The organism is Paenibacillus spiritus, from assembly GCF_008710135.1.
GTDB classification, from domain to species: Bacteria; Bacillota; Bacilli; order Paenibacillales; family Paenibacillaceae; genus Paenibacillus_AQ; species Paenibacillus_AQ glufosinatiresistens.
This window is the reverse complement of the sequence record NZ_VYKK01000022.1, coordinates 57,672-115,342: the sequence shown is the minus strand read 5'-3', so window position 1 is coordinate 115,342 and position 57,671 is coordinate 57,672. Positions and strand designations below refer to the sequence as shown.

Below are 57,671 nucleotides of genomic sequence, written 5' to 3'. Positions count from 1 at the left end.
TGCTGATTCCGAGCTGGCCGGGAATCAGCTTCGCCGCCTTGTCGACTTCGCCGTACGGCATATTCAGCGCTCGTCCGACGTCGCGAACGGCGGCGCGGGCGGCCATGGTGCCGAAGGTGATAATCTGGGCGACATGCGATTCGCCGTATTTAGCGGCAACGTAGGCAATCACCTCATCGCGCCGCTCGTCGCTGAAGTCGATGTCGATATCGGGCATAGTTACCCGTTCGGGGTTCAGGAAGCGCTCGAACAGCAGATTGTACTTCAGCGGATCGACATCCGTAATCCGCAGACAATACGCCGTCAGACTGCCCGCCGACGAGCCGCGCCCCGGTCCGGTCGCAATGCCTTGGCGGTGACAGTAGGCAATGAAGTCCCAGACAATCAGAAAATAATCGCTGAAGCCCATGCTCTCGATGACGCCAAGCTCATACTCCAGCCTATCCTGCGCTTCCTGCCGGGAACTCGGCTCTTCCCAGCGCGCCGTGCCCGCGTACCGTTCCTCCAGCCCGGCCAGGCAGAGCCGGCGAAGATAAGCCGGGGCGTCCAGCCCTTCCGGAATCGGGTCGTACGCCGGGAGAATATGTCTGCCGAATTCCAGCTCCAGATTGCATTTGTCCGCGATGGCCGCCGTGTTGGCGATCGCCTCCGGCACATGCGGGAACAGCGCCGCCATCTCGGCGTCGTTCTTCAGATAGAGCTGGTCGGTGCCGATCTTCAGCCGGTCTTCGTCATCCACCGTCTTGCCGGTCCCGATGCAGATCAGCACATCCTGCATGGCGGCGTCTTCCCGGGACAGGTAGTGGACATCATTGGTGGCTGCAAGCCCGATGCCGAGTTCCCCGGCAAGCGTGATCAGCTTCGGATTGACCCGTTTCTGCTCCACTAGGCCGTGGTCCTGCAGCTCCAGATAGAAGTCTTCTCCGAAAATCTCCCGGTACCGCAGGGCGGCGCGCCGGGCCTCTTCCTCCCGGCCGTGCAGCAGATGCTGCGGCACCTCGCCGCCCAGACATGCGCTGAGGCAGACGAGCCCCTCTGCGTACGCCGCCAGCAGCTCCATATCAATGCGCGGTTTATAATGGTAGCCTTCGAGATGGCCGGCCGAAACCAGCTTCATGAGGTTCCGGTAACCCGTCTCCGACTTGGCGAGCAGAATGAGGTGATAAATCGGCTGATCCTTGCGGCTCCCCCGTTCCTTCCGGGAGCCTGCCGTCAAATAAACCTCGCAGCCGATGATCGGCTTGATGCCGTGTTCGCGGCATGCTTTATAGAAGGGAATGGCCCCGTACATGACGCCGTGATCGGTCAGCGCCAGCGAGGTCATGCCGTAATCGGCGGCGCGGCGCGCGAGTTCCGAGATGCGCGCGGCCCCGTCCAGTAAACTGTATTCGCTGTGCACATGCAGATGCACGAAAGGGGTCATGCTCCCACTTCCTTCCGGCCTTCGCCTGACTTGAATTCCTTCCCTACATTTTATCATATTGCCGGGGGAGCCGCCCATACAATGGGAAGAGAGCGGGGACAGGCCGCAAGCGGCTGCTGGCGGCAGCCCCGCTTCCGGCGAAAGGAGGATTCGGATGGGCACTTTTCTGAGCAAGGCCATCCTTGATTTTTTCATTGCCTTCGGCATTGTGCTGGGCGGGGCCATGCTTGGGGGCATAGGCGCGGTCTTCTCGCTGCAGCCGCCGACGGTCACCATGCTTGACGTGGCGGACCGCATCAAGATCTGGGCGCTTGCGGCTGCTGTCGGGGGGACGATTGACCCGATGCGGGTAATCGAGAGCAACATGCTGGGGGGGAACCTCTCGCCGGCCATCAAGCAGATCCTTTACCTGGTGTTCGCGTTCCTTGGAGCGCATATGGGCAGCGAGCTGGTCAAATGGGTTGCAGGCAGGGGGTAGGCCATGCGGATTCCTCCTTTCGGCCGGTTCCGCCGGTTCTCGCAGCTGGCCGCTTCCTGCGTGCTCGGCATGGTGCTCGGCAGCGTATTCTATAATTCCGTCTTTCACGCCGGGTACAATGCGCTCTGGCTCGACAATCAGGACCTGCGGGTCCGGCTCTCCCAATACGAGAAAGACATCGTTACGCTGAAGAAATACAAGAACAGCAGCTCCGTCATCAAGGAGATCAAAATCCGCGCCGAGGACGCCTCCGCGCGCGGCGAGACATCCGTCCCGGATGCGGTTACCGTCAAGGATATCGTCAGCCGGCTGGGGGCCGATCTCGCCCCGATGCGGGGACGGAGCGTGTTCGATATCGACACCGACGCCAAGATGGCCCGCCTGCTGCTCGGCGGCAAGGTCTATATCGTCCGGGACAAGGAGTATGCTGTCACAATCCGGACGATGCTTGTCATGGAAGGCGTGCTGCAGATTTGGGTGGAGATCGGGCCGGCGCGCCGCCCGTAGCGGCCTCCGGGACGGCTATCCGTCCAAGAAGATCCAGCCTTGGACTCCAAAGAAAGTTCAGCCGTCAACAAGAGACCTTCAACAGAAAGAAACATCCGTCTGAAATAAACATCCATTGCCAAGAAGCCGCCGGGACGCTAGCCCCGGCGGCTTCTGCTTCTGTTGCTATGAAGAGGCCTGCTTCGGCCTGCACGGCCCGCCTTCAGCGCCGCACCAGCATCCGCACCAGCGGCACCTGGAGGATCTGCTTCTTGATCCGCTTGCGGCCGAATTCCCGCTTCACTTGGCCGTATACCCCCGGGCAGTGGTCCCGGGTCCAGCGGAACATGTAGCTGTAATCCTCCGAGGTCTTCGCGGAATTTCTAAGATAGTAGACGATCGTATCATAGGAAGTGTTCTCGAACCAGGGGGTCAGCTCTTGGTTCCGGTAGCCGTAGCGATCCAGGGCAAGCTGGCGGATGCTCCGCTTCTCTTCCAGATTGCGCACCAGGAAGTCGCGGCTGAGGCTGAAGGTGATATTGCTGCCGTGAATCCGGTAGACTCCGGCGACGCAGTCGATGAACCCGGCGTCTCCAACCAGCAGCGAGCGGAGATAAATGGACGAGTCATTCACCATGTTCATCTGCGAGATGTTCATGTCGATCAGGGCCTGACGCCGGAAGACCGTCGTCAGCGTCGAGGCGGGCTTGCCGTAGCCCGGCCGCTCGAAGTTCAGGAAGAAATCCCGCCGCCCGGTAATCTCCGCCAGTCCCAGCTCCTGCAGATCCAGCCGCCGCTCCGCGGTGTACTCCAGAAAGACATTGGCGGCGACGAACGACAGACCCGGGTGTTCCCGGTGAAAAGCGACCGCCCGGCTGAAATAGCCGGGGTCGATCAGATAATCGTCATCGTCCAGGAACAGGACGAATTCTCCGTCGCCGTGCGCCTCGAAGGCGGCCAGCCGGTTGACGCCGGGGCCCCGGTTGGCCTCGTTCCGCATATAGAATACCCGTTCCTCGCCGCCGAATGCCCCGCGCATGAGCGTGTCCGTTCCATCCGTGGAGGCGTCGTCGATGACGGTCACTTCCTTGTTCGGATAATCCTGCGCCAGAATGCTCTCGACCGCCTGCTTCAGAAAGTCCCGGCGGTTGTAAGTCGTAATGATGACGCTGACTTTGGGCGCCGCCTCCTTACCGGCGGCCTGCGAACCGGCGGATTCCCGGAAGGCAGAGCCGCCCGTGCGAAGCTTGGCCAGAACCCCGGCCAGACGCTCCGCCTCGGGCGTACCGTCCAGTTCCGGCCGGCTCCGCAGATACAGGGCCAGCGCACCGGGCGCATCCCTGCCGTCCGCCTGCCGAATCGCCAGCCGGGCAAGCGTATCCAGCGATTCCCGGAATTCCGTCTCTTCCCTGTCCGCAAGAGCGCGGATTTCTCCGCTCAGCGCCCCGCTCTGCAGCCGTCCCCCGCCTGCGGACAGTTCATCCGCCAGGGCATCCATCAGCCGCCTTTCGGCTCCGGCGGCCCCTTGTTCCTGCTGTATCATATGCGCATCCCTCCATGTACAGGTAATAAATCTCGGGCTTGCTCAGTGGCGGACAGCAGCGGCTTAGCGGCAGCCGAGCTCCGCTGCCGCGCCGCCTCAGGACGCATCGGCCGAAGGCTTGCCCGGCATCAGCTTCGCTCTCAGCTTCAGCCCGATTCCGCGGAACATGCCGAGGCTGTAGCGGAAGACCTCCCGCTCCAGAAGCGATGCGACCCCGGCGTACACCGGCAGCACCACACAGCCGAGAAGCACGGCTCCGACGATAATCGAGAGATAGGAATCGAAGGCAAAGTCAAGGCGGTCGGCGGCGAAGACTATGGCCGCGAACAGCGCGATATTGACCAGCCAGCGGCGGAAAGTAATCCAGGGACTGCGGTCCAGCAGACGCCGGTTGGCATAGATGACGATGTCCGCCGAGCGGTAGACGAGGGCCAGAATCGTGCCGAGCAGCACGCCGTAGATGCCCATGAAATGCACGAGAACGAGCGAAGCGCCCAGGTTGATGCCGGACTCCAGCAGGGAGCGGCTCAGGGTGTTTTTGAAATGACCCGCAATGTTGATGACATTGTTCGCCGAAGACCGGGCGTTGACCAGCAGTTTCTGGGCCACAAAAAGGACCGGCAGCCAGTACAGCACATATTGCGTATCGTTGACGCCCGCCGTGTACAGCGTGATGAACGGAAGCATAACCACGTACGTTACCGTCAGCACCGAGAAGACGAAGGACATAAAATACAGCTCATACGCATCGTACAGCTTCAGGAACCGGCTCCGCTCCTCATGGAAGCTCTGTCCGAGGGCGAATTTGACGCTTCCGTTCACCGTGTTCACGATGTTGTCCACGATGTTGAAGACCATGTTGTACATGACATAGACGCTGACCACCTTCAGATTGGTGAAGAACGTCAGAATCAGCACATCCGTATTGCGGAAAATCATGTAGGAGAGCTCATGCAGCAGCACGAAATTCTTCTGGCCGATGGCCGCCAGATCGGGCGTGCGGTCGAACTCCATCCAGCCGTAATGGCGCTTCTTGTAGAGATGGAAGACCACCATCTGCAGCAGCGTGACCGCGAAGAATACGGCCTGTACCAGCACTATATCCGCCGTCTGCATCAGGAGAACAATCCGCAGCAGACTGTTCAGAATGTTGCCCACCGTAACGACCGAGGTATCGATGTAGCTCTTGCCCTCAGCCATGAGATAGATCCGGAATTTGCCCTGATAGTAATAGTTGATGGCGCCGCCCAGGCCGTTGAAGAGGACGATGCCCATGACTTGCCAGGCGGCAAAACCGGACTCCACGGCAAGCGGATAGACGAGAGCGATGCCGATAACGGCCAGCATGTAATAGAATCCCGTCTTGCGGTAATAAAGGGCGGTTGCCGACAGAATGCCGTTGATCGAGGAACGGTCTCCCTGGGCAATCGGCTTGTAGAGGGCCTGCAGCGACGCGGAACCGACTCCCGCCTCAAGCAGGGAGAGATAGGCGATGATCTGGATCACCGAGGAGACGAGCCCGTTCGCCTCCGATCCGTAATTGACCATCAGCAGACGGGGAATGAAGAAGCTGAGTACGATGGTGACAAGCTGGCTGCCGAGGCCGAGCGCGAGATTGAGAAGGCTCCGTCTAGTTCTCATGGTTCCTCCCTGCCAGAACCCGGCGGCCCGCGTTCTCCGCAGATTCCTCTTCTCCCGGACTGCGCCCGAGATAATGATCCAGCCGTTCAAAATGATATTCGGCCCGCCGCGCCAGTCCCGACACATTCAGCCGTCCGGTCTCCGCGCTGCGCACGACGTCCATCGGAACCATATCCTCCAGATGTCTCAGATCGCCGTAGCCGCCGCTGAAGCGGGCATCATCCATCACATGCAGCGTCTTGTCGCTGTAGGCGACAGGATAGACCGGCTTGCCGAAGCGCCATCCGAGAATCATGGCATGGAACCGGGTGGCGACGATCAAATCCGCTCCGGCCAGGCAGGCGATAGCCTCGTCGAGATTCGTCCGGTACTTGAAGCAGGACACCCGGTCGGCATACCCGACGGGAATTCGGGCGCTGATCGCTTCCGCAGCCTCTTCGTCGCCTTCATGCTCGCAGAACGACATCAGAACAACCCGGTATCCCGCTTCGATCAGAGCAACGGAGAGATCGCGAAATTTGTCGTAGTAGCGTTCGTCAAGCGATTTCAGACTCTCCCGGTCGGAGGGACGGATTACGGACAGGACCGCTGTCCTGCCGGCTGAGGAAGAAAGTTCCGGCCGGGACGGAACGGTCTGAACGGGATAGCCGAAGATGATATCCGGCGCCACCCGCACGTTCCCGAGATCGCGGAACAGCTCGAAGGAGTGCCGGTCTCTGAAGCAGATATCCGTGCAGCCGGCGAACCCTTCGCGGTGCCGCTCCAGAAAGGCCGGGTCTTTCCAGGGGCCGAAGTTCGCTCCCAGTATGAAGTACGGCTTCCGCCGGCCGTAGACCTCCCTTTTCCATTCCAGATGCTCTTCCCATCCCGGCGTCTCCATGAACACCGATCCGCCAATCTGCACAACGCCGTCGCAGCGGAAAGCCAGCCACTTGATATACAGCTTCTCCACTTCAAGGCTTCGGAAGCGCTTGAGCACCTTCTTGAAGGCGCGCAGCCAAATGGCTTCCACCGATCGCACGCTGAGATTGGCCTGGTTCCGGAAACATTCTTTGTACGCCTTCTCGGCAGGAAGAACGAACCTCGTCTCCGGATATCGTTCGCAGAGCATCTTGATGAACAGATCATCGCCCAGGTTCAGCTTGGCATAAGCGTGGATCATCATTTTCCTCAAAATTGCATCCTTCCTTTCTCTGAGCGTTATCTCCCGGAAAAGAAAAAAACGGGGTCTTTTCAGAAAACCCCTTTACTTAATTGCAATTTTAAAGAAACGATTTTTCAATAGCAATGAAAATGGATCAAATGTAAACTAAGGAACCACATATATAACGCAAAAGTACCATTCCGTTTCCAGGGCGGCTTCCGGCTTCAACCGTGATCCAGGGACTGAAGCAGCATAACGGCTTTACACACCAGATTGTCGAGATGCAGCACCTCGATCTCCAGCTTGCAGGTGCGCCGGCTGCTCTCCAGAAGCCGCGGACGGATCAGAATCGGATCCTCGATCTGGACCGGACGAACGAAGTAAGTCGAGAGACTGTCGAGCACATAGTCGCCTCCCGTTCTGTCCTTGGCCGCCCGAAAAGCGGCTTGGGTCATCAGTGTGGACAGGACACCCTCCGAAATCGTCCCGAGGTCGGTCGCCATCTGCGGAGTAATCAGGCCGTGAAAAAACAAGCGTCCCTCTTCGTCCCGGTCCTCCGCAAATCCGTTCCAGATGAGATGGTCGAATGTCTCCCCAAGCTGCGGCTGCCCTTGGGCATCCCGGAGGCTCTGCATCACTTCCCGGCGCGTGACGACGCCGACCAGCTTGCGGCTGCGGTCTACAATCGGGAGAAAGTCGATGCCTTCCCACATCATGATCTGGGCGGCCGAAGCCAGCGAGGTAGAAAGTCCGGCCGTCACCGGCCCGCGGACCATCGCCTTCTCGATCGAAGCCGAGTCCTCCAGCTCCTCCACATCCCGGCGGCCGACGATTCCGATAACCCGGTTCCATTCGTCCGTCACCGCGAACCGGGTGTCTCCGCTCTCCCGGGAGAGGCGCCGGACCTCCGCGGCCGTGCTGGTGATCTTCAGCAGCTCAGGGCGCGGCTTGCGGCCCACGATATCCTCGACCAGCATGATCTTCTTCTTGATCAGCCGGTCGAAGATCGCCCGGTTGATCATCGAGGCGACGGTGAAGGTATCGTGCCGGGAAGAAATGACAGGAAGCGACAGCTCGTCCGCGAATGCCTTGACCTCCCGGCTTGTGCCGAACCCGCCCGTTACCAGGACTCCGGCCCCCTGTTCCAGGGCCATTGAGTGCACATCGTCCCGGTTGCCGACGATCAGCAGGCTGTCCGCGTCGATATAACGGATCATGGCGTCCACCTTCATCGCACCGATTACATATTTGTGCAAGTGCTTGTCCAGGCCGGCCGCTCCTCCCAGCACATGGCCTTCCACAATCTCCACAACATCGGCGAACGTAAGCTGTTCTGAAATGTTGCGGGGTTTCTTCTCGATCCGAACGGTGCCGATTCGCTCCTTGGTAATTACGATTCCCAAATTCTCCGCTTCCTTGACGGCCCGGTACGCCGTCCCTTCACTCACGTTCAGCTCCCGGGCAAGCTTGCGGACGGAGATCTTCGTGCCGACCTTCAGCGTCTCGATATGCTGAAGCAGCTGTTCGTGCTTGGTAACGGCATCGCCTTGTCCCTCCATCTGTTACACCTCCACTATCCGATCTGTACTACTCTGTATTCATTATACACAGGTGCAGACGCCCGATACAAGCGCAGACGGTCTCCTTCAGCTGCCGTCCGGCCGCGCTTCATCGGAAATAGAAACGACCCGCAGACCCGGCCCCTAAAGGGTGCCGATCTGCGGGTCGTATGATGTGTCGGCGGCAGGTCTACAGCTTGCCCGCCACGCTTCTCTCTCTCCGCCAATCGTCCTCCCAGCGCGAGAGCTTCGCGCGGCGGACGGCTTCCAGGCGCTTCGCCCGTTCGGCATCGACACCGATCAGAAAGTGCAGATGGGCGGCAATAACCATCAGGGCGAATACCGCCCAGGCGATACCGAAGGCAAAGACGGGGCCGGACTGCCGGACCGACAGCTGGGGGATGGCAAAGAGCAGCATTCCAAGGGCAACGGTCAGGCTGAGCGCGTGTTTGATTTTGCTGCGTTTCTTCATTGTACTTAAGCATCTCCTTCATATCGGAAGTCTATGCTCTAGTCTATGAGAGCGTGCAGCGTAATATGAGACAAGTCTTACGCCTGTTCCGGTCCGTACAGATGCTGCAGGCTCTCTGCAATAATCTTGTTCACATCCTCGATGACACCGCTCAGGCGGCGCTCGGCTTCAAAGAGACGGCGGATGCCCAGATTGAGGTTCAACACCTCGAACAGCTTCTCCATCTTCTCCATTTCTTCCGGCGCCGGCATATCGCCTTCCATCATCCGCTGCTGAAGCTCCAGCTGGCTGGTGCGGAAGTTGTCCAGCATCTCCCGGCTCGCGGGATCCGCTTCTACCAGCTTCATCGCCGCCATGATGTCGGCCACCTCTGTGCTCTCCTTGATGGCTTGCGCCAGTTCATGCGCTTTGTCGTAAATATTCATTGCTTCGTTCCTCCGTTTCTCTATGGAGGCCGCCAAGGCCAATCACCAAGGGGCAAACGACTCCATATGATGAATGATATGAACCCCCTGACAGCAGGCAACCGGCATCATGCTGCTCACCGGAAGGAGATTCAAGATGTCAAAGCTCAAAATCCCGGTTCACACCGTACACTCCGGCATTCTTCAGGAGAACGCCATCATGCTGGGCGACAAGTACGTCCGAAAGCTCCGGATTCCGGTTCACGGTCCGCTTCAGCTCGCCTTCGGTTCATTCCGTCAGGATGTCACCGTCATACCGGTTCCAAAGTCCGACAATCTGCGCGTCAGCGAGGGATTGGCCCGCCGGGCCGGCTGGGATTCCCGAAATCTGCTGAATATGTCCTATGTTCCCGGCACCCGCACGATCCGGCTCGGGCCGCTGATCGGCGTTCTGGTCAGCCGGGAGTATCCCGACCATCCGGATCGCCTGTTCGGTCCGATCACCCTCTTCTGCCGCGAGCTGACGAACGCCTGTCACGCCCAGGGCGCTTTCGTCTGCTTCTTCACGCCCGAAGCGCTCGAGACGTCCGGCTCCGGCATCGTCGGCTGGATCTACGAGGGAGGCTGGAAGCGCCGCAAGCTCCCCGTGCCCGACGTCATCAATAACCGTGTTACCTCGCGCAAAGCAGAGAATAAGCCTAGCGTACAGCAATTCCTTGCGGAAGTAAAATCCCGGTACGGTACCCACTTCTTCAATGAAAAGTTCCTCGACAAAACCGAAGTGTTCGAGGCGCTGAGACAGGACCCTGCCCTGCAGCGCTACCTTCCCGAGTCGCACGCGCTCAGCGGCTTCCCGCTGATCAAACGGATGTGCGCCCACTATCCGGTCGTCTTTCTGAAGCCGGTGCGCGGCAGTCTCGGCAAGGGCATTCTGCGGATCTCCCGCGAGGAGGGCGGCAGCTACCGTCTCCAGACCACCACGCCGCTCGGGACCCGCACCATCAGCTATCCCAGTCTCGCCAAGCTTTTCCGGGCGGTCGCTCCCAAGATGCGCACTACACGGTACCAGATCCAGCAGGGGTTGTCCCTGATCGAAGTCGGCAGGCGGCCGGTCGATTTCCGGGCACTGGTGCAGAAGAACGGAACGGGCAAGTGGGGCGTGACTTCCATCGTCGCCAGGACCGCAGGCAATAACCATTTTGTCTCCAACCTGGCCCGGGGGGGCAGTCTCAGCACGGTCAAAGAAGCGGTAAGCAAGAGCAACCTCCCGGCGGGAACGCGGGACAACGCCACTCTCCAGCTTACGAAAGCGTCGCTCGCCATCGCCCGCGGCATCGAAGCCTATATCCCCGCCCATTTCGGGGAGCTTGGCATTGACCTCGCCATGGACCAGTCCGGCCGGGTCTGGCTGCTGGAAGTGAATTCGAAGCCGTCCAAGAACGACAACACGCCGCTCAATGCCGATCAGAAGATCCGTCCCTCCGTCAAGCAAATGATCCAATACTGCCGCTATCTGGCCAATTTATAGGTGGCGTCATGAGCGATACGATGATCGGAAGGCTTGGCGTCCTCACCGGACGCGGCCAGGGACCCGCACCCGTCACCGAGCCCGAGTTCGCCTCCCGGCTCAGCCAGCTTGCCCCCCGGTTCGGCCTCGAGCTGATCCTCTTCCCGCCGGAGGGCGTCGCCCCGGACGGTTCCATCCCGCACGGCTACGTCCGGACGCCGTCGGGCTGGAAGGAATGCGCCTCTCCGGCTCCCGGCGTGCTCTACAACCGCTTCTTCCCCGCCGACGCCAGGGAGCGCCGCGCCGCAGGCGCCGCGCTGAACGCCCTGCGGGGAGCCGTTCCCCTGTCCCGCGGCCTTCCGGACAAGTGGCGCGTCCACCGGCATCTCACCGCATCGCCGGCGGCGGAACTGCTCCCGGAGACGCACCTCTACAGCGGGCGCGGCTTCGCGCTGATACTGGCCGAGCGCGAGGACGGCGTCTTCCTGAAGCCGGCGGCCGGCTCCCAGGGCCGGGGCGTGCTTCGCGCCGTCCGGCTCCCGGGCGGCGGGCTCCGCCTCGCCGGCCGGGACGCCGGCAACCGCTCCTTCGTCCGCGATTATGCAGACGAAGCGGAGGGCGGAGATGCGGTCCGCCGGTTCACCGCCGGCAGACCGTATCTCCTGCAGCCCTGCCTGCCGCTGTGCGACTCGGCGGGAAGGCCGTTCGATCTGCGCGTGCTGGCGCAGAAGGACGGCCGGGCCCGCTGGACGGTCAGCGGCATGGCGGTCCGGCTGGGCCGCCCCGGCACGGCGGCCTCGAACCTGCACGGCGGCGGAACCGCCGTGCCGCCGGAGCCTTTCCTCGCGGCCGAGTTCGGGCCCGGGGCGGCCGCCGCCGTCCTGCGCGATGTCCGCGAAGCGGCGGCCGGACTGCCGCCGCTGCTGGAAGCCGGATTCGGCAGGCTGGGTGAGCTTGGCCTGGATTTTGGCATCGATCCGGGCGGCCGCATTTGGCTGCTCGAAGCCAATTCCAAGCCGGGGCGGACGGTCTTCCGGCTGACGGGCGACACCGAAGCCGAACGCCGGGCGGCCGAGAATCCGCTGCGGTACGCGCGCTGCCTGCTGCAATCCAGGCGGCCGGCGGCTTTTCCTAGACAATGATCCTAAGGAGGATTCATAAATGGGTCTTACATTTGGCAACATCCATTTCACCAAGAAGCCTGAACGGGTCGTCTACATCTCGGGCTCGCTGATGAAGAGTCTGAAGCTGTCCGGCAAACGCAGCATCCGGGTCCGGCTCGGCAAGGATACGATCCCGGCGGTGATCAAGCCGATCAAACGCGCCGGGAAGCATCTGTTCCTCGCCTCCGGCGTCCAGCATGCCATCAAGGTGCCCAAGACCGGGGGCGTCTACCTGCGCAACCTGCAGAACGATGAGGTTCAGCTCGGGCCGCTGGTCGGAATTCTCTCCGACGGTCCGCTCTCTTCCGCCAACCCGTTCGGCTCGCGCACCGGGTTCATCAAGCAGCTTCTGCGGGAAGGCGGGCGCATGTGCTACATCTTCGCCTTCACCCCGCGCGACATCGACTGGCAGCAGGAACGGGTGAACGGGTATTTCCTGAATGCCGCCGGACGGTTCGAGCGCAAGCTCGTTCCCCTGCCCGATGTCGTCTATAACCGGCTTCCGAGCAGGCGGGCCGAGACGTCCCAGGCGATCAGCCAGCTCCGCGAACGGTTCATCCGCAGGAGAATCCCGTTCTTCAACTGGAGCTTCTTCAATAAATCCGACATCTACCGGCTGATGGAGAATGATCCCGCCGCCGTCCGCTATGTGCCGGAGACCCACAGCAATCCTGCTCCCGAGCTCATCAAGGAGATGCTGGAGCGGCACCATTTTGTCTACTACAAGCCGTCGGCCGGGAGCCTGGGCATGGGCATCTACCGGCTGACCTATCTGCCCAAGCGGGGCTACTTCGCCCGCTACCGCCGGGGCGGCAAGAATGTGCTGCTGCGCTTCGGCAGCTTCGAGAGCCTCATGCGGATGCTGGAGTCCCGCCACGGACGCAGCCTGCAGAATTATGTGGTGCAGCAGGGCATCCGTCTGATCGAAATCGACGGCTGCCCGATCGACTTCCGCTTCCATATGCACAAGAACGGGAACAACCAGTGGGTCGTTGTCGGCATCGGCGCCAAGAAGGCCGGGCGGGGCAGCGTGACGACGCACCTGAAGAACGGGGGCTCGCTGATGACGCCGCAGCAGGCGCTTGGCCGGGTCTTCGGCGCACGGGCCGACGAGGTGCTCCAGCAGGCCAAGGCGACCGCGATCCGTCTGGCGGAAGCGCTGGAAGCCCAGCACCGCCATCTGATCGGGGAAATCGGGTTCGATCTCGGCATCGATCAGGAAGAGAACATCTGGATGTTCGAAGCGAACGCCAAGCCCGGGCGCTCCATCTTCCGCCACCCCTCCCTGCGCGCTGAAGGCAAAGCTTCCGTTGAGCATATCCTGGAACACTGCCTGTACCTCAGCAAGTTCCGCAGGAGGGATGATCTGTGATCCATTCGACTTCAGCCGAGGGACGGCCGGTTGTCGCCATTCTGACGACAAGCCATCCGGTGAAGCAGTTCCGGGGCAACCGGCGCAATTTCAGGGATCTGATCCGGGCGGGAGGCGAGCTCGGCTGCCTCGTGTATGTGGTAACCGTCCGCGATCTGCGGCTGGAGGAGACGGACATCATCGGCTATGTGCCGGGCCCGGGGCGCCGGAACTGGAATACCGAGATTATGCCGCTGCCGCAGGTCGTCTATAACCGGATTCCAAGCCGGGAACAGGAGAGCAAGCCGGCGGTGCTCCGCAAAATCGGCGAGCTGCTGGAGCATCCCTCCATCCGTCTGTTCAATCCGCGTTTCTTCAATAAATGGGATCTGTTCGAGTGGCTGAAGGGCTCCCGGGCGACCGCCCGGCATGTCCCCGAGACCCGCAAGCTCCGGAGCGCAGCTACGCTGAAGGCTCTGCTGAAGAATCATTCCTCCCTCTATCTCAAGCCTGAAGCGGGCAAAGCCGGAAAAGGGATCATGCGGCTGAAATATGTTCCCGACCACCCTCTGCCCTACCGGCTTCAGGTACAGTCCGGGCAGCGGCATCTAACGTACAAGGCCGCATCGATGGAGCGGCTCTGGAACCGGATCAGCCGGGAGAGAGGCCAGGAACGCTATATTGTCCAGCAGGCGATTGACCTCTCCTCCTACCGGGGCCGTCCGTTCGATCTGCGCGTGCTTGTGCAGAAGAACGGACGCGGGGTCTGGGGCGTGACCGGCATCGGCGCCCGGCTGGCTGGCGCGCGCAGCATTACTACCCATGTGCCGCGCGGAGGCAGCATCGAGGAGCCCGGGAAGCTGCTGGACAACGTCTTCGGAGCCGAGAAGAGCGCCGCCATCCTCCGAAGCGTGCCTGCGGCCGCGCTGCTCATTGCCCGGCAGATCGAGCGGGCCAGCGCTTCCGCACTGGGTGAAATGTCGATGGACCTGGGCGTGGACCGAGAAGGGGGCCTCTGGTTCTTCGAAGCCAATTCCCGGCCCATGAAATTCGACGAACCGCCGATCCGCAGGCTCTCGCTGGAACGGATCATCCAGTATTCCCGCCATCTGGCCGGCCATCCTATAGAAGCAAGAAGGTGAATTGCGATGCCGCAACCTGTATTGGGCATTCTGACCCTCTATTTGAACCAAGCCAGACAACTTGAGGAGAAACCCGTCTACCGCAAAATGATTGCCGAGGGACGCAGACTGGGGCTCGACGTCTATGTCTTCACGCCGATGGATGTAAACCCCGGCGGCGACAAGATTCATGCCCTGACCGTAGACCCGGCCACGGGCCAGTGGACCCGGCGGTGGCGGGCTTTTCCCGATATGATCTACGACCGCTGCCGCATCCAGCGCTCCGAGCGCTTCCAGCAGCTGCTAAGATTCCGCTCCCGCTACGGTCATCTCACCTTCCTGAATCGTCCTCTGCGGAACAAGTGGACCATTCATCAGACGTTCTGGAACAAGAGCCGTTTCCGGCCCCATCTGCCGGAGACGGTGCTGTACCATTCCTCCGCAGACCTGAAGCGTATGCTCGGAAAAGCGCGGGTGCTCTATCTCAAGCCGATCAACGGGACGGGGGGACGGGGCATTCTGCGCATCGAGCGCCTCTCCGGAGGAGGGCAGTACGACATCCAAGGACGCCGGCAGAACCGGCGGATGATTCCCCCGCGGAAGGTTACCCTGTCCCGGCTGGAATCGGTAGTCCGGCAATGGTGTCTCGGCGGGCGCTTTCTGATTCAGGAGGGCATTCCGCTGCGCCTTCCGAACGGACGCGTCCATGATTACCGGATGCTCGTGCAGAAGAACAGCCAGGGTGCCTGGGAGCTGACCGGCATGGCCGGACGGGTCGGGCCGGCGGGCAGCGTCACTTCCAATCTGCACGGCGGGGGGCGCGCAGTCCGCGCTTCCCGGCTGCTGCGCGAGTGGCTGGGCAGCGCGGAAGCGGCCGAACGGACGATGAAGACGGCGGAACGGCTCGGTCTGGATGCGGCCGCTTATCTGGAGGGGACCTTCGGGGCGCTCTGCGAACTGGCGCTGGATCTGGCCATCGACCGCAGCGGGAATATTTATATCCTGGAGGTCAACCCGAAGCCGGCACGGGAAGTATTCGCCCGCTCGGGCGACCGCGAGACCTACCGCAAGGCGCTGGTCCGCCCGCTTGAATACGCCTTGTGGCTGCACAAGAACCGAACGGGAGCCGCAGCGCCCAAGAGCGCGGAAGAATAGAATCCTTCTTCTGATGGATGACCGCCTTTCCGGGAACCCCGGAAACGGCGGTTCAGCCTGCGCAGGAATAGAATATCGCCCGGCTGCGCACCTTAGCCATTCGGAGGTGGGACTATGAGCGATCCTTCACAGGCCGTCTGGCCTGGTGGCAGCTCTCTCTGCTTGGCGTGGGCTGTACCATCGGAACAGGGTATTTTCTGGGGTCAGGCATCGGTATCCGCAATGCCGGGCCTTTTATGGTTCTCTCGTTTCTTCTGGCGGCCGGAACCTATGCGGCCTATCCGGTATTTTTCCGTCTGAAGAAATCTTTATCTCCACAACGCTTTAACGGCCTGAATACCGAAGTAGATGCCGAAGCCGATGAGCGAAGCGCCGGAGAGCACGGAAATAACGGTCAGCATTCTCCGGCTCAAAAACCGGCGGAGCCCTGTCGTCAACGAAGCGACCGCCACATCCCACAGCGCCAGCCCCAGAAAGATCATGCTGCTGTAAATCAACAGATGCGTGGTGCCGTAGGAATGGGCCGTCCGGGCGAGAATCGACCCGTAAATCCCGAGCCAGAACAGAATGGACAGCGGACTCGAAATGGACACCATGAATCCTACCAGGAAACTTCGGAACAGCGGCTCCTGCCTCCTATCCGAATGCCGGAAGTCCACCTCCTGAGCCGAACCGATGCCTTGTATGCCGGAATAGACCAGCACCAGTGCTCCGAACAGCCACAGAAAAACCTGGACCTCGGGAATGTTGAGAAAGCTGACCAGCCCCCAAAAAATGAGCAGCATAAAAATGCCGTCAGCCGTCATTGACCCCACTCCCACGATCCAGGCGTTCCAGAATCCGTGCTTGATTCCCTTATCCAGTCTTGCCGAATTCACCGGCCCGATCGGCGCGGCCAGCGTCAATCCCAAAATCATGTAGCTGAACAGCATTTGGACGCTCAAGCTTCCTCACTCCCATGCCAAAGGGTACAGACTTGTACACTTTATGAGAAAGCGGGACAAGAAATGATTCGGGCGACCGGAAATTTCGTCTCCCTACTCCTGACGACTGCGGTCTGCCAGCTCCAGCAGCTCGGCGAACGAATGAATAATGACATCGGAGCCCTTCAGCTCGTCATTCTTGCCAAAGCCCGCATATGCGCAGCCGATGACGGTCTGGCCGTTCTCTTGGCCTGCCTGCACATCGGAGGACCGGTCGCCGACCATCCAGGCCCGCGTGATGCCGTTCTCTTCAAGCAGCATGCGAACGAGCTCCACCTTCGTCTCGGTTCCCTGCTTCCCGGCGCTGTAGAGCCCGTCGAACAGGTCTTCCATCCGGTTCACCACCACAATGCTGTGGATATAATTCTCCAGCCCGTTGCTGGCGACAAACAGGCGGAAGCCTTTGTCCTTCAACGCGCGGAGTGTAGACTCCACTTCCGGATAGAGCTTCCCGGCGCCGGATTCGATCCCTTCAATCTCCAGCTTCAGGAGCACTTCGTCCGCCCGGCGGTGAACGGATTCGTCCGCTTCAGGTATGACCTTCATCCAGATGTCTTTGAGCAGCATCCCGAGTCCGCTAAGAATTCGCTCATCGGGAGGCGTTGGCCCCTGATACAAGCCTTCTTCCCGCAGAATGTCGAACATCTTGTGATACGCCGGCAGCAGCAGACTCTCCGTCTGGAACAGCGTGCCGTCCATGTCGAAGATGATCGCTTCCGGTCTCTGCAGCCCGGAGGCGCCGGTGCCCGCTTCGGGGCAATTCTCTTGATTGAGGTTCAATATGATCTCCTCCTTCTCTCTATTCCTGACCCTTCCATCTTATCGAATGGGACCGCGGCCTGCCAGCCCTGTCTTCCAAAAAAGCGCGGCGCCAAGGCCAAGGCCGGGCAATCCGCGCTTACGCAGGCTTTATTTACGGTCGAGCAGCAGGCGGAAGCCGTACGGCCCGAGCTTCAGAGGAGCATCTCCGTCGACGGTCTCTCCCGTCATTAAATCGGTCAGGCTGCGGCCTTTCCAGTCCTCGGGAACGTCAGCCGACTGCGGCTCCGCCGAGTGGTGGATCAGGACATACAGCGTCTCGGAAGGCGCGTTCTTGCGGTAGATCAAGGTCCGCTTGTCATCGTCGGCCTGCAGCCATTCGATGTCCACTTCCCGGAAAGACGGATGCTCCTGCCGCAGCGCAATCAGCCGGCGCACAGTCTCGTAGAGCTTCCGGTTCTGCTGCTCCGGCTTCCAGGGCATACAGCGCCGGTTGTGGCGCTCGTCTCCCCCGAGACCGATTTCGCCGCCGTAATAAATGCTCGGGCTGCCTGCATAGGTCAGCTGGAACACATAGGCCAGAGCCGCGATATCCGGATTGTCCCCGCACAGGGTCAGGATGCGCGCCGTATCGTGGCTGTCCAGCAGATTGAACAGACTCGATGCAACCGGCTTGGGATAGGCGATCAGCAGCTCGTTGATCGCATGCATGAACTCGGTCGGAGCATAAGGCTCCTGATTGCGCAGGTTCGTCCCGAAGAAGCGCACCGCAGGAGTTGTGAATTCATAGTTCATAACGGCGTCGAACTGGTCGCCCAGCAGCCAAGGGTTGGAGTTCAGCCAGTTCTCTCCCAGGATATAGATATCCGGGTTGAGGACCTTGACCCGCTTGCGGAATTCTCTCCAGAATTCATGCGACACCTCGTTGGCAACGTCAAGGCGCCAGCCGTCGATGCCGTACTCCTTCACCCAGAATTCAGCGACGCTCAGCAGATATTCCCGCGCTTCCGGGTTGGCGGTATTCCATTTCGGCATAAATTCCGTGAAACCGAAGGTCCGGTAGTTCAAATGCTCGCCATAGAACTTGCCTTCCTGCGATTCCGGGGCAATCGGTCGCTCGGGATCGACAATATAGAAGTAATCGTAGTACTTGGAGTCCCGTCCGTTCTTGAGCACATCCTGCCAGAACGGGTGCTCGTAGCCGCAGTGGTTGAACACCGCATCCAGCATGACCCGGATGCCCCGTTTGTGGGCTTCTTTTACCAGGGTGCCAAAGATCTCGTTGGTGCCAAAGAGCGGATCAATCTGGAAGTAGTCCTTGGTATCGTATTTATGCGCGCTCGGGGAGACGAAGAGCGGCGTAAAATAAATTCCGGAAGCGCCGAGCTCCTTGATATAATCCAGCCGCGTAACGATCCCTTCCAGGTTGCCGCCGTAGATGCGGTCGTAGCTGTCGGCATCCTCGCTTCCCCACTCCGGCAGCCCGGCCTCGTCTTCCCGGCCTCCCCGGCTGAAGCGATCCGGAAAAATCTGATACCAGACCGTATCCTTGACCCAGGCCGGTGCCTTGTACAGATCCTCTTCCAGGATGTAAGGATACATATAGTAGTTGGAATGATCGGCAGGCGGCTCTCCGTTCTCTCCCATCGGCGTGAAATCATGACAGCCTGCAAAGCAGGAAGTCTCGCCGTCATGCAGCACAAATCCGTACTTCACGCGGCCCCAAGGAATATCCGTTACTTCGGCGAACCAGCAGTCATGCAGCCGGGTTACGTATTCCTTCTTCATTTCGACCCGCTGCATCGTCTCGGTCGCATACTCATAAATCCCCGTCTCCGGCGAAGGACGCCAGTTGAACGGATCGGCGGCAAGCAGCGTAACCCCCGAGACATCTCCCTTGCGGGTCTTGAGACGAATATGAAGCGTGCGGGCATCGACGGCATAGCAGAGTGGGCCTTTCGGTTCATGAATAACAGAGGCCAGTTCCAACTCTCTCATTCCTTTCACTATTCGGGTTGGCGCATGAACTTATGCGCTTAAGTCAGCTCAAATCGTAAGCTTTTGAAGCGACGGTGTCAAGAGGGAACGAACGCTCGCACCGCCAATTTCCGCCGTTTTCCGAGCTTTCTCTCCTCGGCGTTAAGTGACTGCCGGCGAGGCCGCAAGCCTCTCCTGTCAAGCCCGTTCAGACCTTCTCCGGCAGACGGTTAAGCGGAAGCTTCTGTCGGGCGTACAAGGCTCGACATTTTTGTGACCGGTCAATCGAGCGGAACCGGAGAGACCCGCATAATCGCCGGCGGAAACGGCCGGTCGGTGTGCATTTGCGAAATCTCCGCCAGAAGATCGGCAGCCATTTCGGCTTTGACGACGCTGTCGATCAGAATCCGGCGGGTTCCCGGGGCCAGCAGTCCGCCTTCTGCGCTGCCGACTACGACCGTCAGACCGGCACTTCCAAGCTGCCGCTCGGCCCGTACGCCTAGCGCTTCGCCCAGCACGATGCCTCTCATACCCCGTCTTTCGCCGAGGAACGCTTCCATGGAACGGGTGCCGTCCTCCACGTAGAGATGCTCCCGTCCGCATACGCGCTCGGCCTGCCGGTAGACGTAACTTTCCGGGCCGTCTTCCATCACCACGAAGAACGGCTCTTCCTCCCGTGCTGCGGCGCGAAAGATTGTCTCGTAATCCCCGAGAACCTCGTGAAAAAGCGGGTCGCCCAGATGGCTGTCGATAAATACAAGCGGAATAACGAACTGCTGTACCCGCTGCTTCAGCGTCTCCGTATCGACATCGATCAGGAAAGCCCCGTCGAGCGAACGGCTGCGGCTGATCCGAATCTGTTCAGCGGGATCTCCGGCCGAGAGCAGCAGCGTATCGTAGCCTCTGCGGCCCATCTCCTTTTGCAGCGCATCGACCAGATCATACTGTTCCAGCCTTCGGCCCCGGGAGCGGTTGCCGCCTGCAATCAGTCCGATCATCCGGCTCTGACGGTTCGCCAGCGTCTTGGCGGTCATATCGGGCACATAGTTCAGCTTGCGGGCCGCTTCAAATACCCGGAGCCTAGTTTCGTGGCTGATCTTCTCCTTCTCGGAGTAGTTCAGCACATAGGAGACCGTCGCCGACGATACGCCGGCTTCGGCCGCAATGTCCCGCATGGTCACTCTCCGGTGTTCGTTCTGCACAGCGCTTCTCCTCCTCTCTTAACAAAACAAACGGGGGCCCTGTCGGGCACCCCGTTCGCTCGTCTCTATATGCGGGCTTGCCGTCTTAGGCACGGTCGAAGCTCTCCAGCAGCTCGTCCAGAATATCCCGGCTGACCATTTTCCCCTTAAAGTTAATCAGATTCTCCGAGCTTCCCGAGAAAATGCAGGTAGGCTCGTATTTGCGCAAAATAATCTTCTCCCCATCGACAAAAATTTCAAGCGGGTCCTTAATGTCGATGCCCATCGTTCTGCGCAGCTCGATCGGAATTACGATCCGTCCCAGCTCATCCACTTTTCTTACAATACCTGTTGCTTTCATCGTCAACATCCTCCCGTATGGCCCTTCGTATAATGTTCTTCTATTGTTGAACGTACCGATTTACTCAGCGTAGAGTAAAACTTAGCATTCTCTATCAAATTGTAAGGTCCTGCAAGTTTTATGTCAAATTATTTTTTTACATTTTTCGATATTTATCGACAAATGACTCCGTTGATTCGCTTTCGCTTTCGACATCTTTCTTCTAATAAAAAGAAGGCCTTTCGGCCTTCGGTTCTTATTTCTCCCTCACGTTGCCCGAGGTGTCCACTACGGCGTTGTAGGACAGCTTGTTCAACAGATTGTAGGTGACCCGGTTATATGACGGATCCATCGGCGTCGGCTGCCCCTGCTTGATCTGCACCGGCACAACCCGGGAAGTCAGCTTGCCCGCCGGGTCGAGCTTGAACGTGGCAATCATCGAGCGGAGCGTCTTGTCGCCTCCTCTTGTGGAGCGGTTGAAGACGAAGTTGCCGAGCGAATAGTAAATTGGTTTATGCTTGTAGTATTCCACGCCCATCAGACAATGGCTGTGGGCTCCGATAATGAGATCGGCTCCGCTGTCGATCAGGGAACGGGCCAGCTTGCGGGCATACGCTTCCGGGTAGTCCTTGAACTCCTGGTTCCAGTGAATATAGACGACGGTAAAATCATGCGTCTTCGCGCTGGCCCGGACGGCGCTGAGCATCGGCTCATCCGTGTACGCCGACGCCGCTCCCGGCGTCTTCTCTCCGGCATACCAGGCAGGGCCGGACAGTACCCGGCTGACTCCGAGGACCGCGACGGATTTCCCGCCGATCGTCTTCACATACGGACGAAACGCTTCCTTTATATTGGCTCCGGCCCCAGTTCGCCCGATCCGGTTGCGGTCCAGATGAATCAGGGTGTCGAGCATCGCCTGCTGTCCATAGTCGAGAATATGGTTATTCGCCAAGGTTACGCCGTCGATCCCGGCATAGACCAGCCCCTCCAGCGTCTCGGGCTTGGAACGGAATACAAAGGTCTTGCCCTGCGAGGCCTTCCCGCGGATGGAGACCGGCGTCTCCAGATTGGCGAATGCCAGATCGGCAGGCTTCAGCAGCGGAGCCGTCTTGAGGAACGGATACTTCGTTCCGTAGCGGGCAATCTGGTTCCCGACATAGCCGTCCAGCAGAATATCGCCCGCAAAGGCCATGGTCAGCGGCTCTGCAGACTTCCCGGGCTTCGCGGGAACGGAAGCCGGAGAAGCGGATACCGCGGCGGATGGAACCGGCGAGGCCGCTGCCGAGGTTCTCGCCGGCACAATCGCCGGCAGCGCCAGGGCGCCTGCCAGCAGAACGGCGGCTGCGCGGCCGCCTGTCTTGTAGAGCCAATGCTTGCTGAATCTGTACACTTGTAGGAATCTCCTCTCTTCTCATCCTATCATTCTACTATATGGCCCGCTGCCGTTAACAGATGCCGTCCTTCCTATTCCCGCATAATAAAACGTCCTGAATGGCAAGCTATAGGCGTTGTCAGGAAAGGAGCGACAGAGGATGAATGCACTGCGCCTGCTGGGATGCGCGGCTCTGATTGCGCTGCTTCCTTCTGCTTCCGGCTTCGCGGAAGCCTCTCCGAAGGGGCGCGAGTATTACGAGCAGCGCGGCGAGATCGTCTGGGAGGTTCCGACGGAGGACCCCCTCGTGGCGCTGACCTTCGATGACGGGCCGGACCGCTCCCATACGCCGGAGATTCTGGCGCTGCTCAAGCAGTACAACGCCAAGGCTACCTTTTTTGTGGTTGGCGACAAGGTCGCCCGGTACCCGGACCTCGTCCGGGCTGAATTGGCTGCAGGACACGAGGTCGGCAATCATACCTATCACCACCCCTCGCTGAAGGCCGTCTCTGCGGGAGACATGCTAAAGGAAATTGACAGCACCCAGGAAGCGGTGCTGAAGGCAACCGGCCTGAAGCCGGTGCTCTTCCGCCCGCCGGGAGGTTGGTACAACGAAGCGGTCGTCGAACTGATCAAGCGGAACCGGATGCAGCTTGTTCTCTGGTCCTGGAACCAGGATACCTGGGATTGGGCCCGGCCGGGCGTGAACCATATCGTTACCAAGGTGCTGCGCGGCGTCAAGGGAGGCAACATCGTGCTGATGCACGATTATGTTCCCGGCAGCTCCCAGACGGTCCAAGCGCTGCGGATCATTCTGCCGGAGCTCCAGCGCAGGCATTACCGCTTCGTTACGGTCTCCGAGCTTCTGCAGCATCGACCGGTGCACGGTCTGCGGCAGAGGGCGGAAGGCTCGGATTCGCCGCCGCAGATTCCCGATCCGGTGCGAGAGAGCCGCGGAGCCCTGGGGAAGGACCCGGTTTCTGAGCGCGGACTGGAACAGGAATAGAAGAACAGGAAGAGCCGCCCGGCTGACTGCCGGACGGCTCTTCCTGTCTGCCCGCAGCTTCAAAGCGGGGCGGTGATACCCCGCCTGAAGCCGTCCGCGGCGGCGCGGCCTTCGGCTCAGCGCACCGTGAGCGCAATGAGCCGGGCCGTCACGCCGGGCGGCAGCTGGGCCGACAGCGTGCCCGCGGCGGCGTCCCACGCGAGCTCGCATCCCGCCCCGCGCGGATACAGGCACTCGGCGTCGGCTTCGCGCCCGGCCAGCGCCGGCAGTGGGAGTACCGTGCCGGGCTCATCGCCCGCCGTGCGCCACAGGGCGATATAGCGCTTGTTGCCGCGGGCAAGGCCCAGACTGACCCAAGGCGAAGCCGGGTCCGGCAGACCCAGCGGCCAGAAGGGCAGCGCTTCGGGGATATCGGAGCGGATTCTTTTGTACACATCCAGCGCCTCCTTCACCAGCGCCCGCCGCCGCGGACTCAGCTCCGCCAGGTGACCGCTCTGATGAACCCGCAGCAGCAGCGCATTCACCATGTTGAAGATGACTTCATTGTCATCTCCCTCGCGCATCGGGTACGACCAGATCGCCGACTGCTCCGGCGTCAGTCCCGCAGGGGAACCGGCCGCAATGGAGGCATAACGGACATAGTTGTCCTGATCGCTGGTGGACTGAATGCTGTAGCGGCTCAGCATGGCGTAATCCATCCGCATCCCGCCGCTCGAGCAGTTCTCGATGACCAGCTCGGGATACCGCGCGAACACGCCGTCGAGCCATTCCAGATAAGCCCGGTTATGTCCGAGCAGGCCGTCCCCATAGCTGTCCGCATCCGTCTCGGTCCCGATACCGGCGTTGATATTGTAATCCATCTTGATATACCCGACTCCATACTCCCGAACCAGACGGTCAATGACCGAATCCGCATAGGCGCGAACCTTCGGATTGCGGTAATCGAGCTGATAGCGGCTGCGGTCCATCACCCGCCGTCCGTGGCGCATGAAGAACCAGGAATCATCCGTATCCTTCAGCTTCGGACTGTGAATCCCCATGACTTCCAGCTCCAGCCACAGTCCGGGGATCATCCCTTTCTTCCGGATATAATCCAGAACGTAGACGATGCCTTCCGGGAACCGTTCCGGCGAAGGCAGCCATTCCCCGACTCCGTCCCACCATTCCCCTTCGGCATACCAGCCGGCGTCGATGCAGAAGTATTCTGCTCCGATCTCGGCGGCGGCGTCGATAAGCGGCAGCAGCTTCGCCGTCGTCGGACTGCCCCACAGACAGTTCATATAGTCATTGAAAATGACCCGCAGCAGCCGGTTATCGTCATTCGTCCGCCGGATGGTCCGGCGATAGCGGGTAAGCTGACCGGCCGCTTCCTCGAATCCGCCGATCACCGATCCGACCGCTACCGGCACCGATATAAACTTCTCGCCCGGCTCCAGCCGCAGCCACCAGTGATTGTCGTGTTCGGTCGGTCCGCTCGCCAGCAGAGTCAGCTGATCGTACTGGTCGATCAGCTCCCAGTGCCAGGACCCGTTATGCTCAATCTGCCAGAACAGCGCCGAACCGTGCTCCCGGTTCAGCATGACGGCCATCGGCAGCAGCTCGGCCGACGACCAGGAGCCGGTATTCGATGCGGCGATCCGCTTGGACCCGCGGTCCGTCAGATGCGACATGCCAAGCTCGGGCAGGGTGTAGGCGCGCCATTGCAGTTCGCTTTGCCATCCGCTGTGCGCCAGATAGACCTCCATCTTGTCGCTGCGGTCTCCCTGGCCCTCCCGGTCGCAGCCGGTCAGGGCAAAGGAGGAGACGTATTCGACTCCAACGGCCTCGGCTCCTTCATTGCTCAGCTCATTCCAGCATCGAACCACCGTAAGTCCGTCGTAGAACTGATAGTGCTGGACCGCCTGCAACCCGGTAGCGGGGTCGCGGAGCATAACTTCCAGCTTCCGTCCCTTCTCTCCGGCGTAGTCGCGATGCCCGTTATAGACAAGCCGCAGGCCGGGATAGGAAGCCCGATGCGACCGCCCATGGTACTCCGCCCGGTCTTCACCGGATAATTGGACTTCCATCAGCCGAAATCCCGGCTTCGCCTTCTCGTTGATTTCGCTTTCAGGACGAAAAGCGCCGAAGTGCAGCAGGCGCACATCGCCCTCTGCTGTAATTTCGATCCGCAGCTCAAGGCCATTCTCTTCCACTTGGATTAATTGGTTCATGCCATCCTCCCGCTTCATGTAGCTTCTTATAGGTTCTTCATTATTTTTGTTAGGATAACTTAATAACATTATTCTAAACATCATATCAAAATCCTTTGTTCTATCCAAGCACCTTATAAAAAATCCTCTCCTCTCTCTTCCTCCCCGGGCAACCGCCTATACGCCAGCCTTCGAGATTCGGTGCCTTTTCTCACACCTTTCTGCCCGGGGGCCTTATATACTCGAATCATCCAGCGAACGAACAGAAAGGAAGCGATCCCATGACGACCGACACGTCTCCTGCTGCCGGCAGCCTGTACGAAGCAATCAAGATCAGAAGATCGGTGCGAACCTTCAGGACCGAGGCGCTGCGCAGCGAAGATCTTCTTACTCTGGAAGCTTATCTAGCAGATCCGGCCAACTGGACCGGTCCTTGGGGAAGAACAGTCCGGCCCCAGTGGATTCCGGTGAAGGGCAAGCGGACGGACCAGGGTATCAAGCTTGGCACCTACGGCATGATCCGGAATCCCCAAGGATATGCCGCAGGCTCCGTCCGCAAGGACGATCCGCTCGGACTTGCCGATTTCGGCTATGTCTTTGAAGGGCTGGTGCTGCATCTGACCCATCAGGGAGTGGGCACCTGCTGGCTCGGCGGCAGCTTCACCCGCAGCACCTTTGGTCAAGAACTGAACATCGGGGCGGACGAATGGATTCCGTGCGTCAGTCCGGTCGGCTATCCCGCGGACAGCGAAGGTCTGCTGCGCAGCGTGATACGCCAGGCCGTAGGAGCGAACCGGCGCAAAGAGTGGAGCGAGCTGTTCATGGACGGCGCCTTCGGACAGCCGCTGACGGAGGCAGCCGCCGGCAGGCTCGCGGAAGCGTTCGAGTCGGTGCGGCAAGGCCCTTCCGCTTCCAACAAGCAGCCCTGGCGGCTGCTGCTGGCCGAAGACCGGCGGGCGGTCCACTTCTTCCTGCGCCGCACCCCCGGCTACAGCGAGACTATGCAGCGCATCGACCTTGGCATTGCCATGCGGCATTTCGAGGAGGCCTGCCGTGCTCTGGAATTGCCCGGGGATTGGATCATTGCCGATTCCGCTCCGGCTGCGCCGGATGACGGAACGGAATATCTGTACACGCGGATGCTCTAAGCCACCGCGTCTCCGCCTTTTTATTAGGGTCACCTTCAGACCGGCTGGGGTAACCCCCCTCTTCAATACACTTTCTTATACTCCCGGTCTTCCTTGATGATCTCCACCGCTTCCTTGAAGCGCTAGGTCCGGCATCTTTTGTAAGCTGGAAGATCATAATGAAGAAAATTTCCATATGAGCAAATAGCAGACGCTTGATTTAACTTGATTTAGCTTAATTTATTTAGATTAAAGTTTTACAATCCCATAATTCCACACTAAAAAAGGGTCGCATTTCTGCGACCCCAAAATTATTACTCAACAGGAATATACTCATTTACTTCGAAAGTCAATATTTTATCAAAGATAACATAATCTTTTCGATTCTTGAAAGGGCCTTTATTAGTATTATACTTGTTTATCGCATATGATGCTGTACCCGTTCCAGCTTCCTTTGTCTCATACCACGAAATGAAGGCATTAATCTCTTGCATACTTAAATCATATTCCTTTTCAAGTCCAGTGGACATGGTAATAGTAAGTAGCCCTCTATTCTTTTGAGGAGCTTGCGGAGTTGCAACTACCACATTTGAATAGTAACCTTCACCAGCTGAATTTATAGAAGTTATAACATAATAATACGTAGTCGAATTTGTTACAGTCAAATCTTGATAGGTAGCCCTTGTTACCGGTACATTTTGTTGTATTGTTACAAAGGGTCCAACTGGAGAGGTGGATCGCTTAACATTATAGTAGGTAGCTGCACTATTGCCGATCCACTGTAGAGATACATTGGCATCGCCAGCAGTTGCAGTAAGATTGCTTGGACTATTTAAACTGGTATTAATCATATACCCTGTACTGTCAATATCTATTGCATCCATTCCCCAAGTTCCTGTGGTGGCTGCTTCAATATGAACTGTATGTTGTGTATTAGAAAGACCAGTCTTCTCATATAACAAAACAAATCTATCAGTAGTAACACTATTGCTGTAGGCAGAATAGGTCTCTGTAACACCATCAATAGTTACTGCAACATTACTAGAACCTGCATTATTTTTTGCATAAATAAGTCTTAACTTTGTACCAACGAATGAAAACTCTACATACTTCCCTTGATTTGCGCTATCTGTCCAATGTGCTGTTCCATTATAATCAACACTATTACCGGTCCCTTTTAAAAAATTACCATTATAGGTGATTCTGGTATCCGTATCATCAATTCTCTGCCAACTAGTTTCAGGAATCGGCAATGTTTGTCCTACTGATGCAGCAGATACAGATAGCGGAGTATTCAACCCCATAAATAGTGTTACAAATAGCATAAAAATGACTTTGTTTTTCATTCAACTTCCCCCTATATTTGTAAATACGGTACATATACTAACAAAATAGTAGAATGTTTGTCCAAACTTTTTTTATATTTGGATATATTGTAAAAATTTTGCTACACAGAATTGATTAAATTATCAATGAAGAGAACAAATAAGTCCTCTAGGCTTAACTCTGGGGATCTTTGCCCTTTTACATATAGCGAATTATTGGGTCATTCCACTACCATGAAAGATAGTTAACAATCGATAAAAATCCTCAGGACATAAAATAGCCCCAGATTGACTCTGGGGCAAATCCTGATTAATAAAATGTTTGCAAGAACGACGGAATGGAGTATCTGTACACGTTCGCGGGTTATCCCGCCCTTTCAATACACCTTCTTGTATTCCCGGTCTTCCTTAATGATCTCCACCGCTTCCTTGAAGCGCTGGGCATGCACGACTTCCCGCTCGCGCAGGAATTTCAGTCCGTCCTGAAGGTCCACGTCGTCGGTGATGTCGATTAGCCACTGGTATGTAGCGCGTGCTTTCTCTTCGGCGGCAATGTCTTCGTACAGATCGGCGAGCGGGTCGCCCTTGGCCTGAATGTAGGTCGCAGTCCAAGGAACTCCGGCGGCATTCTCGTAGTAAAGGGCGCTGTCATGATTCACAAAATGCGCGCCCAGTCCTGCCTCCACCAACTGGTCCGGCGTGGCATCTTTGGTCAGCTTGAAGATCATGGTAGCAATCATTTCCAGGTGGGCGAACTCCTCCGTTGAAATATCGTTGAGCACCCCGATGACTTTATCTGGAATCGTATACCGCTGATTCATATAACGCAGCGCCGCTGCCAGTTCTCCGTCGGCCCCGCCGTACTGCTCCATCAAATACTTGGCCATGCGCGGATCGCACTTGCCAACCCGGACCGGGTATTGCAGTTTCTTCTCATACACCCACATTGCCCGCTTCCCTCCCGCTTCTGCTTTTTTGCCTCCATCCACCCTTCCACGCTTCCGGTTAAACCTGCCAAGGCCAGGGACTCTGGCTCCATTCCCAGGGACACTTGGAATAGGCGCGGCCAAAATTCTGCAGCGGTCCGTACAGCTCCTGGAACTGCTTCGCCAGCCGGGTCCGCTCCTGGGTCAACTGATTGAATTGCTGGATGGCGCGCAGGTCCAGCGGATGGGTATCCAGGAACAGATTCAGCTCTACCAGCGCAAAGTCCAGCGTCTGAAGCTGTTCCAGCATCTCGTAATATTGGGCATCGCACGCTTGGGTCTCCATGGCTCCTCCTCCTAACACTTCTTCGGCTCGTAGGGACTGAACAAGGCCGGCCACAGTGTTCCGGCTCTCAGCGCTTCCGGCAGGCTGAATTGTGGCAGATCGGGCGGCTGAAAGCCCAGATACTGATTCGGCGGAATGACATACGTTTTGCAAGGGAGCGGCGGACAGGGATCAAAGGGGCCCCGGAAGGGCACATAGGATCGGATTTGCGAGTTCAAAGTCGAGTCCTCCTCCGGCCCGGACGTACCCGGGCATATTTTCCGTATCACTATATGCGGCAAAACGGGGGATCAGAAGGAAGCAGACAAAATTTAACCGGCACCTCGTTTTCTTCCATTCTATTGGATGATATGATATAAAGTGTAAAATAACCAACCGAATCCATAGGAGGCGAATCATGAAGTTTGCTGCAAAAATGGTGTTAACATCCTTATTAAGTACGGCAATCGTTCTCTCTGCATCACCTGCCATGGCGGTAAATCCGGAACGAAGCCTTCTCTCCGAGTCAGACTCCCATACCCGTTATCCGTACTATAATCATGCTGTGCTGGGCACCCCTTCCGTTATTCTTCCCGCCTATACCATTCCTGCCCATTATGGTTGGGTTAAAGTCTGGGTGAAGAATAAAGGAGAAGATACCATCACAGTCACCGTGACTCAGGGAACGGAAGCCGGACCGATTAAAATGCAGTTCAAGGTCCCCCCGGGAAAAATGGCATACAAAATCGCCTCGAGTCCTTGGTCTACCGGTCCTCACGTCGTCAGCGCCACCCCAAGCCAAGGGTATGCGGTCAATGCCTTACTAACGGTTAAACTTGCGTCTACTGAAGAGGCGATTCGGGAGAACACGAATCAGGGCGATTCAGCACCTTCGGCAGAGAAGCCCTCGCTTAGACCACACCACTAAAAAATCCCGGCCGCATCTCCGCGGCCGGAATCTTCAATGCTCTCTATTCTTCTTCCCTCTCATCCGAATCCTTCCGTTCGCTCTCCTGCGGCAGGGCCGGCATCGGCTTATGAATCAGCACGCGCGTAATGCGCAGACGCGTTGATTCTTCCACCTCGAAGGTTATATTGTCCACGATACGTTTCTTGCCTTTGGACGGGCTTCCTTCCAGTTCTTTGAACAGCCATCCGCCGATAGAGTCCACTTCATCGTCCTCGATCTCAACGCCGACCAGATCGCATACTTCTTCGATCAGCATGCGGCCGGACACCGAGATGTATTCGCCCTTCACTTCAACCTCGGGACGCTCGTCCTCGAATTCGTCGTGCAGGTCTCCCACGATCTCCTCCAGAATCTCTTCGGCGGTCAGGAGACCCGCCGTTCCTCCGTACTCGTCCACCACCAGGGTAAGCTGCGCATGATTCTTCTGCATCAGCCGCAGCGCATGGCTGATCTCGATAGATTCGGGCACGTTGAGAATCGGCCGGACCAGCGTAGCCAGATCGTTCTGCTGATCGGTCGGAGCCAGGAGGAGATCGGTGATATGGACAAAGCCGATAATCCGGTCTTTGTCTTCCACCGCTACAGGATACCGCGAATGTTTGGTCTCCGAGACAATCTTCAGGTTCTCTTCCAGCGTCAGGTTCGTGTAGAGGACATCCATATCGGTTCTAGGCAGCATAACCTCGCGGGCCAGCAGGTCGGAGAACTCGAAGATGTTGTCCATCAGCTTCATTTCTTCCTTGTCGATAACCCCGCTGTTCGCGCTCTGGTTCATCAGGATCCGGATTTCCTCCTCCGAGTGGGCGGCCTCCGACTCGCTTGCCGGCTCTACGCCGACCAGCCGCAGCAGACCGTTGGCGGAAGCGTTCAGCACCCAGATGAAAGGCATGAACACTTTATAGAAGAACATCAGCGGTGCAGACAGCAGCAGCGCAGATCCTTCCGTCTTCTGAATGGCCAGCGATTTCGGCGCCAGCTCTCCGAGAACGATATGTAAGAACGTGATGATGCAGAATCCGACGACTACCGATACAGTGGAGATCAGCCCATGATCGGTAATCCCGAGCTTGAACATCAGCGGCTCGATCAGCAGCTCGGATATGGCAGGCTCCCCGATCCAGCCTAAGCCCAGCGACGCCAGCGTAATGCCGAACTGGGTAGCGGACAAATAAGCGTCCAGCTTCTTGTTGACCTTCAAGGCATAGCCTGCCAGTTTGTTGCCCTCGCTGACCAACTGCGTCAGACGGGATTGCCTGATTTTGACGAGCGAGAACTCCGCCGCCACGAACACCCCGTTCAAGAAGACGAGTACCAGCACAAGCGCCAGATTCAGCAGCAGGCTTCCGAACTCGAAGTGAGTATTCACGATAACACACGCCCCGTTTCTACAGAATGATCGCTCTTCTAGACTTAAAGTCGATATCGGAATAGTACATGTCGGCAACCAGCAGGTTGGGGCCGCAGCAGGCAGCCGCTTCGCAGTAGCAGTCGACTTTCCGATTCAGCGGATGTTCGTTCACCCATCGCCCGAATATTTCGTCCAGACCCGATTCTGCAATGTTGCCAAAAGCCGGAATGTCCGCGAAATCGGTCACAAAGACCTCGCCGTTGAACAAATTCACATTGACGCGGTTGCGTCCGTCGGGATCGTTGCGGACCGTTACATTCCGTTCGCTTCTCAGCCGCTCCAGCAGCTTCTGGTCGCGCTCTTCCGCGCTGCAGGCGAAGAAAGGCAAGGTGCCAAGCAGCATCCACATCTCGGGATCGCGGGCATCCAGCAGCCCGTGAATGGCGGAAGCCATTTCCTCAAGAGACAACACCGGGAGGGAAGCCGCAAAATTCGACGCATACATCGGATGCACTTCATGGCGGAGACAGCCCATCTGCCGGATCAGCTCATGAATGCCGGGCAGCTTCGTATGGGTCCGGTAGTTAATCATCGACTCGGCCGAAATGAACATGCCGTCCCGGCTGAGCCGCTGCGCGTTCTCCAGCATCGTGTCGTAGAGCCGGTAAGCGGCCTCTTTGGATACCGGGTGTCCGCTGTTCGCAAATCCGACTTCATGGAAGTCATCGCCATTCAAGTAATTGAACGAAATATGCATAACATCCAGGTACGGAAGCAGCTTCTCATACCGGTTGTAGGGCATCGTCAAATTGGAGTTAATCTGGGAGCGGACTCCCCGTTCTCTGGCATATTTCAGCAGCGGAACAATCATCCCGTCCACCGTGGAAGCCCGGAACATCGGCTCTCCGCCGGTGATGCTGATCGTCTGCAGATGCTCTACGCGATCGAGCGCCTCCAGCATCCGTTCGAGCGGAAGCAGATCGCCCTCCTTCATAGTAAGACTGTCACCCACCGCACAGTGCTCGCAGCGCATATTGCACAGATTGGTCACGGTCATCTCGACGCTGGTCAGCACATGCCGTCCATGCTCGCGAAGAGAGAGCAGCGGGTCCCACGGATCATAGCTCGGCGAGATCGCCCGAAGCGTCGTGGTGGTTGGTTGAATTCCTGTCATTCCTATAGACTCCTTCAAAGTTGTATGGCCTATCCCTATTATTAACCCGATTGATTCATCCTTTATCATAACATGAACTTCGTCAAAACCGAACTCCGGCGTCCGAACGCCGGTTCATTCCTGCATAAGGGCACAAAAAAACAGCGCGAATCCGCCCCGCCGCATCAGCGGGACCGCGATTGCACTGCCACAGGGAAAGGAGGAGCTTGTCGTTCACTCGCTGACGCCGGTGATGACAAGAGACAGCGTCTTTCCCAAATCCCTCTCGAAAGGGGCGACCTTCTCGCCCTCGGGTCCATTCAGCACACGGACAACCGGACGGTGCGGGACGGACGGGTCGATTTTGACGACAATCCCGCTCTCTCCGTTGCTTAAGTTGACACTGATTCCAATTGGATAGATGGCTACCCGGTCGCGGAACAGTTCAAGCTGCTTCTGCTCATAGAGCGTGCCCGAACCGACATACAGCGCCTCGACAGCCTGATGGGGGAGCATGGCTTTCTTGTATACCCGGTTGGACGTCATAGCGTCGTAGGAATCCGCTACTCCCAGCCATTTACCGTACTCATGAATCTCGTCGCCTTTCAGGCCGCGCGGATAACCGGTACCGTTGATCCGTTCGTGATGCTGAAGCGCACAGTGGGCCACGAGCAGCGGAATATTCGGCTCTTCCTTCAGGATCCGGTAACCGATCTCGGTGTGGGCCTGCATATGCCGGAACTCTTCGTCGCTGAGCTTGCCCGGCTTCTGGACGATCCGAACCGGAATCTGCGTCTTCCCGATATCATGGAGCAGAGCGCCCATTCCCAGCACGTTCAGCTCCTGCTTGCTGTAACCGTAGGCGATGCCAAGCACCAGAGTGTAGAGACAGACGTTCAGCGAATGCACATAAAGGTAATTATCCGTCGTGTGCATATCCTGAAGCATAATCATGGGAGACTCCATATTGGAAAGGTCGTCCAGAATGTTCTCCATCAGTCTGGAGAATTTCTTGTCTAAATGGTAGAAGCCCTTGGTGATGCCCGAAGCGCCCGACATTTCCTGGAACTGGCTCCGGATAGCCTTGAGCGCCTGATTCCGGGTCTCATCATGGAGCATGGCCGGAATGTCCACATCGTCCGTGTCCCGATCATGCACATACACGTAGCCGATATCCATCCGAAGCAGACGGCTGATCAGCGCATCGGTCAGCTCCATGCCCTCGGCGAGCAGAATAAGCCCTTCGTCGTTGTAAATTTTCTTGCCAATCTTCATCCCCGGCTGCAGCCGGTTCACAGCTAGTAAACGCAATTTGGGTTCACTCCTGACCGTCACGGTAAAATTGCTTTGCCTGTCTTCCTATCCCGCTTTCCGGTGTCATGCCGGTCAGGCTGACGGATGGCTTACCCGAATTTGTTCCCTACCGTCCTACGAACGCATAACGAACAGCCAGAACGCCGCCGCCAGCAGAAAACGATAGATGGCAAAATGGGTCAGCCGGATTCGCTGAATCATGCGCATAAAGAGAAGAACGACTACGTAGGCCACGATGAACGAAATGACGAAGCCCGCGAGAAAAATGCCGATTGTGTCGCTGGTGAACTCCTTGTAGGAATCCAGCAGTTCATAGCCCGAAGCCGCGCACATGATCGGAATTGCGATAATGAACGAGAAATCCGCGGAAGCCTTATAGCTGACCCCGCTCAGCATACCGCCCGAAATCGTCGATCCCGAACGGGAGAAGCCCGGCCAGAGCACGGATATGATCTGATAGAGCCCGATGGCCAGCGCCTGCCCGTACGACAGATCATCCAATTCCTGAGCCGTATTGCGGGCGCGGCGCTTGTTGACCTGCTCGGCTACGATCATCAGAATGCCGCCGGCAACGAGCGCCCACAGCACGGTATTCGCGCTGAAGAGCCCCTTGATGAAGTCCCTGGCGAAGAAAGCTACGGCAAGCGCCGGCGCGATCCCCAGAATGATATGTATCAGATTGAGCCGGGAGCGCGGGGCCAGTCCGTCCGAACGCTGTTTCCCCAGACCCAAAAGGTCGATAATCCGGGTCCGGTAGACAATGGCAATTGCCAGAATGGCGCCGAGCTGAATGACGATCTCGAAGGTCTTCATCAGGTTATCCTGCTCGTTGAAGCCCAGCAGCTTCGTAGTCAGAATCATGTGGCCGGTCGAAGAGACCGGGATGAATTCAGTAATGCCCTCGACAATGGCGAGAATGATCGCTGTAATAATGTCCATAAATTCCTCCCCAACAGACAAATAGTCTAAATCTTCTTACCGCCAATCCCTGCTTGAATCTTCAGCGCAGCGCGCTCCTGAAGCGCGGCTCGGCGCATGTCTCCAGACTTCCGGGCCGCTTCAGCTCCATAGCCAGCAGACTGCGCAGGAAGTGGGGAAGCATAAAGGCCACTTCCCGGCCGTTCCCGATTGTCTCGTACCCCGCTCTGAAGGTGAACATATCCAGGGTTCCAACCGTGTATTCCGCTTCATCCTCCAGCGGCTGTCCGTCGACAAAGACCGCAATACGTTCATCATACGGCATCGGGCCTTGCTCGGACAAGATGTTTAATCCGTCCACGGCCAGTCCGCCCAGCCGTTCCCCGCGAAAGCCGTATCCGTATACAATCTTGTCCCGGTATTCCGCCGTGCGACTCTGCTCCAGCGCCCGGCGAACGTCGGAGCCCTTCAGCTTCATCGTGCAGGGATTGATGGGCGAAGGACAAAGAGCATGCAGCATGCCGGCGGTGACGCGCCCTTTCGGCAGCGGGCCCAGGAGCTGACCGGCGTTGACGAGGGCGAATTGACTTCCGGTGAACCGGCGTACTGCCTGGGCGAGCAGGTTGGAGAACGGGGAGTCTCCCGCCAGATCAAGCGGCAGCTCGCGGTCGGTAACTGCTATCGTCTCGTCCAGGGCTTCCCGTGCCCGGTCGAGCAGAATACCGCCGGCCAGTGCGACCCGCTCATTGAGGCGGTCGGGATCAACCGGCAGACAGCGCCCCCCCGCATAGCGGAAGGGCCCGCCGTCCGGCTCCCGCTCAAAGCGGATGCTGCCCACGAGCCGGCCGAACTTGCCGGCTCCGCATACCGCCGTTCCATTAATTAGAAGAGGCTCCTCCAGGACATGATGGGTATGCCCGCCCAGAATGGCATGAACCCCGTTCAGCTTCGCGGCCAGCTCGCGGTCCGCGGCCAGTCCCAGATGGGACAGAATGACGATAATATCCGACTGGGGCGCGAGCTGCTCCACTTGCTCACGCAGCGCTTCTTCCGGCTCCAGCGCCTCCCAGCCCAGAAGGGCGTAATACGTATGAAACGGAGCGGTTGCCCCGGTAATGCCGATGCGTACCCCGTCTTTGTCGATGACCGTGCTCCGCTTCATCCAGACAGGCGGTTCTCCGGTGGCAGATTCCAGGAAGTTGCAGCAGACCACCGGACAATGAAGTCCGGCGTACAGTCTCTCCAACTCGGCGGAGGAGAAGGTGAGTCCCTCATTGTTGCCGATGGTGACGGCATCGTATCCGGTAAGGTTCAGGATATCAATATTAGCCTGTCCGCGGGTGCCCTCCGTCTCCGCAGCGGCCCGGTCCATGTGGTCGCCGATGTCGAGCATCAGCACCGCTCCCTCTGCTGCGGCCCGCTGTTCATCCATCAGTGCGGCGATGGGGCTCATTCGTTCGAAATGACTGTGAATATCGTTCGTGTGCAGGATCGTTACGGATTGTGTCTTAGCGGCCATACGGCTCAACTCCCTTCCCGGCCGGTATTAATCCGGCTCTCTGCGGAGTCGGACTTCCAGAGGATAGCATAACATTTTCAAGACTGATATGGTATATTGTAGTCATTCTAAATACGCCCCGAGGTGATGATATGCACGTAGAGATCCGGCTGTTCGCCGGCTTGGCAGAGGTTATCGGCTCTTCCCTCCTGTCCTTTCACATTGCGGAGCCCCCGGTTACGGCGGGCCGACTGAAAGAACTGCTGGCTGCCTCCTATCCCGACGCCGCTTCCCAGATTGCCGTCTCGATGACGGCGGTCGACCGCGAGTATGCAGGAGACGATACTGTCATTGCCGAAGGCTCCGAGGTCGCGCTCATTCCTCCAGTCTCCGGCGGCGAACCGCTGACAGCGGCTTCCGTCGACGGACGCTATGCGATCACCGAGCTGCCCTTGAACCCGCAGGACATCCTGGACAAGGTCCAGGACCGCAACCGGGGCGCCTCTCTGCTGTTCCTGGGCACCGTTCGGGAAATGACCGGCGAGGAACGGACCGTTCTCCTGGAATACGAAGCTTACCTTCCGATGGCGCTCGCCAAGCTTGAATCCATCGGACGGGAGACCGAGACGCGCTGGAACGCCTGCTGCGCCATTTCCCACCGGATCGGACCGGTCGGTCCCGGAGAAGCCAGTGTGGCGATTGCGGTTGCATCCGCCCACCGGGAAGCCGCCTATGAAGCCAGCCGGTATGCCATCGAAGAGCTGAAACGAATGGTTCCCATCTGGAAGAAGGACGTCGGCGAATCCGGGCAGCACTGGGTAAGCTGAAGCCAGACGCAGCTTGGGCGGCAGTCCGTCCGGCTTGGACGCTCCTGTATCAGACTATGACTTTATCATTGTTAACAATGCCTTTTTTTGCTATGCTTCAGATTAGAAGCAACGGCGGTCGTTCCAACCGTTTATTTTGACAAGATTCGCCTTGCATGGATTGAGGTTAGTCAATTTGCAAGCAGAGGTGGAAGAAAGACTTGAGAGTGCATGTCACAGATCTTAAACCGGGGGATTATCTGAAAGAAGATACGTTCAGTTCACGCGGTCTTCATGTCCTCCCCAAGGGTACGCAGTTGCAGACAGACGAGATATTCCGGCTGATTCAGCACGGTGTCGATTACGTCGATATCGAATCGGTCTCCCCCTCTCCTGTCAGCGCCGGAAGATCCTCAGCCATCCAGGCCGTCACCACGAATTTTGACAACACGATCATCGGTTTTGAATCGCTCTATCTGGAAGCGTTGACCAAAGGCAGTTTCAATCAGTCCATGGTGGATGATGTCCTGCAGCCCATGCTCCAGTCTCTCGACCGGCACAAAGACGTTGTAACGCTGTTGCTGCTTCTGGACCGGGAAGACGATTATACGTATAATCATTCCCTGCAGGTCGGTATGCTGAGCTACTTCCTGGCCAGCTGGCTCGGATACGGCAAGAAGGAATGCTACGAAATCAGCAAGGCCGGCTTTCTGATCGATATCGGCAAATGCCGGATACCGGCCTCCATTCTGAGCAAGCCGCAGAAGCTCACCCCCGAGGAATTTGAAGAAGTGAAGAAACATACCTTGCATGGTTACGAGATTATCCGGAACTCCATGCCGGACGAGCATACGGCTCTGGTCGCTCTGCAGCATCATGAACGGGAAGACGGCACAGGCTATCCGAACGGACTCCGCAAGCCGGAGATTCACCCGTACGCCCAGATCGCCGCCATCGCCGATGTATACAGCGCCATGACCACCGCGAGAGTCTATCAATCCAAGCAGGAGCTGATTGCAGTTCTCCGGGAAATACATAACCTGAGCTTCGGCAAGCTGAACGCCAAAGCCGTTCAGGCCTTCATCCAGCATATGATGCCGAACTTCATCGGCAAGCGCGTTCTCCTCAGCTCCGGCGACATGGGCGTAATTATTATGAACAACCCGACGGATATGTTCCGTCCGCTTGTGCAGAGCGAGGGCCGGTTCTTTGATCTGGCACGCGACCGCAACGTTGGAATTGTAGAAATTTATATGGAATAGCCCGAGCAGACGGGCAGCAGTCCAATCTTCCATTGGAGCGCTGCCTGTTTTTTTATGTCCGCTGGACAGGCCTCGAAAGGACGCTCCTTGCCGGATGCCTTTTTAACCATTGGCCAACGATCGCATATATTAGTACATATGTGAATATAGGAGGTACCAGGATTGGCCAATAACAAGGATCTGCGTGATATTGAAATTGCCAAGCTGGCGTTTATAGGTGGATCCATTGCTGCAATCGGGGATGGAATCGCCGCACTGGCTGCCGGGTTAGCCTTGGACGCTCTGAAACAGGATTATGCAGCCAAAAAGAAAAATCCCACCGTTTCTATTAAATCCACGAAGACTCAACTGAATTATTTTATTAACGAGTTGGTAAAGATCAGAAATAAGGTGGGATGACCTTGTCCACGTCCACTGCCCGAAACGGACGTTCAACCTAAAATACGTGCCCGAGCGCCTTGACACCAGAGTGTCAAGCTCACTGCGGACACGTATTTAACCAACACCGGGATATATTTCAGAAGGGTCTGCCGGATTAACCGATACTGCCTTCCATCTCGAACTTAATCAGCCGGTTCATCTCAACCGCGTACTCCATCGGCAGCTCCTTCGTGAACGGCTCGATGAAGCCCATGATAATCATCTGCGTCGCTTCGGCTTCCGACAGGCCGCGGCTCATCAGATAGAAGAGCTGCTCTTCGGATACTTTGGAGACCGTGGCCTCATGCTCCAGCATGATATTGTCGTTCATGATCTCGTTGTACGGGATCGTGTCGGACGTCGACTGGTTGTCAAGAATGAGCGTATCGCACTTGATGTTGGACTTGGCGCCTTCCGCCTGGCGGCCGAAGGAAGCCAGACCGCGGTACGTCACCTTGCCGCCGTGCTTGCTGATCGACTTGGAGACGATCGTCGAAGTGGTGTCCGGCGCCAGATGGATCATCTTCGCGCCGGCATCCTGGTGCTGTCCCTTGCCCGCAACGGCGATCGACAGCACGGAGCCCTTCGCGCCGCGTCCCTTGAGGACAACGGCCGGATATTTCATGGTCAGCTTGGAGCCGATGTTGCCGTCGACCCATTCCATCGTCGCATTCTCTTCGGCAACGGCGCGCTTGGTGACCAGGTTGTAGATGTTCGGCGCCCAGTTCTGGATCGTCGTGTAACGAACGCGGGCGTTCTTTTTGCAGATAATCTCTACAACGGCGCTGTGCAGCGAATTCGTGCTGTAGATTGGAGCGGTGCAGCCCTCCACGTAGTGGACAAAGCTGTCCTCATCGGCAATGATCAGCGTCCGTTCGAACTGGCCCATGTTCTCGGAGTTGATGCGGAAGTACGCCTGCAGCGGCACTTCGCACTTCACGCCCTTCGGCACGTAGATGAAGCTACCGCCGGACCAGACCGCGCTGTTCAGCGCCGCGAACTTGTTGTCCGCCGGGGGGATTACGGTGCCGAAGTATTCCTTCAGCAGCTCGGGATGCTCGCGGAGCGCGGTGTCCGTATCCATGAAGATAACGCCCTGTTCTTCAAGGTCCTTTTGCATGCTGTGATAGACGACCTCGGATTCGTACTGCGCCGACACGCCGGCCAGGAACTTCTGCTCCGCTTCCGGAATGCCCAGCTTGTCGAACGTCTCCTTGATTTCGGCCGGAACCTCTTCCCAGGTCTTGCCCTGCTTCTCCGAAGGACGCACATAATACTGAATGTCGTTAAAATCCAGTTCGTCCAGATCCCCGCCCCAGCGCGGCATTGGCATCTTCTCGAACTGCTTCAGCGATTTCAGGCGGAACTCCAGCATCCATTCCGGTTCATTCTTGATCTTGGAAATTTCCTTGACGATCTCGGGCGTCAGTCCTTTGCCGGTCTGAAACACCGCCTTGTGCTCGTCGCGAAACCCGTACTTGTATTCTTCCATTTCAGGCGCTTTCTTAGCCATGGGTCGTTCGCCTCCTTATAGTTCACCCTGCCGTTGCCGGCCTTCTTCTAGCTGTGCTGACGCTCTTCCTCGTCGATCCCCTTGCGCAGCGCGTTCCAGGCGAGTGTGGCGCATTTGATCCGCGCCGGGAACTTGTTGACGCCGGCCAGTGCCTCGATGTCTTCGTAATCGTCGAAATTCACTTCTTCACCCTGCATCAGTCTGGAGAAGCGGCCGGCCAGATCCAGCGCTTCCTCCACGGTCCGGCCCTTGACGGACTCGGTCATCATGGAGGCCGACGACATGCTGATCGAACAGCCCTCGCCTGCGTAGCGCGCATCCTTCACCCGTCCGTCCTCGACTTTCAGCTGGAGGGTAATCCGGTCTCCGCAGGTCGGGTTGTTCAGCTCTACCTTGAGCGAATCATCCTCGAACAGGCCGCGGTTCCGGGGGTTCTTGTAATGATCCATAATGACGCGGCGGTATAAATCATCCAATTGCATCGGCAAAATACTCCTTTGTGCGGATTAGTGCCGAGACCAGCCGGTCGATGTCTTCTTCTGTATTGTACAGATACAGACTGGCCCGCGCCGTCGAGCTGACTTCCAGCCAGCGCATCAGGGGCTGACAGCAATGATGTCCGGCCCGGATGGCGATGCCTTCCGAGTCAAGCACCGTCGCCACATCATGCGGGTGAACGTCTCCCAGATTGAAGGTAACGAGTCCGACCTCGCGGCCCCGGGGACCAAAGATCGTCAGACCTTCCACTTCCGACAAGCGCTGCTCCGCATACGCGGCCAGCTTGATCTCATGGCGGTGAATCTCATCCATACCGATCTCTTCCAGAAAATCAATCGCGGCTCCAAGCCCGACCGCACCGGCTATAATCGGCGTTCCCCCTTCGAACTTCCAGGGGAGCTCCTTCCAGGTGGAATCATAGAGGCCGACATCGTCAATCATTTCGCCGCCGAATTCTACCGGCTCCATCTTCTCCAGGAGCGCCCGTCTGCCGTAGAGAGCGCCGATGCCGGTCGGTCCGCACATTTTGTGGGCGGACAGGGCATAGAAATCGCAATCGAGGTCCTGAACGTCTACTTTCATATGCGGCGTGCTCTGCGCGCCGTCCACCACGATAACGGCACCGTGCCTGTGGGCGATGGCCGCAATCTCCTTCACCGGATGGGTAACACCCATGACGTTCGAGACATAGGCGATCGCGACGATCTTCGTGCGGTCGGTAATGGTCGCTTCCGCATCCTCCACCGTAATCCGGCCGTCCTTCTGCAGCGGAATGAACTTCAGCGTCGCGCCGGTACGCTTGGCAAGCTGCTGCCACGGGATGAAGTTGCTGTGATGCTCCATCTGCGTTACGACGATTTCGTCTCCCTCTCCGACGGCCGAAGGCCCGTAAGAGGAAGCGACCAGATTCAGGGCTGTGGTCGTACCCCGGGTGAACACAATCTCTTTCGTACTCTTGGCGCCGATGAAGCGCGCCACCTTCTCCCGCGCGCCTTCGTAGGCGTCGGTTGCCCGGCTGCCCAGCGTGTGTACGCCGCGGTGAACATTGGAGTTGTCGTGCTCATAGTAAGCCTTGATCGCCTCGATGACCTGCCGCGGCTTCTGGGAAGTCGCGGCGCTGTCCAAGTACACGAGCGGATGGCCGTTGACGTTCTGGTTCAGAATCGGGAACTGCTCCCGGATGGAGGCATTCATTGACCCAACTTCCTTTCCACAAGAGACTGAAGCTGATCGCGCAGCCCCTCCAGTGGAATTTGCGAGACAACGGGAGCAAGGAAGCCGTAAATAATCAGTTTTTCCGCATCGCTGCGCGAAATTCCGCGGGACATCAGATAATAGATCTGCTCCGGATTGACCTGTCCTACGGAAGCGGCATGGCCGGCGGATACATCGTCTTCGTCGATCAGCAGAATCGGGTTCGCGTCGCCGCGGGCCTTGGGGCTCAGCATGAGCACTTTGGCTGTCTGCTGTCCGTCAGCGCGGGTAGCGCCCTTCTCAATCTTCGTAATGCTGTTGATAATGGACGAGGCGTTCTCGCGCATAACCGCCCGGGTAATCATGTCGCTCGGCGTATTCTTGCCGAAATGCTGGGCGCGGCAGGAGTAGTTAAGCCGCTGCGATCCCGATCCCACGGCGATAATCATCGCATTCGAGGTGGAGCCGTTGCCCTGAAGCAAGGACTTCGTGTCGCCGACGGTATCGCCGTCGTTCATTTCGCCGATAATCCACTCGATTGATCCGTCGTTGTCCACGACGGCGCGGCGGTACGTAATATCGGTTGTATCCGCTCCGAACTGGTGCACCGAAGCGAACCGCACCTGAGCGCCGGCTCCGACGAACACTTCCGCCGCTCCGTTGTGGAGCCCGGCTTCCGTCTTGGCGGACACATAATTGTCTACATAAGTCAGCGCGCTGCCGCGTTCGGCTACAATCAGCACATGCGGCACAAATGCGCTCTCTGCATCATCTGTGAGATAGACGGCCTGTATCGGCGCGTCGATCACTACATTCTTCGGCACGTAGAGGAATACCCCGCCGTTCCACAGCGCCGCGTGCAGCGCCGCTACGGAGCTCTCGTCCGCGGCAACCGCTTTGCCGAGATAGCGGCGAACCAGTTCGCCGTGTTCCTTGGCGGCTGTCTGAAGATCGGTGAAGACTACCCCCTGCTCCTCAAGTCCGGGAGCCAGCTTGGCGTAGACCACTCCGGAATTGTGCTGGATCAGCAGATTTCCTTCTCCCGCGCCTTCGATCAGGCTGCGGATGGATTCGGGCGCATCAGCCAGCTGCCCGATCCGCACACTCTCTTGGTTCTTCCCGTACTGCTGAATATTCCAGCGGTCGATCCGGGTCTTCTCCAGCTTCGGAAGCTCCAGGCCGGCCGCGAGCTCCAGCGCCTTCAGGCGGCTCTCTGTCAGCCAGTCCGGTTCCCCGCTGCGCACCGACCATTCGCCGAGCGTGCCGGCTTCAACCGGAAGTATGGTTTGCGTCGTCATCTCTATTCTCCTCCTTCCAGTCCGGTTACGCTTCTTGTCCGACGGTTTCGTCCTCGATGCCCAGCTCTTCCTTGACCCATTCGTAACCTTCGGCTTCCAGACGCTCCGCCAGCTCCGGACCGCCGGATTTGACAATGCGGCCCTGCATCATGACATGGACGAAATCCGGCTTGATATAGTTAAGCAGACGCTGATAGTGGGTAATAACCAGGAAACCGCGCTCTTCGCTGCGCATGGCGTTCACGCCCTGCGCTACAATCTTCAGCGCGTCGATGTCAAGGCCGGAGTCGATCTCGTCAAGAATGACGATCTTCGGGTCCAGCATCATCATCTGGAGAATTTCATTCCGCTTCTTCTCGCCGCCCGAGAAGCCTTCGTTCAGGTAGCGGTGCATGAATTCCGGATTCATCTCCAGTTCTTTCATCTTGCCTTCCATCTGACGGATAAATTTGATCAGCGAGATCTCGCTTCCTTCTTCGCGGCGGGCGTTGATGGCGCTGCGCAGGAAGTCGGAGTTCGTTACGCCGGAAATTTCGCTCGGGTACTGCATGGCCAGGAAGAGGCCTGCCCGTGCGCGCTCATCAACGGCCATCTCCAGCAGGTCTTCGCCGTTCAGCGTAGCCGCGCCTTCCGTCACTTCATATTTGGGGTGCCCCATCAGAGCCGAAGCCAGCGTACTCTTGCCGGTACCGTTCGGTCCCATGATCGCGTGAATTTCTCCGCCCTTCATCTGCAGGTCAATACCCTTCAGAATCTCCTTGCCTTCAATGGTTGCCTTGAGTCCAGAAATGACGAAATCTGCTGCCATAACGTGAATTCCCTCCAATAATCGATTTGCCTAGCCTGTATCCGTCTGCAGGGGATGACCCTGTAACACGCCAGCGGAACTATTTAGATTCTGTATTAAATTATAATCATTATAAATTGTATAATCAATGATTATCAATGATTCTCACTCATTTTATTATAATCCCTCAGCTTTATCAAACATTGTCGGATTTCCTGCCGCCGGGCTTCAAAACGCTCCTCATCCAGCACGGGCACGGATTTCCCGGGTTCGGGCGTATCCTGAAGACCGATCCAGGACCGGCAGCCTCCATATTCCGGATGGACGGGAATTTCTAGCGGCTGATCCAGCCGGTAGACCCGAAGCAGCAGGGCATGCAGCGGCTCGCGCGGCTTCCACCGGAGTCTCTCCGCAGCCATTTCCTTAGTCCAAATATGGTAAGGATACAGCGCCTCCAGCTCTTCCTCGGTCCGGATCTCCAGATCGTCCGCCGCCTCCGCCCAGTAGAATAGCGTAATCCGGTCAGCACCGGGATGGGCCTCGGCCAGCGATTTCTCGACTAGCGGACGGTAAGGTTCCTTGAACAACCAGGGCTTCTGGTGCTCATACGTAGGGAAGAAATAGAAGGAAGAGCTGCGGAGTTCAAACCGCTTGGTTTCTTCCCGGATTCCGCCCTTTCGGAGAAGAAGGATGCTCTCTCCCTCCCCCAACAGTTCGGCGGCTGCGGCCCATTCCTTCAGAGCCGTCGGTTCAATCTTCATGGGGCTGCTCTCCTCTCCTGGCCTCGCGGCTCCCGCCGTCCGGCCGTTCCGAATTTGATATCTATATTATAACAACTCATGTAGGCAATCGACATGGTGAATGAAAAAAGAGCCCAAAACGGGCTCTTCTTCAACCATTCGTCACACCCTCTCACATGAGAGCGTTCATATGCATAACATCAACCTTACTTATCCAGGAACGAGCGAAGCATCCAGGCGTGTTTTTCCAGATCCGTACGGATCTTGATGAACAGATCGGCCGTCGGCTGATCGCCGTTCTCCTCGGCGAGTTCGATCCCTTCGCTAAGCTCTTCCGCTACCGTCGAGAAGTCCTCAATCAGCGTCTGAACCATGCCGCGGGTATCTTCGTTGCCGGAAGCTTCCTGAATGGTGGAGAGCTCCAGATATTCCTTCATCGTAGCCGCAGGTTTGCCCTTGATGCTCAGCAGGCGCTCGGCCACCTCGTCCATTTTCAGCGTAACTTCATCGTACAGTTCCTCAAATTTCACATGCAGAGAGAAGAACTGCTCGCCCTTCACGTACCAGTGGTAGTTATGAAGTTTCACATAGAGGACGTTGAGATTCGCCACCTCTTTGTTGAGCACCTGCTCGATGGAAGTCGTGTTCGTTTTGTTGGTTGCTTTGGCCATCGTTGATCCCTTCCTTGTCCACTTAGAATTTGACCGGCTGTGTCTGATCCGTCGTGCCGGCCTTGTCGTCGTCTACTGTCACATTACCCTAGCCCCGTTCCGCCGAAACAAAGCGGCGTCTTCCTCCCGGCCGTGCGGCTGCGCACAGCCGTCCAAAGATCAATTGTAGGATGGACGAACGGAAGGAGGGTTATGCCTGAGGGTTCGCGAACGGGCAAAAAGGAGCGGAATTTCGCTTCCGCTCCTCCATTTTACACCTGTATGGCCGCTTTGTGCCAGCGTTCCTAGACCATCCGCAGCAGCGCTTCCCGCCCGGACATTCCCGCCGCAATGCCAAGCTTCTCGGCTTCATGCGTAACCGACTCCAGGGGAGAGTTTAGCAGCTGCTCCAGCGTTCGTACGCCTACCGCCCGGCCTGCAATAATACCGCGGTCCTTCAGCTTGTCGTTCAGCAGTCCGACATCCAGCGCTCCGCACATGATGTATCCCTTGTCCGTGCTGACGCTTAGAAGAGTTGTCTTGGGGAGCTGCACCACTACGCCAAGCATCGTATGTCCGCCGATCACAATCGGTTTCAGTGTTACCATTGCTGCACACCGCCTTTCTTCTTGCTTCCCGTCATGCTCTATCTAAATGTATGCCATTCAGGGAGCAGGGGTGCGGACAAATGTCCCGGTTGCGCATCAAGGTTCCCGGGCCGATAGTCCCAATTCGATCTGTTCCCCCGCTGTTCTTCTTTCAATGATAATGATATAGTGTAAATACGCAAAAGAAGCGCTATATTGAACAGGCTGGGGGACTTATGAACAACAAACTGCGAAGCACGGAAGGTCAATTTCTGTTTAATCTTGACATTTTAATAAATGCCAAGACCAACCCGCTTGCCTTGCAGTATCTGCTTGAACTGCTGAATGGAAGCGAGTATGTAACCGACTTCAAGATTAATTCCAACCTGCAGCTTGGAAGAACCATCGACGAGCTGCTTCAGAACGCCAAGCGAAATTTGTCCCAGGGCAAGGCTGGAGCCGCCGACGCGGCCGCAGCGGAGCCCGCCAAGCCATTGACTGCCGCCAAGACTTCTGCCGAAGCCACACCTTCGGCAGAGGCCAAGACCGCACCGGCCGCCAGACCAGAAGCCGCGCGCGGAGCGGCTGCCGCCCCCCGAACCGGAGGCGAAGCCCATCCGTTCGGTCCGATCTATATCCAGATCCGGGAATTCATCCGCAAGAATCAGCTGATCCGCATCCGGGCGAACCGCTACGGCAAGCAGCTCTCCATTCCGTGCCGGGTGCTGAATCTGGATGAGGCCACGAATACGATCAATGTCTACCATGTGGATGAGAAACAGGTTTATACCTTCAAGCTCAACGAAATCGACGAGTTCATGTAGGGACAAGAACGCCCCGGCCTTCCCGAATATCGGGTCTGTGCCGGGGCGTTCTTGCGCGATTGCGATCTGCGGTCAGCGCCGGGATTCGCGCCGCGAGAAAGCTTCAAGCGCCAGCAGCAGCCATGCTGCTATGAACGCCACGCCGCCAAGCGGCGTAATGGCGCCAAGGGCCTTGATTCCCGAGATACTGAGCACATAGAGGCTGCCCGAGAAGAGGACGATGCCGGTCAGCATCAGCCGGGCTGCCCAGCGCAGCCGGGCGCTCTCGCCCCATTGTCCGGCTGCCAGAGCAATGGCCAAAATTCCGAGCGCATGTACCATGTGATAATGCACACCGGTCTCATAGACTGTCAAATCATCCGCGCTGATTGCCGTCTTCAGCATATGGGCGCCAAATGCGCCAATGGCAACGGCCAGCATCAGCAGCAGAGCTCCCCAGCCCGCATAGAAACGCTGCATGTCTTTCTCTCCTTCGATCCGCTGGTCTTAGCCGCTTGTTCGGCGGCACGGATTCATCTTATCGCAAGCGGCAAGTCTTTTCCACCAGGAGTGCGGGATGTGCTTGCTTTTCTCGCCCCCTTATGGAAGAGTAAGAGAAGCAGCATTGGATTCACCACTACTCATCTTGAAGGAGTTCGATTATGGACGAGCCACAAGTCAATCCGCCGGAAGGCCCATCGCCTTCCGCCCAACCGCCATCCGGCTACGGAATGAGCGAACCCACGGAAGCGCAAGACTATAAGAACCTGCAAGACCGCAGACATTCAGGCCCGGGGATCGCTTCCTTCGTCATTGGCCTGGTCACGGTTGTCGGCTATATCGCCGCTCTGGCCGCCGCGGGCGCCATCATTGCCCCTCTGATCGACGAGATCGGGGAACTGCGCAGCGACTCCAGCGAGGCATTCATCCTGCTTGGCATGTCGGTTCTCGGCCTGGCGGCACTGAATCTGATCGGAGTAATCACCGGCATTATCGGCATCGCCCTGCGGGACCGCAAGAAAGCTCTGGCGGTCATCGGCACCCTCATCAACGGTCTGATTCTGCTGCTGTTCATTCTGGTAATTGCAGTCGGTCTGGCTAATGTCGGCGCGTCCTAGACGCAATCGGCAGCGCCCCTGTCCGGCGGATCCGTGATCCGCCAGTCAGGGGCGCTGCCAGTTGATGGGAGCCGGCCGGGGTTAAGGGCGGGACGGATAGAACGAGAAGGTGGCCTGGTCCGCCTTGTAGCGTCCCTCCTCATACCGGTAGACGATCCGCGCCTCCCCTACAAAATCGGCATTCCCGATAGCCCCGCCAAGCCTCGCGGTCAGCCGTCCCCCTTCGATCCCATAATAGATAATGGACCCGAAGGCGATCTTCTGCCGGTCCAGCGCTGCGGCTTCCGTTCCGTAAGAGGAAGCGCTGCGGCTGATTTGATCCCCGCCGCCGGGCGTTTCCGCCCGGATAATGACCTGATCCCCCCGCAGCGATACCGAGCTGCCGATCCGATTGCGGGCCGCCTCGACCGGATCATCGACCGGTATCTCCTTGAAGGAACGGCGTTCGATGACATGAACCTCCTCCAGATGAAGCCCCGTCCCCCATCCGGCGTTCAGACGGATCACGGCTTCGGGACTCTGATCCCCGCCGATATCGCCTGTCTCCAGAACCGGAGCATGGGACGCATCGACCGGGTTCTTCCAGTACGGGAACGATTTCACCCAGCCATCCCATTCCAGCCGCATGCCTTCAAAAGTATCCGCCTTCTTGCCGATACGGAACAGCCGCGGACCGCCGCCGGGCACCGCCGCCAGCACGGTCCGTCCCGTGACGACCTCTGCGCTGCGGACGGAGGCGTTCCAGCGGACATCCGCTCCCGCCAGTTCCGCGATAAAGCGAAGCGGAAGCATCGTCTCGCTGCCTTGCCCGGCAATCGGCGCAGCCAGCGGATAGCGACCCGCCTCCGCCGTCTCCCTCACTTCCCTTTCTCCCGGCTTGAAATCATAGACGCCGCCCCGGGTCATCCAGATGCGCACCAGGCCCTCATCGGACTGCCAGTGCGCCGACACGCTGCCGAGTTTCTGAATCATGGACAGAGGAACCATCGTGACCCCGTTGCTGATATAAGGGGCAGGGGACAAGTTCAACACTTGGCCATTCCAGCGGACAGAGACGTCGGCATGGCCTGCGGTCCGGCCAGAAGCTGCCGGTAAGATATGGGCTGCGGCGACAGCCGCCGGCCCCGTCGGGACCGCTTCCGTTCGGGCGGCCCGGGCTTCGCCTGCCGGAAGAGGGGCCAGGGGCGCCGCCGCCAGCAGCAGCGAGAGCGCCGCCCCAAGCGCTGTTCGATAAATCGGCTTCAACATAGAAATCTCCTTGTCGCAGGGATATAAGGGACTAAGGTACCCATCCATAAGGTACTTGGATCAATCTACCACAGGACGCTCTCCATTGGGTTACCGTTTATTAACAAGCCGGTTACAGCTTGTACGCCACCGTACCGTTGACTACCGTCATGCGCACGCGCGCGGCGAGCAGATCATCGGGGTCGCTGCCCGGCGGGCGGTCCATGACCGTGAAGTCGGCCCGCTTGCCGGTCTCCAGACTGCCGCGTTCCGCCGTCTCTCCGGCCGCAGCCGCGCTGCCCGAAGTGAACAATCCGAGCGCTTGACCGGCCGTGAGCTTCTCCTCCGGCACATAGCCGGCGTGGCGCTCGCCCGGCTTCCGGCGGGTTATGGCTGCATGCATCCCGAGGAACGGGCTGACCGGTTCAATCGGCGCGTCGCTTCCCCCTGCGCAGACCACTCCGGCTTCCAGCAGACTCTTCCACGCGTAGAGCCAGCGGGTGCGTTCCGGCCCCACCCTCTCCAGCACCCAGGGGAAGTCGCTCGCCACGAACCGGGGCTGAATGTCGGCAATCAGCGGCAGATTCTTCATGCGAACGACCAGGTCCCGGCGCAGCACCTGCGCGTGGATGAACCGGTCGGGCAGCCGGCAGCTCTGCGGCAGCGGCACCCGCTCCATCGCCGTCAGCGTCAGATCCGCAGCTCCGTCACCGATGGCGTGAACCGCCACAGGGAAGCCGATCCGCCGCGCCTCTGCGAAGATGCGCTCCAGCTCTTCCGGCGTGTGGACCGCCATGCCGGAGGTGCCCGGCGCATCGCTGTAAGGAGCAGACAGCAGTGCCGTCCGTCCGCCGATGGCGCCGTCCGCGAACAGCTTGACGGCTCCGATCCGCAGCCATTCGTCCCCGCTGCCGGCGCGCAGGCCCAGCTCGGCGAGCTCGGGCAGATACTCATGGTACATCAGCTGATGCGTCCGGAAGGCAAGACCCTCTTCGCGCAGTTCCCGGTGAATGCGCAGCATGGTCTCCGCTCCGCCGATCAGGCGCAGGTCCTCCGTATGCACGCCGGTCAGACCGAGCGACAGGGCGTGCTCCGCGCCCCGGCGGACCGCCGCCTTCAGGGCGGCATAGTCCGGCTTCGGCTGAACGGCGGAGAACGGCCGGGACGCATCCTCATAGATCCAGCCGTTCAAAGACCCGTCCGGGTCCCTTCCATATGAGCCGGACGGAGGGTCCGGCGTATCCGCCGCAACGCCGGCCCGGCGAAAAGCTTCGCTGTTCCCGAGATACGCATGGAAGCAGGTGCGGGTCAGGAAGACCGGATGCCGGTCCGTTACGGCATCCAGCTCCAGCCGGTGCGGCGCCTCGGCCGGCGCAAAATCATTTTCATTCCAGTTGAGTCCGAGAATCCACTCTCCCGACGGCGTGACCGCAGCCCGCTCCCGGATCGCTTCCAGCATCTGCTCCCGGGAAGCGCATCCCGTAAAATCGAGCATGTCCAGCTTCATCCCCGTCATGGCCAGGTGCATATGCGCATCGACCAGTCCCGGCAGTACCGCCGCGCCTTCCCAATCCACGGTGCCGTAGCTGCGGCCCGCGAGCTGGAGCCTCAGTTCCTCCGCGCTCCCGATGGCCGCGATTCGCCCTTCCTCGGTATAGACCGACAACAGCCGGCCCGGGCCATCGTCCGGGTATCCGTATAAACGTCCGTTCGCATACAGCGTACCCGCCATGCGCTCCTCCTCCATTCCTCCGCAGCAGTCATAATGGAACCCTTGCTGCACATAAGCTTACCTAACGCCATTCTTTCCGTCAATTCCCGGCAACCCGCAGGCAGGCCATCGCAACCGGGGACGCCGGCCCAGGAGGTGAGCACGATTCCTCTCGTCGTACGAGCAACGATCAATGCCACCGGCGCCGTTACGTTCACGGGCAACACGCTCGGTCTGAGCCGGTCTGACACAGCAGGCGTTCCCGGCACTCAGGACAGTATCGGCGCCTTCACCACGGTCAACACCGCTTCCGTCTACAATTCCTATCCCGCCGGAACGACAAGCCTGTACACCGCCAACAGCTCAGCGGCCATCCTCAATCTTCCGCCGAGCAGCACCGTTCTGTACGCGGAATTAATCTGGGGCGGCTCCTACATTAACGGAACCGTCAACTTGAGCGCCCAGATTAACAATCCGGTCTCGCTGACGCTGCCCTCGGGAACCGTTATCAGCGTATCACCCGATTCGGCGACGAGCAACAATGTGGATCTCGGCAACGGGGCCTCCGCTTACGTCCGGTCCGCCAACGTGACCTCCTACATCCAGCTTGGGGGGGCAGGACGCTATATTACGGGCGGGGTAGCCGGGACCATTGTCATCAGCGGCGATCCCACCGCAAATCACGCCGGCTGGACACTGGGCGTCATTTATCAGAATCCGTCGCTCCCCTTCCGGAATATGTCGCTTCGGGCGGGGGCCGTGCTCGTTCAATCGACCTCCGCTCCGGTGACCACAACGCTCACCGGATTTGCCACGCCGGTCTCCGGCGCGCTGGGCGGCCGGGCGCTGTTCAGCGCCCAGGAGGGCGACGCGAACCGTGCCGGCGACCAGGCCTTGTTCGGTCCGAACGCCGCTTCGCTGGCCGCGCTGTCGGGACCGAACAATTTTGCGAACAATTTCTTCGCTTCCCAGATCAATAATGACGCCGGTCTGATCGACACCACGGGCACCTTCGGCAGCCGGAACCAGACGAACGGCAGCCCGGGAAGCAACATTTCCGGCGGACGTCAGGGCTGGGATATTACGAATGTGGATATCTCTCCGCGCCTGGTCAATAACCAGGCCTCCGCAGTCCTTACGCTGACGACCTCGGGCGACGCTTATGTGGTCAATGCCAATGCGATACAGGTCGATATCAATGCTCCCAAGATTACGGTAACCAAAAGCGCCGGCGCTGCCGGTGCGGTCGTCGGCGATCTTCTCACCTACACGGTGACGGTTGCCAACACCGGGACCGCCAACGCCACAAGCGCCGTCCTGACCGACGCGCTTCCGGCCGGACTGGTCTTTGTAGGTGGCAGCGTAAGCGTCGCCGGCGTCTCCCGCCCCGGATTTGACATCGTCGCCGGCGTCCCGCTGGGAACCGTCAACTTCGGAACCTCCGTCACCGTGGTCTATCAGGCCAGAGTGTCATCGCTCCCGAGCCCGCAGCAGGTCGCCAACACGGCCAGCGCCGCCTTTACCTTCCAGAGCGTCAGCGGAGGTCCTGTTCTTACCGGCGTCGTCCCCTCCAATACCGTCACTCTTCCCGTGTATTCCCCGGTTCTTGCCATATCCAAGAGCGCCAGCCAGACCGCCGCCGTGGTCGGCGATACCTTAACCTATACGCTCTCGGTCTCCAACAGCGGGAATATCGGCGCTTCGGTCACGCTGACCGACAACATCCCTTCGGGGAGCACCTATGTTCCCGGAAGCTTCACCGTCTCCGGTACGCCGGTGGCCGGGAAACCGGCCGCAGGCATCGCTATCGGAACCGTTGCGTCCGGACAGACGGTAACCGCCAGATTCTCTGTTCTCGTCAGCAGCCTTCCTTCCCCGCCCGCGCTGACCGACCAGGCAACTGCCGCTTACACCTATCAAGTGCCGGACGGAAGGACCCTTTCGGGAAACGCCGCTTCCAATTCGCTGACCCTCCCCGTCTCGGTTCCCAATGTCTCTGTAGTCAAAAGCGTCAGCCAGTCGGAGGCCGCCGTCGGCCAGACGCTGACTTATACCGCCGTTGTCGCCAACAACGGCGCTTCGCCGCTCACGGCGGTGACACTGACCGACGCGCTTCCCGCCGGCAGCACCTTCGTCGCCGGAAGCGTATCCCTGTCCGGTACGCCGCTTCCGGCAGCCGATCCGGCTACCGGCATTCCGATCGGCACCCTTGCGCCGGGCGCCTCGGCTGCCGCGGTCTTTCGCGTCTCTGTCGCCGCCGTCCCTTCGTCCGGCTCATTGAACAACCGGGCCTCGGCCGCCTACAATTCGGGCGCATTCAGCGGCATTGCTCAGTCGAACACCGTAACGACGGCAGTCTATCTGCCGGTCATCACCGCCGTCAAGAGCGCATCAGCCGCCTCCGCGCTGGTGGGAGGGATGCTGGTCTATAGAATCCGAATCGCCAACACCGGCAATCTGGGCGCAGAGGTCACCTTCAGCGATACGCCGCCTTCCGGCACCACCTTCGTCCCGGGCAGTGTAACTGTAGGCGGAGTGGCCCGCCCTGCCGCTTCCCCGCTTGGCGGCATTGAGCTTGGAACCGTTGCGCCGGGCGCAGACACGGAGGTCGCTTTCACCGTATCCGTCAACAGCCTGCCGTCTCCGGCCGTTTTGTTGAACCAGGGCACGGCCGCTTACCGGTATCAGCTTCCGGGCGGGAGCGGGCCGTTCACAGGCTCTGCACTTACGAACACGATATCCACGCCGGTGTCTGCACCCAATCTGACGCTGACCAAAACAGCGGGAACGGCTGCCGTCGCCGTCGGCGAGAATCTGACGTATACGCTCACCGCCGCCAACTCCGGCGCAGCGCTTCTGGAGAACATCATTCTGTCCGACACGCTCCCTGCTGGAACGACCTTCGTGGCCGGCAGCGTACTGGTGAACGGCACGCCGGTACCCGGCGCCAGTCCGGCCGCCGGCATCCGGCTGCCGAATCTGGCGGCCGGGGCCTCGGCCGCCGTTGCTTTTACCGTGAACGTCTCGTCCTTGCCAAGTCCCGCCGTGCTGGGCAACCGCGCAAGCGCAGCTTTTACCTCGGGAAGCTTCTCCGGCTCGGCCGTCTCTCCCCTGGCGGAGACTCCGGTCTATCAGCCGGTCCTGAATCTGCTGAAGAGCGCGGGGACCTCCCCGGTGGCCGCCGGCAGCACGCTGAGCTATCAGATCCGGGTCAGCAACACCGGCAATATCTCCGCCTCCGCGACCCTGACCGACCTGCTGCCGCCCGAGGCGGCGTTTATTCCCAACAGCGTCCAGATCGGCAGCGTTCCGCTCCCCGGGTACGATCCCGCCTCCGGTATTCCGGTGGGACCGCTCGCCCCGGGCGACAGTACAGCGGTGAGCTTCCTGGTGACGGTGAACGCGGTGCCTCCGTCGCAGCGGCTCGTCAATCAGGCGAGCGCCGCCTACACCTTCCTTCTTCCGGACGGCCGGCGGCTCGGCGGAACCGCGGCGTCCAACACGCTGTCGGTTCCGGTCTCTTCTCCCCAAGTATCGGTTGTCAACAGCATCAGCGCTTCAGCGGCTGTAACGGGCGACGTTCTGACAATAACCAGCGTGATCACGAATACGGGAGACGCAGCGGCAGGCCAGTTGGTCTACAGCGATCCGCTGCCCCCGAATGTCACATTCCTTCCCGGTACGGTAACGGTGAACGGGGCTTCTCTTCCGAACGCTGTTCCAGCCTCCGGCATTCTGATCGGCAGTCTCGCTCCGGGCGGAGCAGTCGCCGTATCCTTCGAGGTGAGAGTCCATATGCCTAATCCTACGCTCATCAGCAACCAGTCCTCGGTCAGTTTCACTTCCGGGGTCTTCTCCAGTTCTTCGGCCTCCAACGTCACCGCAACCCCGATTATTGAACCGCAGATCGGACTGGTCAAAAGCGCCAGCGCCGCAGTCGCCACCGTCGGCGATACGATTGTGTATACGGTTGTGGTCGCCAATACCGGCAACCTGGAAGCTTCCGTCACGCTGACCGACCCGCTTCCGTCCGGCACCACCTTCAGCGCCAACAGCGTCATTGTCGGCGGTCTTCCCCTTCCCGGCGCTTCACCCGACTCCGGCATCGCCGTCGGCGTTGTCCCGGCGGGGGGCGCGGTAACCGTCACCTTCAGCGCAGTTATCACTTCGCTGCCAACACCGCAGTTCCTTAACAACCAGGCTTCGGCTGCCTACACCTACACCACGCCGGACGGACGCCCGCTCAGCGGGTCGGCCCTGTCGAACACGATCACGATCTCCGTCTCGGCTCCGAATGTGTCCGTCACCAAAGTCACCGGCTCGACGGCGGCCACCGTAGGCGATGTGATTACTTACTCCGTCATTGTTCTTAACAACGGCATTGCTGCGGTCAATAATCTTCAGCTTACCGATCCGCTGGCTCCCGAGGCCGCCTTCGTGACCGGAAGCGTCACCGTGGCCGGAACGCCGGTTCCATCGGCCAATCCGTCGCTTGGGATTCCGCTCTCCTCTCTGGCGCCCGGCGCCTCTGTAACGGTAACCTATAACGTCCGGGTGAACGCTGTTCCGAGCGGGGCCGAACTGCTCAACCAGGCTTCGGTGGCCTTCACCTCGGGAGCAGTCTCGGCTACAGCGCTGTCCGCCCGGATCGCCATACCGGTCTACCAGCCGGTTCTCAACGTCGTCAAGAGCGCCGGCACCGCCCAGGCCACCGTAGGCGACACGGTCAGCTACACGCTGACCGTGTCGAATGCCGGCAACTATGCCGCCTCGGCCACGCTGACCGATACGCTCCCGGCGGGCAGCGTATTTATCCCCAACAGCGTGCTGGTGAATGGACTGCCTTTGCCCCAAGCCGATCCGGCAAGCGGCATTGCCGTCGGTTCGATTGCCCCCGGAAGCCTCGTAACGGTTACTTTCTCCGTCGAAATTACCAGCCTGCCCGTACCTCAGCTTCTGGTGAACCAGGGACTCGCCTCGTATACCTACACCCTCCCGGACGGAAGAACCGCATCCGGCGCCAGTTCATCGAACAGCGTGTCGCTGCCGGTATCCAGCCCCAATGTCAGTGTTGTCAAAACCACCGGCACCTCGGCGACTACGGTCGGAGATACCCTCATCTATTCCGTGATTGTCACCAATAACGGCATTGCTGCCGTCAATAATCTGGTGCTCAGCGATGTGGTGGCGGCCGTGACGACGTTCATTCCCGGTTCCGTGACCGTTGCCGGCGAACCGAGACCTTCGGCCAGTCCTTCGGCGGGCATCCCGCTTGGAAGCCTGACGCCGGGTTCCTCCGTTACGGTCGCCTTCAGCGTAAGCGTAACGGCCCTGCCTCCGGACGGCACGCTGACTAACCAATCCTCGGTGAGCTTCACATCCGGGACGCTCTCCAGCGTCACCTTCTCCAACACGGTCAGCCTCCCGGTCTATCGGCCGATTCTGTCGGCGGCCAAGAGCAGCAGCCTGTCCATCGCCACAGTCGGAGACACGGTTGTCTACACGGTGAATGTCGCCAACACAGGCAATTATCCGGCATCCGCGACGCTGACTGACACCATTCCCGCCGGCGCCGTCCTGGTCCCCAACAGCGTTCTGGTCGGCGGAATTCCGGTTCCCGGAGCGGACCCGGCAGCCGGTATACCGCTTGGAAGCATCGCTCCCGGAGCCTCTCTGCCCGTCATCTTCTCGGCGGTCATCCAGACGCTCCCGCCCAGTCAGCAGCTTGCCAATCAGGCGGCGGTATCCTTGTCCTATACCTTGCCGGACGGACGCCCGTTCACGGCAAGCCTGGCTTCCAACACCGTTCTGATTTCGGTATCCTCTCCGAATGTGACGGTTGTGAAGTCTACAGCCGTTGCCGACGTCGTAGTCGGAGATACCTTCACTTTCGGGATTGCGGTCACGAACAACGGAATTGCAGCGGTGGACAATGTCGTTCTGAGCGACCCGATTCCGGCCGGGACGATTCTGGTCCCCGGCAGTGTAACGGTTGGCGGTACGGCCCGCCCGTCTGCCAACCCGGCAGCCGGCATTTCTCTGGGCACCTTGGCGCCGGGCGCAACGGTACAGGTTGCCTTCAACCTGAACGTCACGTCGCTTCCGAGCCCCGCCGTTCTGAACAATCAGGCTTCGGTAAGCTTCACTTCGGGCGCCTTCTCGGGAGCTTCTTACTCGAACACTGTTGCCGTCCCGGTCTATCAGCCTATCCTCACCCTAGCCAAAACCGCCAGCCTTGCCAACGTCACCATTGGCAACACGCTCACCTACAGCATTCTGATTACGAATGGAGGGAACCTGTCGGCCGATGTCACCTTGTTCGACAGCATACCGGCCGGAGCGACCTTCGTGCCCAACAGCGTGCTGCTTAACAACGTTCCTCTCCCCGGCGTCGATCCGTCCGGCGGAATCGCCGTCGGACCGGTTGCCCCGGGCAGCCCGGCGACGGTAACCTTGACGGTTCTGGCCGCCGACTCGTCGCCAGCGCCGCAGCAGCTCGTGAATCAAGCTTCGTCCAGCTACACGTACAGCCCGCCGGACGGCCGGCTCCTCAACGGCTCCGCCGTCTCCAATTCACTGGCCGTTCCGCTCTCCTCTCCCGATGTGACGGTCGTCAAGAATACCTCGGTCTCCAATGCCGTGGTGGGAGATATCATTACGTATACCATCGCCGTAACGAACAACGGCACGGCAGAGGTGAGCAACGCCGTACTGATCGACCCGATTCCGGCAGGCAGCCAGTTCGTCGGCGGAAGCGTAGCGGTTAACGGCACGCCGATGCCGGGAGAGAGTCCGGCAACCGGCGTCCCGATCGGTACCATCGCTGCCGGAGCATCCGTCAACGTGACGTTCCAGGTGCAGGTCGTTGCTCTATGACCGAGCCGCTGATCGTCAACCAG

51 protein-coding genes and 1 pseudogene (2 of these 52 cut by a window edge) are annotated in these 57,671 nt (G+C 58.8%); 18 read left to right on the top strand and 34 right to left on the bottom strand.

The window, feature by feature from the left end; all coding sequences use genetic code 11:
* On the bottom strand, positions 1 to 1,423 hold the 5' end (the start) of the coding sequence (locus F4V43_RS15430) for a DNA polymerase III subunit alpha (RefSeq protein ID WP_150459149.1). The gene continues 2,234 nt to the left of window position 1, outside the view; 1,423 of the gene's 3,657 nt are visible here — the first part of the coding sequence; its start codon is at positions 1,421 to 1,423; its stop codon lies beyond the left edge, outside the window.
* A gap of 154 nt (positions 1,424 to 1,577) precedes the next feature.
* Between F4V43_RS15430 and F4V43_RS15425 the strand changes: the two genes are divergently transcribed.
* Positions 1,578 to 1,901, top strand: coding sequence for a YtrH family sporulation protein (locus F4V43_RS15425; protein WP_150459148.1), 324 nt, complete (start codon positions 1,578 to 1,580; stop codon positions 1,899 to 1,901).
* Between the two features lie 3 nt (positions 1,902 to 1,904).
* Positions 1,905 to 2,408 carry a hypothetical protein gene (locus tag F4V43_RS15420; RefSeq protein ID WP_150459147.1) on the top strand — a complete coding sequence of 168 codons (504 nt, stop codon included), beginning with the start codon at positions 1,905 to 1,907 and terminating at the stop codon, positions 2,406 to 2,408.
* Positions 2,409 to 2,610: 202 nt separating this feature from the next.
* Here F4V43_RS15420 and F4V43_RS15415 read toward each other — a convergent pair whose 3' ends face one another.
* The 6 genes from F4V43_RS15415 to F4V43_RS15390 form a co-directional block, all read right to left on the bottom strand.
* The gene (locus F4V43_RS15415) at positions 2,611 to 3,930 is read right to left on the bottom strand and encodes a glycosyltransferase family 2 protein (RefSeq protein WP_150459146.1); all 1,320 of its coding nucleotides are present in this window, start codon (positions 3,928 to 3,930) and stop codon (positions 2,611 to 2,613) included.
* Positions 3,931 to 4,026: 96 nt separating this feature from the next.
* Positions 4,027 to 5,571, bottom strand: a complete 1,545-nt coding sequence (locus F4V43_RS15410; protein WP_150459145.1) for a lipopolysaccharide biosynthesis protein — start codon at positions 5,569 to 5,571, stop codon at positions 4,027 to 4,029.
* On the bottom strand, positions 5,561 to 6,736 hold the full coding sequence (locus tag F4V43_RS15405; protein ID WP_223879925.1) for a polysaccharide pyruvyl transferase family protein: 1,176 nt from the start codon (positions 6,734 to 6,736) through the stop codon (positions 5,561 to 5,563). Before F4V43_RS15405 ends, F4V43_RS15410 begins: the two co-directional genes overlap by 11 nt.
* A 203-nt stretch (positions 6,737 to 6,939) precedes the next feature.
* Positions 6,940 to 8,274, bottom strand: coding sequence for a DRTGG domain-containing protein (locus F4V43_RS15400; RefSeq protein ID WP_150459143.1), 1,335 nt, complete (start codon positions 8,272 to 8,274; stop codon positions 6,940 to 6,942).
* Positions 8,275 to 8,464: 190 nt separating this feature from the next.
* On the bottom strand, positions 8,465 to 8,746 hold the full coding sequence (locus F4V43_RS15395) for a hypothetical protein (RefSeq protein ID WP_150459142.1): 282 nt from the start codon (positions 8,744 to 8,746) through the stop codon (positions 8,465 to 8,467).
* A 77-nt stretch (positions 8,747 to 8,823) separates the two neighbouring features.
* Positions 8,824 to 9,171 carry a YlbF family regulator gene (locus F4V43_RS15390; protein WP_150459141.1) on the bottom strand — a complete coding sequence of 116 codons (348 nt, stop codon included), beginning with the start codon at positions 9,169 to 9,171 and terminating at the stop codon, positions 8,824 to 8,826.
* Between the two features lie 136 nt (positions 9,172 to 9,307).
* Between F4V43_RS15390 and F4V43_RS15385 the strand changes: the two genes are divergently transcribed.
* The 6 genes and pseudogenes from F4V43_RS15385 to F4V43_RS20110 form a co-directional block, all read left to right on the top strand.
* Complete coding sequence (locus F4V43_RS15385; RefSeq protein ID WP_150459140.1) at positions 9,308 to 10,678, top strand: YheC/YheD family protein; 1,371 nt, start codon at positions 9,308 to 9,310, stop codon at positions 10,676 to 10,678.
* 8 nt (positions 10,679 to 10,686) lie between these two features.
* Complete coding sequence (locus F4V43_RS15380) at positions 10,687 to 11,799, top strand: YheC/YheD family protein (protein ID WP_150459139.1); 1,113 nt, start codon at positions 10,687 to 10,689, stop codon at positions 11,797 to 11,799.
* A gap of 19 nt (positions 11,800 to 11,818) precedes the next feature.
* On the top strand, positions 11,819 to 13,192 hold the full coding sequence (locus F4V43_RS15375; RefSeq protein ID WP_150459138.1) for a YheC/YheD family protein: 1,374 nt from the start codon (positions 11,819 to 11,821) through the stop codon (positions 13,190 to 13,192).
* Positions 13,189 to 14,313: a YheC/YheD family protein gene (locus F4V43_RS15370; RefSeq protein WP_150459137.1), complete on the top strand. Its 1,125-nt coding sequence runs from the start codon at positions 13,189 to 13,191 to the stop codon at positions 14,311 to 14,313. Before F4V43_RS15375 ends, F4V43_RS15370 begins: the two co-directional genes overlap by 4 nt.
* Before the next feature lie 6 nt (positions 14,314 to 14,319).
* The gene (locus F4V43_RS15365) at positions 14,320 to 15,447 is read left to right on the top strand and encodes a YheC/YheD family protein (RefSeq protein WP_150459136.1); all 1,128 of its coding nucleotides are present in this window, start codon (positions 14,320 to 14,322) and stop codon (positions 15,445 to 15,447) included.
* Positions 15,448 to 15,545: 98 nt separating this feature from the next.
* A pseudogene (locus F4V43_RS20110) lies at positions 15,546 to 15,728 on the top strand (amino acid permease); the annotation flags it as partial.
* Between the two features lie 27 nt (positions 15,729 to 15,755).
* On the opposite strand, the gene F4V43_RS15360 reads toward F4V43_RS20110, so the two are convergent.
* From F4V43_RS15360 to F4V43_RS15335, 6 genes are all read right to left on the bottom strand, one after another.
* On the bottom strand, positions 15,756 to 16,391 hold the full coding sequence (locus F4V43_RS15360; RefSeq protein WP_223879918.1) for a LysE family transporter: 636 nt from the start codon (positions 16,389 to 16,391) through the stop codon (positions 15,756 to 15,758).
* A 93-nt stretch (positions 16,392 to 16,484) separates the two neighbouring features.
* Positions 16,485 to 17,210 (bottom strand): HAD family hydrolase, encoded by a 726-nt coding sequence (locus F4V43_RS15355; protein WP_223879917.1) that lies wholly within the window; start codon positions 17,208 to 17,210, stop codon positions 16,485 to 16,487.
* A gap of 129 nt (positions 17,211 to 17,339) precedes the next feature.
* On the bottom strand, positions 17,340 to 19,187 hold the full coding sequence (locus F4V43_RS15350) for an alpha-glycosidase (RefSeq protein ID WP_150459135.1): 1,848 nt from the start codon (positions 19,185 to 19,187) through the stop codon (positions 17,340 to 17,342).
* Between the two features lie 260 nt (positions 19,188 to 19,447).
* Entirely contained in the window at positions 19,448 to 20,368 is a 921-nt protein-coding gene (locus F4V43_RS15345; RefSeq protein WP_150459134.1) for a LacI family DNA-binding transcriptional regulator, read from the bottom strand.
* Between the two features lie 85 nt (positions 20,369 to 20,453).
* Complete coding sequence (locus F4V43_RS15340) at positions 20,454 to 20,708, bottom strand: AbrB/MazE/SpoVT family DNA-binding domain-containing protein (protein WP_150459133.1); 255 nt, start codon at positions 20,706 to 20,708, stop codon at positions 20,454 to 20,456.
* A gap of 235 nt (positions 20,709 to 20,943) precedes the next feature.
* Complete coding sequence (locus tag F4V43_RS15335) at positions 20,944 to 21,990, bottom strand: CapA family protein (protein ID WP_408638281.1); 1,047 nt, start codon at positions 21,988 to 21,990, stop codon at positions 20,944 to 20,946.
* 229 nt (positions 21,991 to 22,219) lie between these two features.
* Between F4V43_RS15335 and F4V43_RS15330 the strand changes: the two genes are divergently transcribed.
* Entirely contained in the window at positions 22,220 to 23,065 is an 846-nt protein-coding gene (locus F4V43_RS15330; RefSeq protein WP_150459132.1) for a polysaccharide deacetylase family protein, read from the top strand.
* A gap of 116 nt (positions 23,066 to 23,181) precedes the next feature.
* On the opposite strand, the gene F4V43_RS15325 is transcribed toward F4V43_RS15330, so the two are convergent.
* Positions 23,182 to 25,275, bottom strand: coding sequence for an alpha-galactosidase (locus F4V43_RS15325; RefSeq protein WP_150459131.1), 2,094 nt, complete (start codon positions 25,273 to 25,275; stop codon positions 23,182 to 23,184).
* A gap of 260 nt (positions 25,276 to 25,535) precedes the next feature.
* Here F4V43_RS15325 and F4V43_RS15320 point away from each other — a divergent pair, with 260 nt between their 5' ends.
* Entirely contained in the window at positions 25,536 to 26,402 is an 867-nt protein-coding gene (locus tag F4V43_RS15320) for a nitroreductase family protein (RefSeq protein WP_150459130.1), read from the top strand.
* A 293-nt stretch (positions 26,403 to 26,695) separates the two neighbouring features.
* Here the strand turns inward: F4V43_RS15320 and F4V43_RS15315 are convergent, their stop codons facing one another.
* The 4 genes from F4V43_RS15315 to F4V43_RS15300 all read right to left on the bottom strand — a co-directional run bounded on the left by F4V43_RS15315 (position 26,696) and on the right by F4V43_RS15300 (position 29,196).
* On the bottom strand, positions 26,696 to 27,727 hold the full coding sequence (locus tag F4V43_RS15315) for a fibronectin type III domain-containing protein (RefSeq protein ID WP_150459129.1): 1,032 nt from the start codon (positions 27,725 to 27,727) through the stop codon (positions 26,696 to 26,698).
* 356 nt (positions 27,728 to 28,083) lie between these two features.
* A complete protein-coding gene (locus F4V43_RS15310; RefSeq protein ID WP_150459128.1) occupies positions 28,084 to 28,653 on the bottom strand; it encodes a manganese catalase family protein in 570 nt (189 codons plus the stop codon).
* Between the two features lie 58 nt (positions 28,654 to 28,711).
* Entirely contained in the window at positions 28,712 to 28,978 is a 267-nt protein-coding gene (locus F4V43_RS15305) for a spore coat protein CotJB (protein WP_150459127.1), read from the bottom strand.
* 11 nt (positions 28,979 to 28,989) lie between these two features.
* Positions 28,990 to 29,196, bottom strand: coding sequence for a spore coat associated protein CotJA (locus F4V43_RS15300; RefSeq protein WP_150459126.1), 207 nt, complete (start codon positions 29,194 to 29,196; stop codon positions 28,990 to 28,992).
* A gap of 179 nt (positions 29,197 to 29,375) precedes the next feature.
* On the opposite strand from F4V43_RS15300, the gene F4V43_RS15295 reads away from it, so the two are divergent.
* Positions 29,376 to 29,885, top strand: coding sequence for a hypothetical protein (locus F4V43_RS15295; protein ID WP_150459125.1), 510 nt, complete (start codon positions 29,376 to 29,378; stop codon positions 29,883 to 29,885).
* Between the two features lie 43 nt (positions 29,886 to 29,928).
* Here the strand turns inward: F4V43_RS15295 and F4V43_RS15290 are convergent, their stop codons facing one another.
* The 5 genes from F4V43_RS15290 to F4V43_RS15270 all read right to left on the bottom strand — a co-directional run bounded on the left by F4V43_RS15290 (position 29,929) and on the right by F4V43_RS15270 (position 36,179).
* The gene (locus F4V43_RS15290) at positions 29,929 to 31,293 is read right to left on the bottom strand and encodes a hemolysin family protein (RefSeq protein WP_150459124.1); all 1,365 of its coding nucleotides are present in this window, start codon (positions 31,291 to 31,293) and stop codon (positions 29,929 to 29,931) included.
* Positions 31,294 to 31,312: 19 nt separating this feature from the next.
* Entirely contained in the window at positions 31,313 to 32,449 is a 1,137-nt protein-coding gene (gene yfkAB, locus F4V43_RS15285) for a radical SAM/CxCxxxxC motif protein YfkAB (RefSeq protein WP_150459123.1), read from the bottom strand.
* A 213-nt stretch (positions 32,450 to 32,662) separates the two neighbouring features.
* Positions 32,663 to 33,739, bottom strand: coding sequence for an HD-GYP domain-containing protein (locus F4V43_RS15280; RefSeq protein WP_150459122.1), 1,077 nt, complete (start codon positions 33,737 to 33,739; stop codon positions 32,663 to 32,665).
* Positions 33,740 to 33,856: 117 nt separating this feature from the next.
* Entirely contained in the window at positions 33,857 to 34,681 is an 825-nt protein-coding gene (locus F4V43_RS15275; protein WP_150459121.1) for an undecaprenyl-diphosphate phosphatase, read from the bottom strand.
* A gap of 61 nt (positions 34,682 to 34,742) precedes the next feature.
* Positions 34,743 to 36,179 (bottom strand): bifunctional metallophosphatase/5'-nucleotidase, encoded by a 1,437-nt coding sequence (locus F4V43_RS15270; RefSeq protein WP_150459120.1) that lies wholly within the window; start codon positions 36,177 to 36,179, stop codon positions 34,743 to 34,745.
* 131 nt (positions 36,180 to 36,310) lie between these two features.
* On the opposite strand from F4V43_RS15270, the gene F4V43_RS15265 reads away from it, so the two are divergent.
* From F4V43_RS15265 to F4V43_RS15255, 3 genes are all read left to right on the top strand, one after another.
* Positions 36,311 to 36,985, top strand: a complete 675-nt coding sequence (locus F4V43_RS15265) for a molybdenum cofactor biosynthesis protein (RefSeq protein ID WP_150459119.1) — start codon at positions 36,311 to 36,313, stop codon at positions 36,983 to 36,985.
* Between the two features lie 200 nt (positions 36,986 to 37,185).
* Positions 37,186 to 38,226 carry an HD-GYP domain-containing protein gene (locus F4V43_RS15260; RefSeq protein WP_150459118.1) on the top strand — a complete coding sequence of 347 codons (1,041 nt, stop codon included), beginning with the start codon at positions 37,186 to 37,188 and terminating at the stop codon, positions 38,224 to 38,226.
* A 162-nt stretch (positions 38,227 to 38,388) separates the two neighbouring features.
* Positions 38,389 to 38,625 carry a translation initiation factor 2 gene (locus F4V43_RS15255; RefSeq protein WP_150459117.1) on the top strand — a complete coding sequence of 79 codons (237 nt, stop codon included), beginning with the start codon at positions 38,389 to 38,391 and terminating at the stop codon, positions 38,623 to 38,625.
* A gap of 136 nt (positions 38,626 to 38,761) precedes the next feature.
* Here F4V43_RS15255 and sufB read toward each other — a convergent pair whose 3' ends face one another.
* The 8 genes from sufB to F4V43_RS15215 all read right to left on the bottom strand — a co-directional run bounded on the left by sufB (position 38,762) and on the right by F4V43_RS15215 (position 45,934).
* Entirely contained in the window at positions 38,762 to 40,159 is a 1,398-nt protein-coding gene (gene sufB / locus F4V43_RS15250; RefSeq protein WP_150459116.1) for a Fe-S cluster assembly protein SufB, read from the bottom strand.
* Between the two features lie 47 nt (positions 40,160 to 40,206).
* A complete protein-coding gene (sufU, locus tag F4V43_RS15245; RefSeq protein ID WP_150459115.1) occupies positions 40,207 to 40,641 on the bottom strand; it encodes a Fe-S cluster assembly sulfur transfer protein SufU in 435 nt (144 codons plus the stop codon).
* A complete protein-coding gene (locus F4V43_RS15240; protein ID WP_150459114.1) occupies positions 40,628 to 41,851 on the bottom strand; it encodes a cysteine desulfurase in 1,224 nt (407 codons plus the stop codon). The genes sufU and F4V43_RS15240 overlap by 14 nt, the downstream gene beginning before the upstream one ends.
* Complete coding sequence (sufD, locus tag F4V43_RS15235) at positions 41,848 to 43,149, bottom strand: Fe-S cluster assembly protein SufD (RefSeq protein ID WP_150459113.1); 1,302 nt, start codon at positions 43,147 to 43,149, stop codon at positions 41,848 to 41,850. The genes F4V43_RS15240 and sufD overlap by 4 nt, the downstream gene beginning before the upstream one ends.
* Positions 43,150 to 43,174: 25 nt before the next feature.
* Positions 43,175 to 43,957, bottom strand: coding sequence for a Fe-S cluster assembly ATPase SufC (gene sufC, locus F4V43_RS15230; protein WP_150459112.1), 783 nt, complete (start codon positions 43,955 to 43,957; stop codon positions 43,175 to 43,177).
* Between the two features lie 134 nt (positions 43,958 to 44,091).
* The gene (locus F4V43_RS15225; RefSeq protein WP_150459111.1) at positions 44,092 to 44,697 is read right to left on the bottom strand and encodes a DUF1802 family protein; all 606 of its coding nucleotides are present in this window, start codon (positions 44,695 to 44,697) and stop codon (positions 44,092 to 44,094) included.
* 185 nt (positions 44,698 to 44,882) lie between these two features.
* A complete protein-coding gene (locus F4V43_RS15220; RefSeq protein ID WP_150459110.1) occupies positions 44,883 to 45,347 on the bottom strand; it encodes a Dps family protein in 465 nt (154 codons plus the stop codon).
* Between the two features lie 284 nt (positions 45,348 to 45,631).
* Complete coding sequence (locus tag F4V43_RS15215) at positions 45,632 to 45,934, bottom strand: YunC family protein (protein ID WP_150459109.1); 303 nt, start codon at positions 45,932 to 45,934, stop codon at positions 45,632 to 45,634.
* Positions 45,935 to 46,149: 215 nt separating this feature from the next.
* Here F4V43_RS15215 and F4V43_RS15210 point away from each other — a divergent pair, with 215 nt between their 5' ends.
* The gene (locus F4V43_RS15210; protein ID WP_150459108.1) at positions 46,150 to 46,737 is read left to right on the top strand and encodes a hypothetical protein; all 588 of its coding nucleotides are present in this window, start codon (positions 46,150 to 46,152) and stop codon (positions 46,735 to 46,737) included.
* 72 nt (positions 46,738 to 46,809) lie between these two features.
* Here F4V43_RS15210 and F4V43_RS15205 read toward each other — a convergent pair whose 3' ends face one another.
* Complete coding sequence (locus F4V43_RS15205; RefSeq protein WP_150459107.1) at positions 46,810 to 47,196, bottom strand: DUF423 domain-containing protein; 387 nt, start codon at positions 47,194 to 47,196, stop codon at positions 46,810 to 46,812.
* Positions 47,197 to 47,378: 182 nt separating this feature from the next.
* On the opposite strand from F4V43_RS15205, the gene F4V43_RS15200 reads away from it, so the two are divergent.
* Positions 47,379 to 47,834, top strand: a complete 456-nt coding sequence (locus F4V43_RS15200) for a hypothetical protein (protein ID WP_150459106.1) — start codon at positions 47,379 to 47,381, stop codon at positions 47,832 to 47,834.
* Positions 47,835 to 47,915: 81 nt separating this feature from the next.
* On the opposite strand, the gene F4V43_RS15195 is transcribed toward F4V43_RS15200, so the two are convergent.
* A complete protein-coding gene (locus F4V43_RS15195) occupies positions 47,916 to 49,082 on the bottom strand; it encodes a stalk domain-containing protein (RefSeq protein ID WP_191089605.1) in 1,167 nt (388 codons plus the stop codon).
* Between the two features lie 112 nt (positions 49,083 to 49,194).
* Positions 49,195 to 50,793, bottom strand: coding sequence for an amidohydrolase (locus F4V43_RS15190; protein ID WP_150459104.1), 1,599 nt, complete (start codon positions 50,791 to 50,793; stop codon positions 49,195 to 49,197).
* Between the two features lie 135 nt (positions 50,794 to 50,928).
* Between F4V43_RS15190 and F4V43_RS15185 the strand changes: the two genes are divergently transcribed.
* The gene (locus tag F4V43_RS15185; RefSeq protein ID WP_150459103.1) at positions 50,929 to 57,648 is read left to right on the top strand and encodes a DUF11 domain-containing protein; all 6,720 of its coding nucleotides are present in this window, start codon (positions 50,929 to 50,931) and stop codon (positions 57,646 to 57,648) included.
* Positions 57,645 to 57,671, top strand: the 5' portion of a protein-coding gene (locus tag F4V43_RS15180; protein WP_150459102.1) for a DUF11 domain-containing protein. 1,644 nt of this gene lie beyond the right edge of the window; only the first 27 of its 1,671 coding nucleotides appear in the window; the start codon lies at positions 57,645 to 57,647; the stop codon falls past the right edge of the window. The genes F4V43_RS15185 and F4V43_RS15180 overlap by 4 nt, the downstream gene beginning before the upstream one ends.

Bases quoted from the DNA above. Each gene is read 5' to 3' on its own strand.
- sufC (WP_150459112.1), bottom strand. From the start codon at position 43,957: ATGGCAGCAGATTTCGTCATTTCTGGACTCAAGGCAACCATTGAAGGC.
- F4V43_RS15340 (WP_150459133.1), bottom strand. From the start codon at position 20,708: ATGAAAGCAACAGGTATTGTAAGAAAAGTGGATGAGCTGGGACGGATC.
- F4V43_RS15195 (WP_191089605.1), bottom strand. From the start codon at position 49,082: ATGTTGAAGCCGATTTATCGAACAGCGCTTGGGGCGGCGCTCTCGCTG.
- F4V43_RS15365 (WP_150459136.1), top strand. From the start codon at position 14,320: ATGCCGCAACCTGTATTGGGCATTCTGACCCTCTATTTGAACCAAGCC.
- F4V43_RS15215 (WP_150459109.1), bottom strand. From the start codon at position 45,934: ATGGTAACACTGAAACCGATTGTGATCGGCGGACATACGATGCTTGGC.
- F4V43_RS15310 (WP_150459128.1), bottom strand. From the start codon at position 28,653: ATGTGGGTGTATGAGAAGAAACTGCAATACCCGGTCCGGGTTGGCAAG.
- F4V43_RS15380 (WP_150459139.1), top strand. From the start codon at position 10,687: ATGAGCGATACGATGATCGGAAGGCTTGGCGTCCTCACCGGACGCGGC.
- F4V43_RS15225 (WP_150459111.1), bottom strand. From the start codon at position 44,697: ATGAAGATTGAACCGACGGCTCTGAAGGAATGGGCCGCAGCCGCCGAA.
- F4V43_RS15295 (WP_150459125.1), top strand. From the start codon at position 29,376: ATGAAGTTTGCTGCAAAAATGGTGTTAACATCCTTATTAAGTACGGCA.
- F4V43_RS15390 (WP_150459141.1), bottom strand. From the start codon at position 9,171: ATGAATATTTACGACAAAGCGCATGAACTGGCGCAAGCCATCAAGGAG.
- F4V43_RS15200 (WP_150459106.1), top strand. From the start codon at position 47,379: ATGGACGAGCCACAAGTCAATCCGCCGGAAGGCCCATCGCCTTCCGCC.
- F4V43_RS15205 (WP_150459107.1), bottom strand. From the start codon at position 47,196: ATGCAGCGTTTCTATGCGGGCTGGGGAGCTCTGCTGCTGATGCTGGCC.
- yfkAB (WP_150459123.1), bottom strand. From the start codon at position 32,449: ATGACAGGAATTCAACCAACCACCACGACGCTTCGGGCGATCTCGCCG.
- F4V43_RS15315 (WP_150459129.1), bottom strand. From the start codon at position 27,727: ATGAAAAACAAAGTCATTTTTATGCTATTTGTAACACTATTTATGGGG.
- F4V43_RS15265 (WP_150459119.1), top strand. From the start codon at position 36,311: ATGCACGTAGAGATCCGGCTGTTCGCCGGCTTGGCAGAGGTTATCGGC.
- F4V43_RS15350 (WP_150459135.1), bottom strand. From the start codon at position 19,187: ATGAGAGAGTTGGAACTGGCCTCTGTTATTCATGAACCGAAAGGCCCA.
- F4V43_RS15400 (WP_150459143.1), bottom strand. From the start codon at position 8,274: ATGGAGGGACAAGGCGATGCCGTTACCAAGCACGAACAGCTGCTTCAG.
- F4V43_RS15395 (WP_150459142.1), bottom strand. From the start codon at position 8,746: ATGAAGAAACGCAGCAAAATCAAACACGCGCTCAGCCTGACCGTTGCC.
- F4V43_RS15210 (WP_150459108.1), top strand. From the start codon at position 46,150: ATGAACAACAAACTGCGAAGCACGGAAGGTCAATTTCTGTTTAATCTT.
- sufU (WP_150459115.1), bottom strand. From the start codon at position 40,641: ATGCAATTGGATGATTTATACCGCCGCGTCATTATGGATCATTACAAG.
- F4V43_RS15420 (WP_150459147.1), top strand. From the start codon at position 1,905: ATGCGGATTCCTCCTTTCGGCCGGTTCCGCCGGTTCTCGCAGCTGGCC.
- F4V43_RS15305 (WP_150459127.1), bottom strand. From the start codon at position 28,978: ATGGAGACCCAAGCGTGCGATGCCCAATATTACGAGATGCTGGAACAG.
- F4V43_RS15320 (WP_150459130.1), top strand. From the start codon at position 25,536: ATGACGACCGACACGTCTCCTGCTGCCGGCAGCCTGTACGAAGCAATC.
- F4V43_RS15325 (WP_150459131.1), bottom strand. From the start codon at position 25,275: ATGAACCAATTAATCCAAGTGGAAGAGAATGGCCTTGAGCTGCGGATC.
- F4V43_RS15220 (WP_150459110.1), bottom strand. From the start codon at position 45,347: ATGGCCAAAGCAACCAACAAAACGAACACGACTTCCATCGAGCAGGTG.
- F4V43_RS15375 (WP_150459138.1), top strand. From the start codon at position 11,819: ATGGGTCTTACATTTGGCAACATCCATTTCACCAAGAAGCCTGAACGG.
- F4V43_RS15275 (WP_150459121.1), bottom strand. From the start codon at position 34,681: ATGGACATTATTACAGCGATCATTCTCGCCATTGTCGAGGGCATTACT.
- F4V43_RS15270 (WP_150459120.1), bottom strand. From the start codon at position 36,179: ATGGCCGCTAAGACACAATCCGTAACGATCCTGCACACGAACGATATT.
- F4V43_RS15410 (WP_150459145.1), bottom strand. From the start codon at position 5,571: ATGAGAACTAGACGGAGCCTTCTCAATCTCGCGCTCGGCCTCGGCAGC.
- F4V43_RS15385 (WP_150459140.1), top strand. From the start codon at position 9,308: ATGTCAAAGCTCAAAATCCCGGTTCACACCGTACACTCCGGCATTCTT.
- F4V43_RS15415 (WP_150459146.1), bottom strand. From the start codon at position 3,930: ATGATACAGCAGGAACAAGGGGCCGCCGGAGCCGAAAGGCGGCTGATG.
- F4V43_RS15405 (WP_223879925.1), bottom strand. From the start codon at position 6,736: ATGATGATCCACGCTTATGCCAAGCTGAACCTGGGCGATGATCTGTTC.
- F4V43_RS15330 (WP_150459132.1), top strand. From the start codon at position 22,220: ATGAATGCACTGCGCCTGCTGGGATGCGCGGCTCTGATTGCGCTGCTT.
- F4V43_RS15190 (WP_150459104.1), bottom strand. From the start codon at position 50,793: ATGGCGGGTACGCTGTATGCGAACGGACGTTTATACGGATACCCGGAC.
- sufD (WP_150459113.1), bottom strand. From the start codon at position 43,149: ATGACGACGCAAACCATACTTCCGGTTGAAGCCGGCACGCTCGGCGAA.
- sufB (WP_150459116.1), bottom strand. From the start codon at position 40,159: ATGGCTAAGAAAGCGCCTGAAATGGAAGAATACAAGTACGGGTTTCGC.
- F4V43_RS15425 (WP_150459148.1), top strand. From the start codon at position 1,578: ATGGGCACTTTTCTGAGCAAGGCCATCCTTGATTTTTTCATTGCCTTC.
- F4V43_RS15240 (WP_150459114.1), bottom strand. From the start codon at position 41,851: ATGAATGCCTCCATCCGGGAGCAGTTCCCGATTCTGAACCAGAACGTC.